The sequence below is a fragment of the Variovorax sp. ISS6 genome, assembly GCF_056523145.1.
On record NZ_JAWRZC010000001.1, the window covers coordinates 6843772 to 6900622 of the forward strand.

Annotated in this window: 47 protein-coding genes, 1 tRNA gene and 1 pseudogene (2 of these 49 running past the window's edge); 18 read left to right on the top strand and 31 right to left on the bottom strand. The window is 69.7% G+C overall.

Annotation, left to right across the window (positions count from 1 at the left end):
• Positions 1-84: the 5' portion of a peptidoglycan-associated lipoprotein Pal gene (gene pal, locus AC1HIL_RS31650; protein ID WP_057594320.1), read on the bottom strand. It extends 423 nt beyond the left edge of the window; 84 of the gene's 507 nt are visible here — the first part of the coding sequence; it begins with the start codon at positions 82-84; the stop codon falls past the left edge of the window.
• Positions 85-173: 89 nt separating this feature from the next.
• Entirely contained in the window at positions 174-5066 is a 4893-nt protein-coding gene (locus AC1HIL_RS31655) for a hypothetical protein (RefSeq protein ID WP_479672454.1), read from the bottom strand.
• Positions 5067-5607: 541 nt separating this feature from the next.
• On the opposite strand from AC1HIL_RS31655, the gene AC1HIL_RS31660 reads away from it, so the two are divergent.
• Complete coding sequence (locus tag AC1HIL_RS31660) at positions 5608-6042, top strand: DUF1841 family protein (RefSeq protein ID WP_479670838.1); 435 nt, start codon at positions 5608-5610, stop codon at positions 6040-6042.
• 95 nt (positions 6043-6137) lie between these two features.
• Here AC1HIL_RS31660 and AC1HIL_RS31665 read toward each other — a convergent pair whose 3' ends face one another.
• On the bottom strand, positions 6138-7121 hold the full coding sequence (locus tag AC1HIL_RS31665) for a LysR substrate-binding domain-containing protein (RefSeq protein ID WP_057590883.1): 984 nt from the start codon (positions 7119-7121) through the stop codon (positions 6138-6140).
• A gap of 122 nt (positions 7122-7243) precedes the next feature.
• Between AC1HIL_RS31665 and pcaH the strand changes: the two genes are divergently transcribed.
• From pcaH to AC1HIL_RS31680, 3 genes are all read left to right on the top strand, one after another.
• Complete coding sequence (gene pcaH / locus AC1HIL_RS31670; RefSeq protein WP_057590882.1) at positions 7244-7960, top strand: protocatechuate 3,4-dioxygenase subunit beta; 717 nt, start codon at positions 7244-7246, stop codon at positions 7958-7960.
• Positions 7961-7983: 23 nt separating this feature from the next.
• The gene (gene pcaG / locus AC1HIL_RS31675) at positions 7984-8598 is read left to right on the top strand and encodes a protocatechuate 3,4-dioxygenase subunit alpha (RefSeq protein ID WP_057590881.1); all 615 of its coding nucleotides are present in this window, start codon (positions 7984-7986) and stop codon (positions 8596-8598) included.
• A gap of 492 nt (positions 8599-9090) precedes the next feature.
• Positions 9091-10365 (top strand): MFS transporter, encoded by a 1275-nt coding sequence (locus tag AC1HIL_RS31680; protein ID WP_479670839.1) that lies wholly within the window; start codon positions 9091-9093, stop codon positions 10363-10365.
• An 86-nt stretch (positions 10366-10451) separates the two neighbouring features.
• Here AC1HIL_RS31680 and AC1HIL_RS31685 read toward each other — a convergent pair whose 3' ends face one another.
• The gene (locus tag AC1HIL_RS31685; RefSeq protein WP_057590879.1) at positions 10452-11147 is read right to left on the bottom strand and encodes a c-type cytochrome; all 696 of its coding nucleotides are present in this window, start codon (positions 11145-11147) and stop codon (positions 10452-10454) included.
• A gap of 150 nt (positions 11148-11297) precedes the next feature.
• Between AC1HIL_RS31685 and AC1HIL_RS31690 the strand changes: the two genes are divergently transcribed.
• From AC1HIL_RS31690 to AC1HIL_RS31720, 7 genes are all read left to right on the top strand, one after another.
• Positions 11298-12152 (top strand): AAA family ATPase, encoded by an 855-nt coding sequence (locus AC1HIL_RS31690; RefSeq protein ID WP_057590878.1) that lies wholly within the window; start codon positions 11298-11300, stop codon positions 12150-12152.
• A gap of 13 nt (positions 12153-12165) precedes the next feature.
• Positions 12166-12414: a hypothetical protein gene (locus AC1HIL_RS31695; protein WP_261217665.1), complete on the top strand. Its 249-nt coding sequence runs from the start codon at positions 12166-12168 to the stop codon at positions 12412-12414.
• 23 nt (positions 12415-12437) lie between these two features.
• On the top strand, positions 12438-13025 hold the full coding sequence (locus AC1HIL_RS31700) for a GNAT family N-acetyltransferase (protein ID WP_057590876.1): 588 nt from the start codon (positions 12438-12440) through the stop codon (positions 13023-13025).
• A 19-nt stretch (positions 13026-13044) separates the two neighbouring features.
• On the top strand, positions 13045-14232 hold the full coding sequence (locus AC1HIL_RS31705; RefSeq protein ID WP_057590875.1) for a vWA domain-containing protein: 1188 nt from the start codon (positions 13045-13047) through the stop codon (positions 14230-14232).
• Positions 14233-14367: 135 nt separating this feature from the next.
• Positions 14368-16311 carry an autotransporter assembly complex protein TamA gene (locus tag AC1HIL_RS31710; RefSeq protein ID WP_479670840.1) on the top strand — a complete coding sequence of 648 codons (1944 nt, stop codon included), beginning with the start codon at positions 14368-14370 and terminating at the stop codon, positions 16309-16311.
• A 5-nt stretch (positions 16312-16316) separates the two neighbouring features.
• On the top strand, positions 16317-20408 hold the full coding sequence (locus AC1HIL_RS31715) for a translocation/assembly module TamB domain-containing protein (protein WP_479670841.1): 4092 nt from the start codon (positions 16317-16319) through the stop codon (positions 20406-20408).
• Positions 20409-20524: 116 nt separating this feature from the next.
• Complete coding sequence (locus tag AC1HIL_RS31720; protein WP_057590872.1) at positions 20525-20860, top strand: hypothetical protein; 336 nt, start codon at positions 20525-20527, stop codon at positions 20858-20860.
• A gap of 7 nt (positions 20861-20867) precedes the next feature.
• Here the strand turns inward: AC1HIL_RS31720 and AC1HIL_RS31725 are convergent, their stop codons facing one another.
• From AC1HIL_RS31725 to oxlT, 7 genes and pseudogenes are all read right to left on the bottom strand, one after another.
• Positions 20868-21170, bottom strand: a complete 303-nt coding sequence (locus AC1HIL_RS31725; RefSeq protein ID WP_261217677.1) for a formate dehydrogenase subunit delta — start codon at positions 21168-21170, stop codon at positions 20868-20870.
• 42 nt (positions 21171-21212) lie between these two features.
• Entirely contained in the window at positions 21213-22094 is an 882-nt protein-coding gene (gene fdhD / locus AC1HIL_RS31730) for a formate dehydrogenase accessory sulfurtransferase FdhD (RefSeq protein ID WP_261217679.1), read from the bottom strand.
• 19 nt (positions 22095-22113) lie between these two features.
• Positions 22114-24990 (bottom strand): formate dehydrogenase subunit alpha, encoded by a 2877-nt coding sequence (gene fdhF / locus AC1HIL_RS31735; RefSeq protein ID WP_479670842.1) that lies wholly within the window; start codon positions 24988-24990, stop codon positions 22114-22116.
• A gap of 21 nt (positions 24991-25011) precedes the next feature.
• Positions 25012-26577 carry a formate dehydrogenase beta subunit gene (locus AC1HIL_RS31740; protein ID WP_479670843.1) on the bottom strand — a complete coding sequence of 522 codons (1566 nt, stop codon included), beginning with the start codon at positions 26575-26577 and terminating at the stop codon, positions 25012-25014.
• Positions 26574-27066, bottom strand: a pseudogene (locus AC1HIL_RS31745) (formate dehydrogenase subunit gamma). The gene AC1HIL_RS31740 and the pseudogene AC1HIL_RS31745 overlap by 4 nt, the downstream one beginning before the upstream one ends.
• 462 nt (positions 27067-27528) lie before the next feature.
• Complete coding sequence (locus AC1HIL_RS31750; RefSeq protein WP_093347789.1) at positions 27529-28017, bottom strand: gamma carbonic anhydrase family protein; 489 nt, start codon at positions 28015-28017, stop codon at positions 27529-27531.
• 53 nt (positions 28018-28070) lie between these two features.
• Positions 28071-29399, bottom strand: a complete 1329-nt coding sequence (gene oxlT / locus AC1HIL_RS31755) for an oxalate/formate MFS antiporter (protein WP_479670845.1) — start codon at positions 29397-29399, stop codon at positions 28071-28073.
• A 530-nt stretch (positions 29400-29929) separates the two neighbouring features.
• Between oxlT and AC1HIL_RS31760 the strand changes: the two genes are divergently transcribed.
• The gene (locus AC1HIL_RS31760) at positions 29930-30067 is read left to right on the top strand and encodes a hypothetical protein (RefSeq protein WP_172705325.1); all 138 of its coding nucleotides are present in this window, start codon (positions 29930-29932) and stop codon (positions 30065-30067) included.
• Positions 30068-30133: 66 nt separating this feature from the next.
• Here the strand turns inward: AC1HIL_RS31760 and AC1HIL_RS31765 are convergent, their stop codons facing one another.
• The 11 genes from AC1HIL_RS31765 to oxc all read right to left on the bottom strand — a co-directional run bounded on the left by AC1HIL_RS31765 (position 30134) and on the right by oxc (position 42376).
• Complete coding sequence (locus tag AC1HIL_RS31765; RefSeq protein WP_261217699.1) at positions 30134-31063, bottom strand: LysR family transcriptional regulator; 930 nt, start codon at positions 31061-31063, stop codon at positions 30134-30136.
• 88 nt (positions 31064-31151) lie between these two features.
• On the bottom strand, positions 31152-32576 hold the full coding sequence (gene pyk / locus AC1HIL_RS31770) for a pyruvate kinase (RefSeq protein ID WP_057590863.1): 1425 nt from the start codon (positions 32574-32576) through the stop codon (positions 31152-31154).
• 13 nt (positions 32577-32589) lie between these two features.
• Positions 32590-33600: a 2-dehydropantoate 2-reductase gene (locus AC1HIL_RS31775; RefSeq protein ID WP_057590862.1), complete on the bottom strand. Its 1011-nt coding sequence runs from the start codon at positions 33598-33600 to the stop codon at positions 32590-32592.
• A gap of 30 nt (positions 33601-33630) precedes the next feature.
• Complete coding sequence (locus AC1HIL_RS31780) at positions 33631-34398, bottom strand: fumarylacetoacetate hydrolase family protein (RefSeq protein WP_479670846.1); 768 nt, start codon at positions 34396-34398, stop codon at positions 33631-33633.
• A gap of 61 nt (positions 34399-34459) precedes the next feature.
• The gene (sucD, locus tag AC1HIL_RS31785) at positions 34460-35359 is read right to left on the bottom strand and encodes a succinate--CoA ligase subunit alpha (RefSeq protein WP_479670847.1); all 900 of its coding nucleotides are present in this window, start codon (positions 35357-35359) and stop codon (positions 34460-34462) included.
• A gap of 329 nt (positions 35360-35688) precedes the next feature.
• The gene (gene sucC / locus AC1HIL_RS31790) at positions 35689-36867 is read right to left on the bottom strand and encodes an ADP-forming succinate--CoA ligase subunit beta (RefSeq protein ID WP_479670848.1); all 1179 of its coding nucleotides are present in this window, start codon (positions 36865-36867) and stop codon (positions 35689-35691) included.
• A 35-nt stretch (positions 36868-36902) separates the two neighbouring features.
• Positions 36903-37235: an HAD family hydrolase gene (locus AC1HIL_RS31795; protein WP_057590858.1), complete on the bottom strand. Its 333-nt coding sequence runs from the start codon at positions 37233-37235 to the stop codon at positions 36903-36905.
• A gap of 252 nt (positions 37236-37487) precedes the next feature.
• Positions 37488-38735, bottom strand: a complete 1248-nt coding sequence (frc, locus tag AC1HIL_RS31800; protein ID WP_057590857.1) for a formyl-CoA transferase — start codon at positions 38733-38735, stop codon at positions 37488-37490.
• The gene (locus AC1HIL_RS31805; RefSeq protein ID WP_203202883.1) at positions 38732-39175 is read right to left on the bottom strand and encodes a PAS domain S-box protein; all 444 of its coding nucleotides are present in this window, start codon (positions 39173-39175) and stop codon (positions 38732-38734) included. Before AC1HIL_RS31805 ends, frc (AC1HIL_RS31800) begins: the two co-directional genes overlap by 4 nt.
• Positions 39176-39258: 83 nt before the next feature.
• Positions 39259-40512 carry a formyl-CoA transferase gene (gene frc / locus AC1HIL_RS31810; RefSeq protein ID WP_057590855.1) on the bottom strand — a complete coding sequence of 418 codons (1254 nt, stop codon included), beginning with the start codon at positions 40510-40512 and terminating at the stop codon, positions 39259-39261.
• Between the two features lie 25 nt (positions 40513-40537).
• Positions 40538-42376 carry an oxalyl-CoA decarboxylase gene (gene oxc / locus AC1HIL_RS31815; RefSeq protein WP_057590854.1) on the bottom strand — a complete coding sequence of 613 codons (1839 nt, stop codon included), beginning with the start codon at positions 42374-42376 and terminating at the stop codon, positions 40538-40540.
• Positions 42377-42532: 156 nt separating this feature from the next.
• Here oxc and AC1HIL_RS31820 point away from each other — a divergent pair, with 156 nt between their 5' ends.
• The gene (locus AC1HIL_RS31820) at positions 42533-43141 is read left to right on the top strand and encodes a Crp/Fnr family transcriptional regulator (RefSeq protein ID WP_057590853.1); all 609 of its coding nucleotides are present in this window, start codon (positions 42533-42535) and stop codon (positions 43139-43141) included.
• 6 nt (positions 43142-43147) lie between these two features.
• On the opposite strand, the gene AC1HIL_RS31825 is transcribed toward AC1HIL_RS31820, so the two are convergent.
• From AC1HIL_RS31825 to AC1HIL_RS31840, 4 genes are all read right to left on the bottom strand, one after another.
• Positions 43148-43984 carry a cytidylate kinase family protein gene (locus AC1HIL_RS31825; protein WP_057590852.1) on the bottom strand — a complete coding sequence of 279 codons (837 nt, stop codon included), beginning with the start codon at positions 43982-43984 and terminating at the stop codon, positions 43148-43150.
• A gap of 16 nt (positions 43985-44000) precedes the next feature.
• A complete protein-coding gene (locus tag AC1HIL_RS31830; RefSeq protein WP_057590851.1) occupies positions 44001-45530 on the bottom strand; it encodes a tripartite tricarboxylate transporter permease in 1530 nt (509 codons plus the stop codon).
• A gap of 22 nt (positions 45531-45552) precedes the next feature.
• The gene (locus tag AC1HIL_RS31835; RefSeq protein ID WP_057590850.1) at positions 45553-46077 is read right to left on the bottom strand and encodes a tripartite tricarboxylate transporter TctB family protein; all 525 of its coding nucleotides are present in this window, start codon (positions 46075-46077) and stop codon (positions 45553-45555) included.
• 129 nt (positions 46078-46206) lie between these two features.
• Positions 46207-47235, bottom strand: a complete 1029-nt coding sequence (locus AC1HIL_RS31840) for a Bug family tripartite tricarboxylate transporter substrate binding protein (RefSeq protein WP_479670849.1) — start codon at positions 47233-47235, stop codon at positions 46207-46209.
• A gap of 276 nt (positions 47236-47511) precedes the next feature.
• Between AC1HIL_RS31840 and AC1HIL_RS31845 the strand changes: the two genes are divergently transcribed.
• Both AC1HIL_RS31845 and AC1HIL_RS31850 read left to right on the top strand, forming a co-directional pair.
• Positions 47512-47751, top strand: a complete 240-nt coding sequence (locus AC1HIL_RS31845; RefSeq protein ID WP_172705324.1) for a hypothetical protein — start codon at positions 47512-47514, stop codon at positions 47749-47751.
• Positions 47752-47809: 58 nt separating this feature from the next.
• Positions 47810-47884, top strand: a tRNA-Arg gene (locus AC1HIL_RS31850).
• 81 nt (positions 47885-47965) lie between these two features.
• On the opposite strand, the gene AC1HIL_RS31855 is transcribed toward AC1HIL_RS31850, so the two are convergent.
• From AC1HIL_RS31855 to AC1HIL_RS31870, 4 genes are read right to left on the bottom strand one after another with little or no spacing between them, the layout of a single operon-like run.
• Complete coding sequence (locus AC1HIL_RS31855; protein ID WP_479670850.1) at positions 47966-49078, bottom strand: NAD(P)H-dependent flavin oxidoreductase; 1113 nt, start codon at positions 49076-49078, stop codon at positions 47966-47968.
• Positions 49075-50055: a Bug family tripartite tricarboxylate transporter substrate binding protein gene (locus AC1HIL_RS31860; RefSeq protein ID WP_057590848.1), complete on the bottom strand. Its 981-nt coding sequence runs from the start codon at positions 50053-50055 to the stop codon at positions 49075-49077. Before AC1HIL_RS31860 ends, AC1HIL_RS31855 begins: the two co-directional genes overlap by 4 nt.
• A 50-nt stretch (positions 50056-50105) precedes the next feature.
• Positions 50106-51266 (bottom strand): acyl-CoA dehydrogenase family protein, encoded by a 1161-nt coding sequence (locus AC1HIL_RS31865; protein ID WP_261211477.1) that lies wholly within the window; start codon positions 51264-51266, stop codon positions 50106-50108.
• A 24-nt stretch (positions 51267-51290) separates the two neighbouring features.
• Positions 51291-52100 (bottom strand): IclR family transcriptional regulator, encoded by an 810-nt coding sequence (locus AC1HIL_RS31870; RefSeq protein WP_057590846.1) that lies wholly within the window; start codon positions 52098-52100, stop codon positions 51291-51293.
• Positions 52101-52335: 235 nt separating this feature from the next.
• Between AC1HIL_RS31870 and AC1HIL_RS31875 the strand changes: the two genes are divergently transcribed.
• Positions 52336-53493 (top strand): CaiB/BaiF CoA transferase family protein, encoded by a 1158-nt coding sequence (locus AC1HIL_RS31875; RefSeq protein ID WP_479672455.1) that lies wholly within the window; start codon positions 52336-52338, stop codon positions 53491-53493.
• Positions 53494-53497: 4 nt separating this feature from the next.
• On the opposite strand, the gene AC1HIL_RS31880 is transcribed toward AC1HIL_RS31875, so the two are convergent.
• Positions 53498-54730, bottom strand: a complete 1233-nt coding sequence (locus AC1HIL_RS31880) for an acyl-CoA dehydrogenase family protein (RefSeq protein WP_479670851.1) — start codon at positions 54728-54730, stop codon at positions 53498-53500.
• Between the two features lie 121 nt (positions 54731-54851).
• Here AC1HIL_RS31880 and AC1HIL_RS31885 point away from each other — a divergent pair, with 121 nt between their 5' ends.
• Positions 54852-55856 carry a YhdH/YhfP family quinone oxidoreductase gene (locus AC1HIL_RS31885; RefSeq protein ID WP_479670852.1) on the top strand — a complete coding sequence of 335 codons (1005 nt, stop codon included), beginning with the start codon at positions 54852-54854 and terminating at the stop codon, positions 55854-55856.
• A gap of 12 nt (positions 55857-55868) precedes the next feature.
• A protein-coding gene (locus AC1HIL_RS31890; protein ID WP_479670853.1) for a CaiB/BaiF CoA transferase family protein crosses the window boundary here: on the top strand, positions 55869-56851 show its 5' portion. It continues 151 nt past the right edge of the window; only the first 983 of its 1134 coding nucleotides appear in the window; it begins with the start codon at positions 55869-55871; the stop codon falls past the right edge of the window.

Sequence of the window (56851 nt, forward strand, 5' to 3'; positions counted from 1 at the left end):
GCGACCCGGCTTGGGCGCGGTGCCACAGGCCACCAGGCTGGCGCCGAGCGCTGCGATGGCCAGTATCCGGAAACTCGTCTTCATACCGTTCCTTTCAGAGGACGGACCGTCGCCGGTCCGTCCTTTCTTCTGCTGCTCGTTCTCTTTTTCCGTCCACTGTCCGCGTGAGCGGATCAGCCCAGCAGGCCGTGCAGGATGTTGGTGACCGGGGTCACCACGTTGCCCACCGTGTGCTCGACCTGGCTGGTGATCGGGGTCACGGACTGGGCCAGGTTGGTACCCAGGGCGTGGTCCACGCTGTCCAGCACGTTGGCCACCGGCTCGACCACCGGGGCCGCGGCACCCGAGGCGCCCGCCAGGATGTCGGTCACCGGAGCCAGGGCACCGGAGCCTGCGCCGGTCAGCGTGTCGACCACCGGGGCGAGCGTGGTGCTCAGGCCGCTGGCGACATCGGTCACCGGCTGCAGGATGTTGGCCACGGGGCCGTCGCCGCCGAGCGAGCCGAGCAGGCTGCCGACCAGGCCGTCGTTGCCCAGGAGGCCGCCGACGAGACCGTCGTTGCCGAGGACGCCACCGAGCAGGCCGCCTTCGCTGCCGCCGAGGACGCCACCGAGCAGGCCGCCGTCGCCACCGAGAACGCCGCCCAGCAGGCCGTCGTTGCCAAGGACGCCACCCAGCAGGCCACCGTCGCTGCCGCCGAGGACACCGCCGAGCAGACCGCCGTCGCCACCGAGAACGCCGCCGAGCAGGCCGTCGTTGCCAAGGACGCCACCCAGCAGGCCACCGTCGCTGTCGCCGAGGACGCCGCCGAGCAGGCCGCCGTCGCCGCCGAGCACGCCGCCGAGCAGGCCGCCGTCGCCGCCGAGCACGCCGCCCAGCAGGCCGCCGTCGCCGCCGAGCACGCCGCCCAGCAGGCCGTCGTTGCCGAGGACGCCACCGAGCAGGCCGCCGTCACCGCCAAGCACGCCGCCCAGCAGGCCGTCGTTGCCGAGGACGCCGCCGAGCAGGCCACCGTCACCGCCGAGCACGCCACCCAGCAGGCCGTCGTTGCCGAGGACGCCGCCGAGCAGGCCACCGTCACCGCCGAGCACGCCACCCAGCAGGCCGTCGTTGCCGAGGACACCGCCGAGCAGGCCGCCGTCACCGCCAAGCACGCCGCCCAGCAGGCCGTCGTTGCCGAGGACGCCGCCGAGCAGGCCGCCGTCACCGCCGAGCACGCCACCCAGCAGGCCGTCATCGCCCAGGACACCGCCCAGGAGGCCACCGTCGCCACCGAGCACGCCACCCAGCAGGCCGCCGTCGCCGAGGACGCCGCCGAGCAGGCCGCCGTCACCGCCGAGCACGCCACCCAGCAGGCCGTCATCGCCCAGGACACCGCCGAGCAGGCCGCCGTCACCGCCAAGCACGCCGCCCAGCAGGCCGTCGTTGCCAAGGACGCCGCCGAGCAGGCCGCCGTCACCGCCGAGCAGACCGCCCAGGAGACCGTCGTCGCCGAGCACGCCTCCCAGCAGACCGCCGTCGCCACCGAGCACGCCGCCCAGCAGGCCGTCGTCTCCCAGCACGCCACCCAGCAGACCACCATCGCCGCCAAGCAGACCGCCCAGCAGGCCGTCATCACCCAGCACACCGCCGAGCAGGCCACCGTCGCCGCCGAGCAGACCGCCCAGCAGGCCGTCATCACCCAGCACGCCACCAAGCAGGCCGCCGTCGCCACCGAGCAGACCGCCCAGCAGGCCGTCGTCACCCAGGACACCGCCGAGCAGACCACCGTCGCCACCGAGCAGACCGCCCAGCAGGCCGTCGTCGCCCAGCACGCCGCCCAGCAGACCACCGTCGCCGCCAAGCAGACCGCCCAGCAGGCCGTCGTCGCCCAGCACGCCGCCCAGCAAACCGCCGTCGCCGCCAAGCAGACCGCCCAGCAGGCCGTCGTCGCCCAGCACGCCACCCAGCAGACCACCGTCGCCGCCAAGCAGACCGCCCAGCAGGCCGTCATCACCCAGCACGCCACCCAGGAGGCCACCGTCGCCGCCAAGCAGACCGCCCAGCAGGCCGTCGTCGCCCAGCACGCCACCCAGCAGACCACCGTCGCCGCCAAGCAGACCGCCCAGCAGGCCGTCGTCGCCCAGCACGCCACCCAGCAGACCACCGTCGCCGCCAAGCAGACCGCCCAGCAGGCCGTCATCGCCCAGCACGCCACCCAGCAGACCACCGTCGCCGCCAAGCAGACCGCCCAGCAGGCCGTCATCGCCCAGGACACCGCCCAGCAGGCCATCGCCGCCGATCAGGTTCGCCACGCCATCGGTCAGGAAGTCGACCTGCGTGCCCACCGCGCCCAGCAGCGCGTCGGTCGTGCCGGCGCCCAGCAGCTGGTCGGTCAGCGGGCTCAGCAGGCCGCCCACGCCATCGGTGACCTGGCCCACGAGGTCGTCCACCGGGTCCAGCACGTTCGGGTCGTTCGGCGTGAAGCTGTCGCCGAGCACCGGGCCCAGCAGGCCGCTCACGGTGTCGGTCAGGCTGTCGGTCAGGCCGACCACCGGGGCGAGCACGTCGCCCAGGCCGAGCTCGCCGAGCAGGCCGTCGTTGAGGCCGTCGACCAGGCCGCCGACGATGCTGTCGGTCGGGTCGAGCAGTTGCGCGCCCGTGCCACCACCGCCGCCGCCGATGCCGTCGAGCAGGCCGCCGAGCAGACCGCCCACCAGGCCGTCATCGCCGAGCAGGCCACCGACGAGGCCGTCGTCGGCCAGCAGGCCGCCAACGAGACCGTCCGGACCCACCAGGCCCTGCACCAGGCCACCGTCGCCAAGCAGGCCGCCGACGACGCCGTCGCTACCCAGCAGGCCACCGACCAGGCCGTCGTCGCCCAGCAGGCCGCCGACCAGGCCGTCATCGCCGAGCAGGCCGCCCACGAGGCCGTCGCCGCCGATCAGGCCACCGAGCAGGCCGTCGTCGGCCAGCACGCCGCCGAGCAGGCCATCGTCGCCCAGCAGGCCGCCGACCAGCCCGTCATTGCCGAGCAGGCCACCCAGCAGGCCGTCGTCGCTCAGCAGGCCGCCCAGGGGACCGCCGGCACCGAGCAGACCGTCGTCGCCGAGCACGCCACCGAGCAGGCCGTCGTCGCCCAGCAAGCCACCCAGCAGTCCGTCGTCGCCCAGCAGGCCGCCGAGCAGACCGTCTTCACCGCCGAGCAGGCCGCCCAGCGGGCCGTCGGCCAGCAGGCCGCCGACCACGCCATCGGGGCCCAGCAGGCTGTCCACGAGGCCGCCTTCGCCGAGCAGGCCGCCGGTGAGGCCCGCGCTGCCCAGCAGGCCGCCGAGCACGCCGTCGGAACCGAGCAGGCCACCGACCAGGCCGTCGTCGCCGAGCAGGCCGCCGAGCGCGCTGTCGTCGCCGATCAGGCTGCCCAGCAGGCCGTCCGAACCGAGGGCCGGGCCGAGCAGGCCGCTCAGCAGGCCGCCTTCGCCACCCACGCCGCCGAGCAGGCCGCCGTCACCCACCAGGGTATCGAGCAGGCTGCCGACCGCGGTGCCTTCGCCGATCAGGCCGCCGACCAGGCCATCGTCGCCCAGCAGCTGGCCCACGACGCCGTCTTCGCCGAGCGCGCTGCCCAGCAGGCTGCCTTCGCCGAGCAGGCCATCGACCACCTGGCCGATGGTGCCGTCGGTGCCCAGCAGGCCGTCGACGACGCCGTCGATGCCCAGGCCGGTGGTCACGCCACCGAGCAGGCCATCGCTGCCCAGCACGTTCTCGAGCCCATTCGCCAGGGCGTCGGTCACGTAGTCGACCTGGCCGTTGAGCGAGCCGATCAGCGCATCGGTCACGCCGTTGCCCAGCAGGGCATCGACGACCGGGGCGACCGCGCCGCCCACGCCGTTGGTCAGGTTGTCCACGGCCGTGTCGACCGGGTCGAACTCGTTCGGATCGTCGGGCGTGAACTCTTCGCCGACGATCGGCGCGAGCACGTCGTCGAGCAGGTCGGTGACGCCATCGACCACCGGCTTCACCGGGTCGAGCGCGCCACCCAGGCCGAGGGTGTCGTCCACGGCGTCGATCACATGGTCGACGAGGCCGTTGCCCGGGTCGAGGAGGTGATCTGCGTCAGCATCCGCATCCGCATCCGCATCCGCATCCGCATCGGCGTCGGCGTCGGCGTCGGCGTCGGCGTCGGCGTCGGCATCAGCGTCGGCATCGGCATCGGCATCGGCATCGGCATCCGCGTCGGCATCCGCATCAGCGTCGGCATCCGCATCAGCGTCGGCATCGGCATCGGCATCGGCGTCGGCGTCCGCATCGGCATCGGCGTCGGCGTCCGCATCGGCATCGGCATCGGCGTCCGCATCGGCATCGGCGTCCGCATCGGCGTCGGCGTCGGCATCGGCGTCCGCATCGGCATCGGCATCGGCATCGGCGTCCGCATCGGCATCGGCATCGGCATCGGCATCGGCATCGGCATCGGCGTCCGCATCGGCATCGGCATCGGCGTCCGCATCGGCATCGGCGTCCGCATCTGCATCGGCATCGGCGTCCGCATCTGCATCGGCATCAGCGTCCGCATCGGCATCAGCGTCCGCATCGGCATCAGCGTCCGCATCGCCATCGGCATCGGCGTCCGCATCGGCGTCCGCGTCGGCATCGGCATCCGATTCACCGGTCCCGCCAGGAACGAGGAAAGGAATGAAACCGCCATCGCCGCCACCGCCGCCGCTCAGCGCGGCACCCAGTGCGGCGGCGCCCAGCGCGCCGAGGGCGAACTCGCCCAGGCCGATGCCGCTGCCGGCAGCCAGCTTCTTGGTCACGGCCAGCGCGGCGGCATCCGCATCGCTGTCGGGCGGCGTGACCTGCAGGTCGCCCGAGGCCACGTCGACGTTGACCTGCTCGAGGCCGCCGGGCAGCTTGGTGGAACCCACCGTGGCATCGGTGCCGCCGGTGAAGACGCCGGCCAGCGGCGCCTTGTTGCCGGCCGATCCGGGGAACAGGACGTTGGCCTGGCCACCGTCGGGAACGATCACGCGATCGCCGGCCATCAGCGAGTGGCCGCCGTCGACGGGAATCGACACGCCATCGCGCATCACGACCGTGCCCGGCGTAGCATTGGATAGCGATCCGATGCTGGCGGGCGCCGTCGCGGCGGGCGCTGCGGGTGCGACCACCGGTGCCGAGCCCATGGGAGCGATCGGCGTTGCGGTGGCCTGGGCGATGACCACTGGAGCAACGCCGTTATCGGCAGTTCCTGCGGTCGAGGGGGACGATGCTTGTGGTGCAGTCATGGCGGCCTCTGTGACAAAAGATGGAACTACAGGGGCAACTTGCGTGCCGCTTTTTCCAGGCCTTGCACCCACTGCCCATCGACCGCCGCAACTCATTGATTTGCTTGGTTTTTTCTTCCAAATCAGTCCTTCGCGAAACGGTTCGCGAGGGCTTTCACCGAGGTCTTTTTTCGATTCGTTACGTAACGATGTAACGTGTGTGTCCCGGAACGCCGGCCCGACCCCAGGGGTCTTCGGCCGACACGCGCAAGCGCCACGGACCTGCGTTACGCGTCATCGCCGCGCACGTGGCCACGGCCTCGCGGCCTGCGTCCCTTCCGCTTCTTTCTCTGCCTATCTATATATGTTCAACCCCACCCAGGAAGAGGTGCGCCGCTTCTTCTGCGACGTCTACGCCAAGCACCGCCAGGGCCTGCCGATGGAAGCGCTCGAAACCATCGCCGCCGGCTGGATCGAGGCACACCCCGAATACCACGAGGACCTGGCCGACGCCGACGCGGCGGTGGCCCGCGTCTACGACGGATCGAACGGCCGCGAGAACCCGTTCCTGCATCTGTCGATGCACCTGTCGATCAGCGAGCAGTGCTCGATCGACCAGCCGCGCGGCATCCGTCAGGCGGTCGAGCTGCTGGCCGCGCGCCGCGGCTCGCTGCTCGATGCGCACCACGAGGCGATGGAATGCCTGGGGCAGATGATGTGGGAGAGCCAGCGCGCGGGGCGCCCGCCCGATGGCGAAGGCTATGTCGCCTGCGTTCAACGCCGCGCGACCAAAGATTAGCCCCCCGGCTATTCACTCCCTTCGGTCGTGTAACTCCACCCCCCGAGGGGGAGACGCGGCCGCCTTGGGGCGGCCCGGCGGCGGCCACCCGCCCCCTACCCCGCCGACGCCCCGCGCCGCCGCGCCGGCAGCGAGCCCTGCGGCTTCGCGGCCTCGCGCAGCAGCCCCGCCATCGCGGTACGCAGTGCCGAGGGCTCGGCATCGCTGCGCAACAGCAGGCCCACGGGCTCCTCGGTGCCGGCGGTGTCGATGCGCAGCCGCACCATGCGGCCGTCGGCCAGCTCGCCGCGCGCCGCGCCCAGCGGCGTGATCCACACGGCATCCGACAGCGCGACCAGCGCGCGCGCCAGCGCGACGTCGAGCGTCTGCAGCGTGTTGGCCGGCAGCGCGAGGCCGCGCGCCGACAGGAAGCTCTCGGTGTTGTGGCGCGGGATCGTGCCCTCGCCGTAGACCATCAGCGGATAGTCGAGCACCGATTGCACCGACACCGGCCGGTGCGCGAGCGCATGGCCGGTGCGCACCGCGAACACCAGCGGCTCGGTGTGCAGCAGCTCGAAGCTCAGGCCGCCCATCTGGCGCGGATCGCTCATGCGGCCGACCACCAGGTCGAGCTCGCCGGCGCGCAGCTCGTCGAGCAGCACCGGGTTGGCCGCGCTCTTCACCACCACCTGCACCGCGGGCCAGAGGCCGCGCAGCCGTGCCAGCGCGGCCGGCAGCAACGCGGGCGCGACGCTGGGCAGCGCGCCGATGCGCAACCGCTCGACGCGCCCCGCGGCCGTGGGCGCGATGGCCTCGGCGCTGGCATCGAGCGCCTCGAGCACCTTCCGTGCATGCGCGAGCAGCTGCTCGCCGGCCGGCGTGAGCCCCTGCACGCCGCGCCGCCCGGCGCTGCCGCGCTCGACCAGCCGCGTACCGGCGATGCCTTCGAGCTCCGACAGCGTCTTCGACACCGCGGGCTGGCTCAGCGCCAGCCGCTCGGCCGCGCGCGCCAGGTGGCGCTCCTGCGCCACCGCCACCAGGCAGCGCAAGTGGCGCAGCTGCACGTTGCGCACGAAGTCCAGCCGCAGGTCGCTCGTCATCGCCTATTTAATTACCAGTGGTTATTGAAATCGAATCAATCTTCAATTTACATCATCGAAGCGCGATTCCAGAATTCGCCCATCCGGACCCGGTCCGTCCCACGATTCAGGAGACAACAGGCATGTTGACCAAGACCCAGCCCCAGCTCACCCCGCGTGACTGGGACGCCCATCCCAGCTACGTCTACCCCGGCTACAAGTCGACCGTGAAGCGCGGTCCGCAGAAGCCGCTGATCCCGCTCAAGGCCTCGCTCGGCGAGCTGCAGCAGCCGGTCTACGGCCACGAGAGCATCGGCGAGTTCGACCACGACCTCACGCGCAACGCGCGCCGCAACGGCGAGCCGCTGGGCGAACGCATGATCCTCACGGGCCAGGTGCTCGACGAGCGCCGCCGCCCGGTGGCCAACACGCTGGTCGAGCTCTGGCAGGCCAATGCCTCGGGCCGCTACGTGCACAAGGTCGACCAGCACGATGCGCCGCTGGACCCCAACTTCCTCGGCGCGGGCCGCTGCCTGACCGACAGCGAGGGTCGCTACCGCTTCCTCACGATCAAGCCCGGCGCCTACCCCTGGGGCAACCATCCGAACGCCTGGCGCCCGCAGCACATCCACCTGTCGCTGTTCGGCCAGAGCTTCGCGAGCCGCCTGGTCACGCAGATGTACTTCCCGGGCGACCCGCTGCTGCAGTACGACCCGATGGTCACCGGCACGCCCGAGCGCTACCGCAACCGGCTGATCGCCGACTTCAGCCTCGACATCACCGAGGAAGGCTACGCGCTGGGCTACCAGTTCGACATGGTGCTGCGCGGCGCCGACGAGACGCCGTTCGAGAACCGCTGAGCGAAGAAGGAAAGAGACACGCCATGAGCAAACTGATGAGCGCCCAGGAAGCCGACTTCGGCCAGACGCCCTCCCAGACCGTGGGCCCCTACTTCGCCTACGGCCTCACCGCCACGCAGTACGGCTACGACTTCGACCAGCCCTTCGACGCGGTGCTGGCGCTGGACGACGCCGCCGGCGAGCGCATCCGCCTCGAGGGCCGGGTGATCGACGGCGACGGCAATGCCATCAACGACGCGCTGGTCGAGATCAGCCAGCCCGACGGCGAGGGCCGCTATCCGCAGACGCCGGCGCAGGCGCGCGAACTGGGCTTTCGCGCCTTCGGCCGCGTGGGCACCGGCACCGACGCGCAGAACCGCTTCGTGTTCCACACCGTGAAGCCCGGCGCCGAGTCGCCCGGCGAGGCGCCGCACATCAACGTGATCGTGCTGATGCGCGGCCTGCTGCTGCATGCCTTCACGCGCGTGTACTTCAGCGACGAGGCCGAGGCCAACGCCAGGGACGCGGTGCTGCAGAGCGTGCCGGCCGAGCGCCGCCACACGCTGGTGGCGCAGCGCATCGAGCGCGGCGGCGCGGTGAGCTACCGCTTCGACATCCGCATGCAGGGGGCGGAGGAAACCGCCTTCTTCGACGTCTGAGCGCCTGAACCCGAAGCCGGCCACCGCGCCGGCTTTTTCGTACCCGGACTTCTTCTTTACAGCGCGGCAGCCGCAAGGCGGCCGCGCGCTCGCCGCTGCGCAACGCAAAACCATTCCAACACGGAGCAACGCATGTCATCCCCCTCGGCTTCCCTGGACGTCCAGTCCTTCTAGGGCCTGTTAACACGATGCAAGGGGTCGCGTTGCCCCGCAAAGGGGCTGGATGCAAGGCGCCCGCGCGCAGCAAGGCTGATGCCTTGCAAGCGCGGGCAACGCCGCAGACGGCCCCTTTGCGGGGCAACCCGGAGGGAAGCTCGCCAAAGCCCGCCCCTCGGCGTTGCGCTCCTAGCGTGTGCGCACGCACACGCGTCGTCGCGCGCCTTGATGGGCGGGCTTTGGCGAGCTTCGCGACCCCTTGCATCGTGTTAACAGGCCCTAGACCGGCATCCCTTCTCGGCCTTCCAGTGGCGCATCTTCGCGCTGAGCTTCCTCGTGGTGCTGCTCGACGGCTTCGACACCTCGGCCATCGGCTACATCGCACCCTCGCTCGCGAGCGAATGGGGCGCCAGCAAGATGGCGCTCGCGCCGGTGCTCAGCGCGGCGCTGTTCGGGCTCGCGGCCGGCGCGCTGCTGGCCGGCCCGCTGGCCGACCGGCTCGGCCGCAAGCGCGTGCTGGTCGGGGCGGTGCTGGTGTTCGGCCTGGGCTGCCTGGCCTCGGCCTTCTCGCAGAACATGCCGCAGCTGGTGGGGCTGCGCTTCGTCACCGGGCTCGGCCTGGGCGCGGCCATGCCCAACGCGGTGACGCTGATGAGCGAGTACTGCCCGAGCCACCGGCGCGCCACCATCACCAACACCATGTTCTGCGGCTTCCCGCTGGGCGCGGCGCTCGGCGGCTTCCTCGCGGCCTGGATGATCCCGCACCTGGGCTGGCGCAGCGTGCTGGTGCTCGGCGGCATCGCGCCGCTGCTGCTGGTGCTGCTGATGGCGGTGCTGCTGCCCGAGTCGGCGCGCTACATGGTCGCGAAGAAGTACGCCGCCGAGCGCATCCGCGCCGTGCTGCGCCGCATCTCGGAGAGCGCCGCGCAGGCGCGCGCCTTCACCCTGACCGAGGCCGGCCCGGCGCCCGTGGACGGCAGCGGCGGCGGCCTCGCGCTGGTGCTCTCGCCGCGCTACCTCGTGGGCTCGGCCATGCTGTGGATCGCCTACTTCATGGGGCTGGTGATCTTCTACGCCATGATCAACTGGATGCCGATCCTGTTCCGCGAGGCCAGCGTGCCGCCGCAGACCGCGACCGTGATCTCGGCGCTGTTCGCGCTCGGCGGCGTGGGCGCCATCTTCTTCGGCTGGCTGATGGACCGCTTCAACGCCAACCTGGTGATCGCCACCGGCTATGCGCTGACCGCCGTCAGCGTCTACCTGATCGGCCAGTCGCTCGGCAGCCTCGCGGCGCTGGTGCTGACGGTGCTGCTGGGCGGCACGCTGATGAACACCGCGCAGTCCTCGATGCCGGCGCTGGCCGCGGCCTTCTACCCGACGCAGGGCCGCGCCACCGGCATCGCCTGGATGCTGGGCCTGGGCCGTTTCGGCGGCATCGCGGGTTCGTTCCTGGTGGCCGAGCTGGCCAGCCGGCAGCTGGGTTTCGCCCAGATCTTCGCGGTGCTGGCGGTGCCGGCGCTGATCGCGGCCGTGGCGCTGCTGGTCAAGCAGGTGGTGCACCCGCATGCGGCGGACGCCGGCCGGGGCGCCGGGGCGGTGGCCGGGCACTGAGCACGCCCGCCTCCCGGACAGCAAAAAGCCCGCGTCCGCGGGCTTTTTGCTTCTTGCGCAGGGCCGGCGAGCCGGCTCGCCCGCCGTTACTTCTCGGCGTGGTGGATGCGCGACTCGGGCACCGTCTTGAGCTCGCCCGGCACCGAGGCGATGTAGCTCGCGAGGGTCTTGAGCTCGGCGTTGCTGAACTTCTTCGGCTCGACCTGGCCGGCCATCACGGCGTTCGAGCGGCCGAGGTGGACGTTGTTCTTCACGCGGTAGGACTTCAGCGCCACGAACAGGTAGTCGGCATGCTGGCCGGCCAGCTTGGGCACGGTGCCGTCGTTCGGGGTGTTGAAGTTGGCGCCGTGGCACTTGGTGCAGCTGTTGTCCTCGCCGTTCTTCTTGATCAGCGCCTGGATGTTCTCGGGCATCGGCTTGGCCAGCGCGGCCGGGGGAGCGTCGCCTTCCTTCACGCCGAGCTGGCTGTAGTAGGCGGCGAGGTCGGCGATGTCCTGCTCGGTGAGCGTGTCGGCGATCGCGCGCATGGTCGGGTGCTTGCGGTCGCCGCCCTTGTAGGCGGTGAGCGCCGCCGTGATGTACGTGGCGCTCTGGCCCGCGATCATCGGCACCTTGTGGATCTCAGGGAAGCTGGCCTGGTAGCCGATGATGCCGTGGCAACCCACGCACATCTGGACCTTCTTGGCGCCGTCCTGGGGCTTGCCAGTGACTTGCTGGGCTTGTACCGACACCGTCCCGCAAGCGACAGCAAGGGCAAACATCGTGGTCAACAACTTGTTCATTTTGCGCGCACAATCTCGTGGAGATACCGTTTTTCGAACCAACTTTCGATTATATGCAAGGCTCTCGCGGGAGCCGGTGCGGGCCGACCCGAACGACGCACCTTGCCGATCGAGTGTGTTCTTTTCTCCACCACTGCCTCCCGTTCACGCATGAAATTCAAGGGCTCAGACAACTACGTCGCGACACAGGACCTGATGCTCGCGGTCAATGCCGCCATCACCCTCAAGCGCCCGCTGCTCGTCAAGGGCGAACCCGGCACCGGCAAGACCATGCTGGCCGAGGAGGTGGCCCAGGCGCTGAACCTGCCGCTGCTGCAGTGGCACATCAAGTCGACCACCAAGGCGCAGCAGGGCCTGTACGAGTATGACGCGGTGAGCCGCCTGCGCGACTCGCAGCTCAAGGACCTGGATGGCGGCGAGCGCGTGCGCGACATCCACAACTACATCGTCAAGGGCGTGCTGTGGCAGGCCTTCACGGCCGAGCAGCCGGTGGCGCTGCTGATCGACGAGATCGACAAGGCCGACATCGAATTCCCGAACGACCTGCTGCGCGAACTCGACCGCATGGAGTTCTATTGCTACGAGACGCGCGAGCTGATCCGGGCCAAGCACCGTCCGCTGGTCTTCATCACCTCGAACAACGAGAAGGAACTGCCCGACGCCTTCCTGCGCCGCTGCTTCTTCCACTACATCAAGTTCCCCGATGCCGAGACCATGCGCAGCATCGTCGACGTGCACTTCCCCGGCCTCAAGCAGGAACTGCTGGCCGCGGCCATGAAGACCTTCTACGACGTGCGCAACCTGCCCGGCCTGAAGAAGAAGCCCTCGACCTCCGAGCTGCTCGACTGGCTCAAGCTGCTGGTGGCCGAGGACATCCCGCTCGAGGCGCTGCAGAGCAAGGACGACAAGGTCGCCGTGCCGCCGCTGGTGGGCGCGCTGCTCAAGAACGAGCAGGACGTGACCCTGTTCGAGAAGCTGGTCTTCATGCAGCGCAACAACCGCTGAGGCGGCGCCGGTCATGCCTGTGCGGCCATCGCCTCCCGTCGGCCAGCTGCTGGTGCTGGGCGTGGCCCAGGCCGTGCTGTTCGTCGCCGGGGCGCTGCTCGGCCGCTGGGTCGGCCTGTACTTCGGCCTCGATGCCTTCGGCCCCAATGGCTACGGCAACCGCGAGATCTTCGGCATCCTGCTGATCGGCCTCGGCGGCGGCGCGGGCGTGCAGCTCGCGCGCGCCTGGTACGACCGGCGCTACGGCAAGCCGGCCCCCTGAACGACACGAGACACCGCGCAACCATGGCTTTCGTCGAACCCGTCACCCTGAAGTCGCGCGGCCTCGCGCTGGTGCCGCTCGCGCTCGCGCACGAGGACGGCCTGCGCGCCGCGGCCGCCGATGGCGAGCTCTGGAAGCTGCGCGTGACCTCGGTGCCCGAGCCGCAGGACACGCGCGCCTACATCGAGACCGCGCTCAAGACCGCCGACCGCTTCGCCTTCGCCGTGACCGAGGAAGCCACCGGCACCGTGCTCGGCAGCACCAGCTTCCACGACATCCTGCCGGCCGTGAAGCGCGTGGAGATCGGCTACACCTGGTACGCGAAACGCTGCCAGCGCACCCACGTCAACACCACCTGCAAGCTGCTGATGCTCACGCATGCCTTCGACACCCTGGGCTGCAACGTGGTGGGCTGGCGCACCGACAACTTCAACCACGCCTCGCAGCGCGCGATCGAGCGCCTGGGCGCGAAGAAGGACGGCGTGATCCGCGGCCACGCGATGCGCCGCGACGGCACCATCCGCGACACCGTGATGTACAGCCTGCGCGCGGGCGAGTGGCCCGAGGTCAAGGCGCAGCTGCTCTACCTGCTGGACAAGCCGCGCGACTGAAACCCCCAAGGAGCGTCCCATGCTCATCGATTTCTTCTACACCCTGCGCTCGGCCAAGCTGCCGGTCTCCGTCAAGGAATACCTGACCCTGCTCGAGGCGCTGCAGGCCGACGTGGTGGGCCCGAATTCCGACGACGCCTACGGCCTCGACGACTTCTACTACCTCTCGCGCACCGCGCTCGTGAAGGACGAGAAGCACTACGACAAGTTCGACCGGGCCTTCGCCGCCTACTTCAAGGGCGTGGAGATGCTGACCGACTTCACCAAGGAAGTGCCGCTCGACTGGCTGCGCAAGACGCTGGAGCGCGAGTTCTCGGCCGAGGAGAAGGCCAAGATCGAGAAGATGGGCTGGGACGAGCTCATGGAGACGCTCAAGAAGCGCTTCGAGGAGCAGAAGGAGCGCCACGAGGGCGGCAGCAAGTGGATCGGCACGGGCGGCACCTCGCCCTTCGGCCACGGCGGCTACAACCCGCAGGGCATCCGCATCGGCGGTGCCGGCAAGAACAAGAGCGCGGTCAAGGTCTGGGACCAGCGCGCGTACAAGGACTACGACGACACGCAGGAACTCGGCACGCGCAACATCAAGGTCGCGCTGCGCCGGCTGCGCAAGTTCGCGCGCGAGGGCCACGAGGAAGAGCTGGACCTCGACGACACCATCCACTCGACCGCGGCCAATGCCGGCTTCCTCGACATCAAGATGCGGCCCGAGCGCCACAACAACGTCAAGGTTCTGCTGCTGATGGACGTGGGCGGCACGATGGACGAGCACATCCAGCGCGTGGAGGAACTGTTCTCGGCCGTGAAGACCGAGTTCAAGCACCTGGAGTTCTACTACTTCCACAACTGCGTCTACGACTTCATGTGGAAGAACAACCGCCGCCGCTTCTCGGAGAAGTTCGCGACCTGGGACATCCTGCGCAAGTACAACAAGGACTACAAGCTGATCTTCGTGGGCGACGCGACCATGAGCCCCTACGAGATCCTGCAGCCCGGCGGCAGCGTCGAATACAACAACGAGGAAGCCGGCGCCGAGTGGATCCAGCGCCTCACGCACGCCTTCCCCAAGTTCGCCTGGATCAATCCCGAGCCCCAGGGCGTGTGGCAGTACCGCCAGAGCATCTCGGTGATGCAGCAGCTGATGTCCAACCGCATGTACCCGCTGACCCTGCGCGGCCTCGAAGAGGCGATGCGGCTGCTCTCCAAGTAGCCGAAAAGACCTGCCGGCATACCGGGCCTTGACGGCCCCCGAGCCCCGGCCGCGCGGGCTCCTCGGCCCGCACATCCATGTATCCGAACGCGTCCGACATGGACGCGCCGGGTCATGCTGTCAGAATCGTCGCCCATGGTCAGGGTGGTTCGTGTCGTCTTGCCGGCGTTTTGGCCGGCATTGCTTTTTTCCGGGGTCCTGCTTCTGCAAGGCTGCAGCCTGCTGCCGAAAAAGGACGCGGGCGACTCGGCCGCGTCCACCCCCGCGCTGGTCAGCGACGGCGGCGACCGCGCGGCCAGCGCGTCCACGGACAGCGAGAGGGAGGGCAAGGACGGCAAGCGCCGCGATGCCTTCTCGGTCGACGTGCGCGGCCCCGACAGCGTGCGCGAGTACCTCTCGCTGCATCTCGAGATCCAGCGCTACAAGACGCTCGACGATCTCGGCGCGACCGAGATCTCGCGCCTGATGGTCGCGGCCGAGACCAATGCGCGCGAGCTGCTCGCCACGCTGGGCTACTTCACGCCCGCGCTCACGCTCGAGCTGCACGAGACGCCCGCGAGCGACAAGGCGCCGCGCGAGATCGTGGTCACCGTCGAGCCCGGCGAGATCACGACCGTGAGCAACGTGCAGATCAGCTATGCCGGCCCGATCGCCGACGACCCGGCCGCCGAGTCGCAACGCGACACCATCCGCACCGCCTGGGCGCTGCGCGCCGGCCAGCCCTTCACCCAGCAGGCCTGGGACGATGCCAAGGGCGTCGCGCTGCGCAGCCTCACGGCCAAGCGCTTTCCCACCGGCAACATCGAGATCAGCCGCGCCGAGGTCGACGCCGACCGCCACGAGGCGCGCCTGAGCGCCACCTACCAGTCGGGCCCGGCCTACAAGTTCGGCCCGCTGCTGCTGCGCGGCAACCAGCGCTATGGCGCCGACGGCATCCGCCGCATCGCGCAACTGCCCAGCGGGGCCGACTACGACCAGCAGAAGCTGCTCGATGCCCAGCAGCGCCTGGCCAGCAGCGGCTACTTCGACTCGGTGTTCCTCACGCTCGACACCGAAAGCGGCACGCCGCTGGCCGCGCCCGTGATCGCGCAGCTGCGCGAGGCACCGCTGCAGAAAGTGGTGCTGGGCGTGGGCTTCACCACCGACAACGGGCCGCGGCTGTCGATCGACCACATCCACAACCAGCTGCCGCTGCTGGGCTGGCGCGCGGTGTCGCGGCTGTCGGTGGACCGCGACATCCAGTCGCTGGGCACCGAGTGGAAGGCGATCCCCGGCGACGACGGCTGGCGCTGGTTCTCGGGCGCCGAGCTCAAGAGCGAGCAGTCGGGCAGCTACGTGGTCGACAGCGGCCGGCTGCGCGGCGGGCGCAACAAGACCAGCGACCACATCGACCGCAGCTACTTCCTGCAGTACGACTACGCGACCAACCGCGGCACCGACGCCCCGCCCTCGGCCTCGGCCGTGACCGCCAACTGGGGCTGGACCGGACGCTACTTCGACGACAACGGCTCACCGCGGCGCGGCTGGGCCCTCGCGCTCGAGCTGGCCGCGGGCTACACGCTGACCGGCCAGCAGTCGCCGTTCACGCGCACCTACGCGCGCTGGCTCGGCATCGTGCCGATCGGCCGGGCCGACGACAAGGACGCCGCCACGCTGGCGCGCCGCAGCCGGCTGCAGCTGCGCGCCGAGGCCGGCGCGGTGGTCGGCAAGGAGTCGGCGCAGATTCCCTCCACCCTGATGTTCCTGACCGGCGGCGACACCACCGTGCGCGGCTACGGCTATCGCGACATCGGCACCGTGCGCACCGACGGCCAGACCGTGGCGGGCCGCTACCTCGGCGTGCTGAGCCTCGAGTGGCAGCGCCCCTTCGTCTACAAGGACAAGCTCACCGACTTCGAGAGCGTGGTGTTCGTCGATGCCGGCGCGGTGGCCGACAAGCCCAGCGAGCTCAAGCCCAAGGTCGGCGTGGGCGTGGGCACGCGCTGGCGCAGCCCGGTCGGCCCGGTGCAGGCCGACCTGGCCTATGGCGTGGACACGCGCAAGTTCCGGCTGCACGTGCGGCTGGGCTTCACCTTCTGAGCACGATGGCGAGCGCAGCGACCGAGACCCCCACTCCACCGACGCCGCCGGCCCGGCGCTCGCGCACCCGCCGCGCCCTGCGCGCGCTGGCCTGGACCATCGCCGGCCTGTTCGTCGCGCTGCTGCTGGTGCTCGGCGCCGCCTGGTGGTGGCTGGGCTCGAACCAGTCGCTGGCCTTCGCGCTCGCCAAGGCCGCGGCCTACCTGCCGGCCGGCCAGACGCTCGAGAGCCGCGAGGTCACGGGCTCGCTGCGCACCGGCGGACGCATCGGCTGGCTGCGCTGGCAGAGCGAGAGCCTCGCGGTCGAGGTGCGCGAGGCGAAGATCGGCTGGCAGCTCGCGCCGCTGTTCGAGCGCAAGGTGCAGCTCGGCGAGGTGCATGCGGCGCAGTTGCTGATCGAACGCCGCGGCCCACCGAGCGACAAGCCCGCCGAACCGCTCGAGAAGATCGTGCTGCCGGTCGAGGTCGACCTGCCGTTCCGCATCGACGACCTGCGCTGGGCCGGCCCGCCCGCGCTGCAGGCGCAACGGCTCGCGGGCCACTACCGCTACACCGGCGGCGAACACAAGCTCGACGTCGACGGCGTCGACATCGCCGAGGGCCACTACAGCGCGCGCGTGAAGCTGCAGGGCGCGGCGCCGATGGCCATCGAGGCGACGCTCGACGGCCGCGTGAAGGCGCCGCTGCCCGAGGAACGCAGCCTCGAGGTGCTGGCCAAGGCCGGCATCCAGGGCACGCTCGCGGGCGCCGACGCGCGCCTGAACGTCCAGGCCGAACTCGCGCCGGCCGAGCCCGATGCCGACGCCCCGATGGAGGCCAAGCTCGCGGCCACCCTCGCACCCTGGCAGCCGCAGCCCGTGATCGCGGCCAAGGCCGACCTGCGCAACGTCGATGCGTCGAGCCTGTGGCCCGGCGCGCCGCAGACGCTGCTCACCGGCAGCGTCGCGCTCGAACCCGATGCCGCCACCGGCCCCGCCGCCTGGAAGGCCCAGGCCGACCTGCGCAACGCGCGGCCCGGCCCGTGGGACCAGGGCAAGCTGCCGCTCGAGCAGCTGCAGGCCCAGGTCGGCTACGACGGCACCCACTGGGACATCCCGCAGGCCACGCTGCGCGCGGGCGGCGGCCGCATCGACGCCGCGGGCCGCTGGAGCCCCGCGCCCGCGCCCTGGCAGGCGCGCGCCGACGTGCAGGGCGTGCGGCTGGGCGCGCTGTACAGCGAACTCTCGGGCGCGCCGATCAGCGGCCGCGTCACCGCGCAGCAGCGCGACGGCGACAACGGCGGCATCGGCTTCGACCTCGCGCTGCGCGCCGAGGGCGGCGCCGGCAGCAAGGCGCTGCCGGGCTTCGGGCTCGACCGCGTGCTGGCCCAGGGCCAGTGGAAGGACCAGGTGCTGGACCTGCGCACGCTGCGCGTCGATGCGCAGCGCGCCAGCGTCGAAGGCAAGCTGCAGGTGCGCGTGGCCGAGCAGGCCGGCAGCGGCAACCTCAAGCTCGCGATGCCCGGCGCCGAGGCGCAGGTCGACGCCCGCATGGCGCCCACGCAGGGCACGGGCGAACTCAAGGCCCGCATCGACGACACCGAGGCCGTGCAGCGCTGGATCGAGAGCCTGCCCGAGATGGCGGGCCTGTTCGCGGGCCGCGCCGCGAAGGGCTCGGCCCGGCTCGACGCGAGCTGGCAGGGCGGCTGGCAGAACTTCCAGCGCCGGCTGCAGAACCCCGCCGCGCCGCTCGCGCGCGGCAACGCCGAACCGAGCCTGAAGGCCAGCCTCGCGGTGCCCAGGCTCGACCTGCAGCTGCCCGCGGCCCAGGCCGGCGCCGCCGCAACCCAGGTGCAATTGAGCGCGCTGCGCGCCGAGCTCGCGGGCAGCATCGCGCAGGCCACGCTGTCGCTGCAGGGCGAAGCCGCGACCGGCACGCAGAAGCTGGTGCTCGACACGCGCGCCAGCGGCGGCCTCGCGGGCGCCGGCCAATGGCGCGCCGCGCTCGCGAGCCTGCGGCTGCAGGCGCAGGACAGCGCCCAGCCCGCCACGCAGAAATCGCCCTGGGTGCTCGAGCTCGGCCGCGAGGTCACGGCCACGGTGCGCACCGGCGGCGACCGCCTCGAGGTCGAGGCCTCGGCCGCCGGCGCCGCCCTGCGCGGGCCCGTGCCCGGCACGGTGCGCATCGACTGGCAGCCGCTGCGCTTCAGCCAGAGCGGCGCCGCCGCCAACCGCGTGTTCCGCGTGCAGTCGAAGGGCGAGCTCAAGGGCCTGCCGATGTCCTGGGCCGAGGCCTTCGGCGCCAGCACCACCTTCGGCGAGCTCGGCATCAGCGGCGACCTGGTCTTCGACGGCGACTGGGACATCGATGCCGGCGACACGCTGCGCGCCCAGGCCCGGCTCGCGCGCCAGAGCGGCGACATCCGCGTGCAGGCCGGCGAGGCCGCGCTGATCACGCGCATCGAGAGCCGCGGTACCGGCACCGCGAGCGAACGCAAGATGAATTCCAGCGAGGCCGGCCTGAGCCCCAGCACGCCGGCCGGGCTGCGGCGTGCCGAGCTGCGGCTCGACGCCCAGGGCGAGGCGGTGCGCGCCACGCTGGCCTGGGACAGCGAACGCGCGGGCCAGATCGATGCCGAGGCCGGCACGCGCTTCCAGCAGCGCGCCGGCGGCTGGCAGTGGGCGCCCGATGCGCCGCTCACGGGCCGCGTCGCCGCCAGGCTGCCGAACCTCGGCGTGTGGTCGATGCTCGCGCCGCCGGGCTGGCGCGTGGCGGGCACGCTCGACGCCAACGCCACGCTCTCGGGCAGCCGCGCGGCGCCGCGCTGGAACGGCACGCTGGGCGCCGACAAGCTGGCGCTGCGCGCGCCGGTCGAGGGCCTGGACCTGCGCGACGGCCGGCTGCGCGCCAACCTGTCGGGCGACCGCGTCGAGATCGCAGAGTTCACGCTCAAGGGCGGCGCCGGCAGCACGGCCCGCATCGCGGGCCAGAGCGGCAACCGCAGCACCGCGGCCAGCGAGGCCGGCGCCGATGGCGGCACGCTGAGCGCGCGCGGCGAGCTCAACTGGTCGGGCGCTGGCACCACCGCCGGCGCGCCCGGCATCCGCATGGCGCTGCAGGCCGAGCTGCGCGCGCTGCGCGTGCTGGTGCGCACCGACCGCCAGGTCACGCTGTCGGGCGACCTGCAGGCGCGGCTCGAGAACCGGCAGTTCATCGTGCGCGGCAAGCTCAAGACCGACCGCGCCGTGATCATCCTGCCCGACGAGACCGCGCCCAGCCTCGGCAGCGACGTGGTGGTGCGCTCGGCCGCCAAGGACCGCGAGGCGGCCGAGGCGCGCGAGCGCGAGGCCGCGCGCAGCGATGCGCAGGCGGCCCAGGCCGCGAAGCCGCAGACCGCGAAGCCGCCCGACATCTCGGTCGAGTTCGACCTCGGCGACGACTTCGCGGTGCAGGGCCGCGGCATCACGACCCGGCTCGAGGGCCAGCTCGACATCCGCAGCACGCGGCTCGACGCGCCGCCGCGCATCACCGGCGAGGTGAAGACCGTGAAGGGCCAGTACCGCGCCTACGGCCAGCAGCTCGACGTGGAGACCGGCATCGCGCGCTTCAACGGCCCCTACGACAACCCGCAGCTCGACATCCTCGCGATCCGGCCCAACATCACGCAGCGCGCCGGCGTGCAGATCAGCGGCAGCGCGCAGTCGCCGCGCGTGAAGCTCTATTCGGAGCCCGCGCTGTCCGACGCCGAGACGCTGTCGTGGGTGGTGCTGGGCCGCGCCTCGGCCACCAGCGGCGGCGAATCGGCGCTGCTGCAGCAGGCCGCGCTCTCGCTGCTCGGGCGCATCAGCAAGGGCGCCAGCGGCGGCAGCCTGGCCAGCCGCTTCGGCCTCGACGAACTGGGCTTCAAGGGCCCGGGCAGCGGCGGCGACGTGCGCGATTCCGCCGTCACCTTCGGCAAGCGGCTGTCGAAGGACTTCTACGTCACCTACGAGCGCAGCATCGGCGGCACCTTCGGCACGCTGTTCATCTTCTATGACCTCACGCAGCGCCTCACCTTGCGCGGCCAGGCCGGGCAGACCAGCGGCCTCGACCTGATCTACACCGTGAAGTACGACTGAGGTTCGCATGCGGCGCGCGCGTCATGCGCGAAGCCGCGTCTCGTACGGGACTTCGATCTTGACCCCGCGATGGCGCGTGATAAGAATCATCGAAGACGCCTTCCAAGGAGCCGACGATGAACGAGCACGGAGACAAAGGCGGGAGGAACACGGCATCAGACCGTCCGGCAGACGATGCACCGCAGGGTGACGAAACCCGCATCGCCTGGTTGCGCGGCGCTTTCCGCGCCGCGATCGCGGTCGTCGCGGCCATCGCCGCGGCGGCCTCCGTTCCCCACTGGGGCGGCGACAGCTTCCCCATCGCCAGCCTCGTGATCTACGTCGCGGGCATGGTGTTCGTGGCGATGCCGCTGGGCCTCTATTACGAAGCGCTGCTGCAGGCGCACGAGCGGCGCCGCGCGCGCAATGCCGAGCGGCGCGAGGCGAAGGCCTTGTCGCACGCGGCGGTTTAGCGGGGTTTCAACCGGCGTCGCCGCCGCCCTGCGGATAGAGCAGCTTCGCCTCCGCCACCATGTGCCCGCCATCGGGCATCAGCTTGGCGCGGTGGTCGCGCACGGCCGTGGCCACGATCGGCAGCATCGCCTGCGCCTTGCCCTGGTCGAAGCTCTCCACCAGCGCCAGCCGCATGCTCGGCGCCCAGAAGGACTTGAGGTGCGCCGCGATGGCCTGCGTGGCCGCGCCGGCGTCCGACGGGGTCTGGGCCTCGAAGAAGGTGCCGATCTGGTTGGCCATCTTGATCAATTGCACCGACTGGTCATGCATGCGCTGTGTCTCCGCTCGTTGTCGTCGTGAGGTTGTTCGTCATCAATGCGGGCGCTGCCCGTTCGCCGCAGCCGGCACCGTGTCGGCCGGCAGGCGCTGCGGATGGCAGTAGACCACCAGGTCCTCGCGCCGCGCGAAACCCACCAGCGTGAGCCCGGCGCGCTGCGCGGTCTCGACCGCGAAGGAGGTCGGCGCCGACACCGCCGCCAGCAGCGAGACGCCGGCCATCGCGGCCTTCTGCACCATCTCGAAGCTCGCGCGGCTGGTCACGGCGATGAAGCCCGCCGCGGCATCGACCTCGTTGGCCGCGAGCGCGCCCACCAGCTTGTCGAGCGCGTTGTGGCGGCCCACGTCCTCGCGCAGCCACGACACCTCCCCGTCGGCCGAGCACCAGGCCGCGGCATGCACCGCGCCCGTGGCTTCCTGCAGGGTCTGCAGCGACTGGAACTGCGCCATCGCGCGACCGATCGCGGCGCGCTCGAACGACGGCCCCGCGGCCAGCACCGGCAGCTCGCGCGCCACCTGCGCCAGGCTCTCGGTGCCGCACAGGCCGCAGCCGGTGCGCCCGGCCAGCGAGCGGCGCCGCTGCTTGAGGCGCGCGAACGCGGCCGCCGAGACCTCGAGCCGCACCGTGATGCCGCGCTCGGCGCTCTCGATCTCGCTGCCGTAGAGCTCGTGCGCCGCATCGAGGATCCCCTCGCTCAGCGAGAAGCCGAGCGCGAAGTCCTCCAGGTCGAGCGGCGTGGCCAGCATCACCGCGTGCGAGATGCCGTTGTATTCGAGCGCCACCGGCACTTCCTCGGCCACCCAGTCCTGCACCGCGAACGGCTGGCCGCCGCGCACGCCGCGCACCGGCAGCAGCCGCGCGCCTTCGCAGAAAGCGGCCGTGTCGGCGCTCGCGAGCGGCAGGGTGGCGATGTTCATGGCGCTGCGCTCTCCTGCCCTACTTCGCGGGCACCGTCTCGTTCGAGGGCGAGGGCGCCGAGGCCGCATTGAGCAGCTCGTTCTGCACCCGGTTGAAGCGGCTGTACTCCTGTTGCCAGGCCGAAGGCTGCATCACCGGCATCACCTGCACCGCCGTCACCTTGTACTCGGGGCAGTTGGTGGCCCAGTCGGAGTTGTCGGTGGTGATCACGTTGGCGCCCGACTCGGGGAAGTGGAAGGTGGTGTAGACCACGCCCGGCTGCATGCGCTCGGACACCGTCGCGCGCAGCACCGTCTCGCCCGCGCGGCTCTGGATGCCGACCCAGTCGCCGTCCTTCACGCCGCGTTCCTCGGCGTCGTGCGGATGCAGCTCGAGCCGGTCCTCGCCGTGCCACATGTTGTTGTCGGTGCGCCGCGTCTGCGCGCCCACGTTGTACTGCGACAGGATGCGCCCGGTGGTCAGCAGCAGCGGGAAGCGGCGCGTGACCTTCTCGTCGGTCGGCACGTACTGCGTGACGATGAAGCGCCCCTTGCCACGCACGAACTTGTCGATGTGCATGGTCGGCGTGCCTTCGGGCGCCGCGTCGTTGCAGGGCCACTGGATGCTGCCGAGCTCGTCGATGCGCTTGTAGCTCACGCCATGGAAGCTCGGCGTCAGCGCGGCGATCTCGTCCATGATCGCCTCGGGGTTCTTGTAGTTCATCGGATAGCCGAGCGCGTTCGCCAGCTTCACCGTGACTTCCCAGTCGGCCAGGCCGGCCTTCGGCGGCATCACCTTGCGCACGCGCGAGATGCGGCGCTCGGCGTTGGTGAAGGTGCCGTCCTTCTCGAGGAACGAGGAACCCGGCAGGAACACGTGCGCGTACTTGGCGGTCTCGTTGAGGAAGATGTCCTGCACCACCACGCATTCCATCGCCATCATGGCGGCGGCCACGTGCTGGGTGTTGGGGTCGGACTGCACGATGTCCTCGCCCTCGCAGTACAGGCCCTTGAAGCTGCCGCCGATCGCGGCGTCGAACATGTTGGGAATGCGCAGGCCCGGCTCGGGATCGAGCTGCACGCCCCAGGCGGCCTCGAAGGAACCGCGCGTGGTGCTGTCCGACACGTGGCGGTAGCCCGGCAGCTCGTGCGGGAACGAGCCCATGTCGCACGAACCCTGCACGTTGTTCTGGCCGCGCAGCGGGTTCACGCCCACGCCCTCGCGGCCCACGTTGCCGGTGACCATCGCGAGGTTGGCGATGCCCATCACGGTGGTCGAGCCCTGGCTGTGCTCGGTCACGCCCAGGCCGTAGTAAATGGCGCCGTTGCCGGCGGTGGCGAACAGCCGCGCGGCGGCGCGCATCTCGGCGGCCGGCACGCCGGTGAAGGCTTCCGTGGCCTCGGGCGACTGCTCGGGGCGCTCGACGTAGGCCTTCCATTCGGCGAACGAGGCCGTGTCGCAGCGCTCGGCCACGAATTCGTCGGCCATCAGGCCTTCGGTCACGATCACGTGCGCCAGCGCCGTGACCACCGCCACGTTGGTGCCGGGGCGCAGTTGCAGGTGATGCGCGGCGCGGATGTGCGGCGACTTCACGATGTCGATGCGGCGCGGGTCGACCACGATCAGCTTCGCGCCCTGGCGCAGCCGCTTCTTCATGCGCGAGGCGAACACCGGGTGGCCATCGGTCGGGTTGGCGCCGATGACCATGATCACGTCGGACTTCTCGACCGACTGGAAGGTCTGCGTACCGGCCGATTCGCCCAGCGTCTGCTTCAGGCCATAGCCCGTGGGCGAATGGCACACGCGGGCGCAGGTGTCGACGTTGTTGTTGCCGAAGCCCGCGCGCACCAGCTTCTGCACCAGGTAGGTTTCCTCGTTGGTGCAGCGCGAGGAGGTGATGCCACCGATGGCGTTGCGGCCGTACTTTTCCTGCAGGCGCTTGAACTCGCCGGCCGCGTAGTTGATCGCCTCGTCCCAGCTCACCTCCTGCCACGGATCGGTGATCTTCTGGCGGATCATGGGCTTGAGCATGCGGTCCTGGTGCGAGGCATAGCCCCAGGCGAAGCGGCCCTTCACGCAGGAGTGGCCGTCGTTGGCCTTGCCGTCCTTCCACGGCACCATGCGCACCACCTCGTTGCCCTTCATCTCGGCCTTGAAGGCGCAGCCCACGCCGCAGTAGGCGCAGGTGGTGATCACACTGTGCTCGGGCTGGCCGAGCCAGATCACCGACTTCTCCTGCAGGGTGGCGGTGGGGCAGGCCTCGACGCAGGCGCCGCAGCTCACGCACTCCGATTCCATGAAGGGCTGGTCCTGGCCCGGCGACACGCGCGACTCGAAGCCGCGGCCGCTGATGGTCAGCGCGAAGGTACCCTGGGTTTCCTCGCAGGCGCGCACGCAGCGGTTGCACACGATGCACTTGGAGGGGTCGTAGGTGAAGTACGGGTTCGACTCGTCCTTCTCGCTCTTGATGTGGTTGGCGCCGTCGAAGCCGTAGCGCACGTTGCGCAGGCCGGTCACGCCCGCCATGTCCTGCAGCTCGCAGTTGCCGTTGGCCGAGCAGGTCAGGCAGTCGAGCGGATGGTCGGAGATGTAGAGCTCCATCACGCCCTTGCGCAGGTCCTGCAGCTTCGGCGTCTGGGTGCGCACCTTCATGCCGGCCTCGGCCGGCGTGGTGCACGAGGCCGGGAAGCCGCGACGGCCCTCGATCTCGACCAGGCACAGCCGGCACGAGCCGAAGGGCTCGAGGCTGTCGGTGGCGCACAGCTTGGGCACCTGGATGCCGGCGTCGACGGCCGCGCGCATCAGCGAGGTGCCGGCCGGCACCGTGACCTCGGTGCCGTCGATCTCCAGCGTGACCTCGCGCTCGGATTCGCGCTTGGGCGTGCCGTAGTCGGTTTCCTTGAGATGGTTCAACATGTCTTTGCTTTCTCTGGGGGCTCAGGCGGCCTTGCGGTCGGGTGCCTCGATGCCGAAGTCCTGCGGGAAGTGGTCGAGCGCGGAGAGCACCGGGAACGGCGTCATGCCGCCCATCGCGCACAGCGAGCCATGGACCATGGTGTTGCACAGGTCGCGCAGCAGGATCACCTGCTGCGGCCGGTTCTGGTTGCCGCGGATCTTGTCGATGACCTCGACGCCGCGCGTCGAGCCGATGCGGCAGGGCGTGCACTTGCCGCACGACTCGAGCGCGCAGAACTCCATCGCGTAGCGCGCGAGCTTCGACAGGTCGGCCGTGTCGTCGTGCACCACGATGCCGCCGTGGCCCACGGTGCCGCCGACGGCCGCGTAGGCCTCGTAGTCCAGCGGCAGGTCCCACTGCGACTCGGGCAGGTAGGCGCCCAGCGGGCCGCCGACCTGCACCGCCTTGATCGGCCGGCCCGAGGCCGAACCGCCGCCGTAGTCGTAGAGCAGTTCGCGCAGGGTCACGCCGAAGGCCTTCTCGACCAGCCCGCCGTGCTTGATGTTGCCGGCCAGCTGCATCGGCAAGGTGCCGCGCGAGCGGCCCACGCCGTAGTCGCGGTAGAAGGTGGCACCGCGCGCCAGGATGATCGGCACGCTGGCCAGCGTGATCACGTTGTTGATCAGCGTGGGCTGGCCGAACAGGCCTTCGATGGCCGGCAACGGCGGCTTGGCGCGCACGATGCCGCGCTTGCCCTCGAGGCTCTCGAGCAGCGCCGTTTCCTCGCCGCAGACGTAGGAGCCCGCGCCCTTGCGCACCGCGAGCCGGAAGCGCTTGCCCGAGCGCAGCACGTTGTCGCCGAGGAAGCCCGCGGCCTCCGCATGGCGGATCGCCTCGTTGAGCGCGGCGATCGCGTGCGGGTACTCGGAGCGCACGTAGATGTAGCCCTGCGTCGCGCCGGTGGCGATGCCCGCGATGGTCATGCCCTCGATCAGCACGAAGGGATCGCCCTCCATCGTCATGCGGTCGGAGAAGGTGCCCGAGTCGCCCTCGTCGGCATTGCAGACGATGTACTTCTGCTCCGACGGCGTGTTGAGCACCGTCTTCCACTTGATGCCGGCCGGAAAGGCCGCGCCGCCGCGGCCGCGCAGGCCCGAGTCGAGCACCTGCTGCACGATGTCGGCCGGCGCCATCGCGAGCGCGGCGCGCAGGCCCGCATAGCCCTCGTGCGCCTGGTAGTCGGTCAGCGACACGGGGTCGGTGATGCCGACGCGCGCGAAGGTCAGGCGCTCCTGCTTCTTGAGGTAGGGGATCTCGTCGGTGGGGCCGAGCGACAAGGGATGCGAACGCGCGCCCGTGCCCAGGCCGGCATCGAACAGCGCCGGCACCTCCTCGACCGTGACCGGTCCGTAGGCCATGCGGCCCGCGGCCGTCTCGACCTCGACCAGCGGCTCGAGCCACAGCATGCCGCGCGAGCCGTTGCGCACCAGCTCGATCGCGAGGCCGCGCGCGGCGGCCTCCTGCGCGATGCGCTGGGCCACGGCGTTGGCGCCGACCGCGAGCGCCGCGGAATCGCGCGGCACGTAGATCTTCACGGCGGCGTTCATGCGCAATCTCCCGCCTGTGCGACCAGCGTTTCGAAACGGTGCGGCGTGACGCGCGCATGCGGCTCGTCGTCGAGCGTCATCGCGGGCGAGGAGGCGCACAGGCCGAGGCAGAACGCCGGCTCGAGCGTGAAGGCGCCGTCCTTCGTGGTGCCGTGCACCGCGCAGCCCAGGTGCTTCTCGGCATGCGCGAGCAGTGCATCGGCGCCCATCGACTGACAGGCCTCGGCGCGGCAGATTCTGGATCACGTGCCGGCCCGGCGGCTCGGCGCGGAAGTGGTGGTAGTAGGTGATCACGCCATGCACCTCTGCGCGCGAGAGGTTCTGCGCGTCGGCGATGGTCTGCACCGCATGCGAGGGCACGTAGCCCAGCGTGTCCTGCACCTCGTGCAGGATCGGCAGCAGCGCGCCCTGTTCGTCCGCATGCGCGGCGAGCACGCGGCGCACCTCGGCCAGTTCGTCGGCCGCGGAAAGTCGCAGGGCCTCGCTCATTGGCCAGCCTCCACGCGCGAAGCGCGGATGGCCGGCTGCCGTGCTACGTACGCGTTCAGCGCTTCTGTTGTCATGGTCCCGTCCGATCTGGTGCCGTTACCGGTCCGCCGCTGTCTGCCTGCCGGCGGATCCGTTGTCATCGTGGCGTCGATTCGCGCTCGCCTCCCTGTGCGGGGACCGGAAGCCGCGCGCGGTCATCTGCCTCGGGATTCACTGTCGATGAATCGCGCGCGGATGACCTTGACGCAGGTCAATTTCCATCGAAACAGGGGTGGTGTCAATGCGAGCGAGCCCTGTGAAAAGGCCTCTTTCGCTGGGCCGCGGCCGGAATATCCGGGGGCCTTTCGGGGATGCGTGCGAACCGTTCGCAACACCGAGGTATTCCGCGCGCGAATCCATCGCGGTGCGCGGGAACGGAAGGAGAAGAACGCGGGGCCGTTCGCGCCGGCGGCCCCGCGCGGATCAGCGCGCGGCCAGTTCGCGCGCGCGCTGCACGAGGCGCGCGGCCTCGGCATCGTCGACCTGGCCCGTGACCTTGGCCGGGCGGCCCGAGATCAGAGAGCGGTCGGGAAAGACCTTGCCCTCGGTCAGCAGCGCGCCGGTGGCGACGATGCATTCGCGCCCCACCACCGCGCCGTTGAGCGCCACGGTGTCCTCGCCGACCACCGAACCGTCGCCGATGGTGCAGCCGTGCAGCATCACGTGCCGCTCGACCGTCACGTCGGCGCCGATGGTCATCGGGAAGCCGGGGTCGGCATGCAGCATCACGCCGTCCTCGAGGTGGCTGCCCGCGCCCACGGTGATGGGCTCGTTGTCGCCGCGCAGCACGCAGCGCGGCCCGATGCTGCTGCGCGCGCCGAGCACGACCTGGCCGATCACGCTCGCCGTGTCCGCCACGCGCGCGCTGGCGTCGATGGACGGTTCATGCTCGTCGAGTCTGTAGAGGGTCACGCCGTTCTCCTGGACAAAGGCGTCGATGGTAGCGGCTCGCGACCCGTCGGCGCTCAGTGCGGGAGTTCGCTGCGTTCGATGTGCTTGCGGCGCATGGGCCGCAGCACGAACCAGGCCATCAGCGCGGCAACGGCATTGACGCCGCTCGCGACGAAGAACACCGCCTCCCAGCTGCCGGTGCTCGCGGCCAGCACGCTCGACAGCGGCACCAGCAGCGAGGCCGTGCCCTTGGCGGTGTAGAGCATGCCGGCATTCGAGGCCGCGTACTTGCCGCCGAAGGTGTCGGCGCAGGTCGAGGGGAAGAGGCTGTAGATCTCGCCCCAGGCGAAGAACACCATGCCGGTCAGCACCACGAACAGCAGCGGGTTGTGGCCGTACTTGTAGAGCATCAGGATGCCGACCGCCTCGATCGCGAAGGCGATGAACATGGTCTGCTCGCGGCCGATCTTGTCCGACACCCAGCCGAAGAACGGCCGCGTCAGGCCGTTGAGCACGCGGTCGATCGCCAGCGCGAAGGTCAGCGCGGGCAGCACCAGGCCCATGATGTTCACCGGCACGTCGATGATCTTGAAGTCCTTGGCGATCGGCGCGAGCTGCGCGGTCGCCATCAGGCCGCCGGCGGCCACCATCACGAACATCGCGTACATCACCCAGAACACGGGCGAGCGCAGCACCTCGGAGGGCGCGTAGTCGCGGCGCGACTGCTGCACGTTGCGGGTGTTCACGGCCTTCGAATGCTCGGGCGCGCGCGTCAGCATCCATGCGAGCAGGAACACGATCAGTCCCTGCCCGATCCCAAAGTACAGGAAGGCGGCCTCGTAGCCGCTGTTCTTGATCATGGCCGAGATCGGGATGATGGTGAGCGCCGAGCCCGCGCCGAAGCCGGCCGCGGTCATGCCCGCCGCGAGGCCGCGCCGGTCGGGGAACCACTTGAGCGCATTGCCCACGCAGGTGCCGTAGACCGCGCCCGCGCCGATGCCGCCGATGGCCGCCGCGATGTAGAGCACCGGCAGCGAGGCCGCGAAGGAGTTCATCACCCAGCCGATGCCGCAGAGCACGCCGCCCACCAGCACCACGGGACGCGGGCCGAAGCGGTCGACCAGGTAGCCCTCGATCGGCACCAGCCAGGTCTCGGTGAGCACGAAGATGGTGAAGGCCACCTGGATCGCGGCGCGGCTCCAGCCGTATTTCTCCGCGATCGGGTTGACGAACAGGGTCCAGCCGTATTGGAGGTTGGCGATCATCGCCATGCACACGATGCCGATCAGGAGCTGCCCCCATCGGTAGCTCTGCGAGCGCTGCGCCGCCGCGGCGCCATGGTGTCCCGAGGGGGAGTAGATCGCGGGGTTCGCACCCGCGATCGTGGTCGTTTGCCGAGTCATTGAATGTCCTTCATCTTTGTGTTTGAGTTGAAGTCCGGCGGATCGCATCGAGGCGCCGCCGGTTTCGTTTCGAGTCACCGGTCCCCGAAGCGGAGATGCGAACAAGTACGGCGTCGCATCGCGCAATCGACACGCTTCGGCTGATCCTCCGGTCCCGTCGGCCCCGCTGCGCGGCACCTTCGACCCGCAGCCTCCTGCGTGCGGATGACTGTCGGATGGAGCGACCCAAAAACTCTTGACCCTCGTCAAGTTCCCTCGAAGGGAGCCCGCTCGGGACCCCCGTGAATTCCCTAGCATGGGTGTCTTAGCGCGCGATGAGGTCGCGTCGCTTGATGCAAGTCGGTGGCGTCTTCGGCATGCCCCTCGCGATCAGGTCGACCGCATCGCAGCCCACTCTGGAGTGCCTCCGCGTGCCCTGCTCGCGAAATGGGCATGTCACTCGTGGTTTGCCCCAATCCAGGGTAAACCCTATAATTCGGAGGTTCGCATTCCCACCCACCCCGTCACTCACCCGTATTCGGAGCACATCCATGAACAACACCGCACTGAATTCCACCGCCCTCAAGGCCCCCTCCTTCGCCTCGAACGGCGTGCTGCGCGACCTGATCGCCGCGCTGCCGATCGTGATCTTCGCCAAGGCCGTGCGCGCCGCGCTGCAACAGCGTTGAGAGCCGGAGCCCTCGAGGCTCCACCTCCAAAAAAAAGAGCGCCGAGAGCGCTCTTTTTTTTCGCCTTCAGATCGCCGGATCGAAGGGCACGATCTGCGAGATCAGCGCGGTGCCGTCGTGCAGCAGGAAGTCCTTGAAGGCCTGCGCCACCGGCGGCAGCCGCTTGCCGCGGCGGTGCACCACGTACCAGTTGAGCATCAGCGGAAAGCCCTGCACGTCGAGCACCCGCACGCTGCCCGCGCGCAGCTCCTGGCTGATGGTGTGGGCCGACACGAAGCTCACGCCCATGCCCGCGATCACCGCCTGCTTGATGGTCTCGGTGCTGCGGATTTCCATCGCGATGTTGATCTCGCTCAGCGCGGCGCCGAAACCCTCCTCCATCGAATGCCAGGTGTCGGACGCGCGCTCGCGCACCACGAAGGGCTCGCGGATCAGCCGCTTGAGCGGCACGCCCTTCACGCCCACCAGCGGATGCGTGGGCGCCGCGATGATCACGTAAGGGTGCGGCGCGAAGGGCTGGTTCAGTGTGTCGAGGTCGGTGGGCGGCCGCACCATGATCGCGAGGTCCGTGAGGTTCTCGGCGATGTGCGTGAGCAGGCCCTCGCGGTTGTGCACCGTGAAGTTCAGGGTCACGCCGCGGTGCCGGCCCGCGAACTCCACCAGGAGGCGCGGAAAGAAGTAGTCGCCCGCGCTGATCACGCCCACGTTGAGCTTGCCGCCCGAGATGCCCTTGAACTGCAGCATCGCGTTCTCGGCCGCCTCGAACTGCTGGATGATCGCGCGGCTGAGCTGCAGCAGCTCGGTGCCCGCGGCCGTGAGGTAGACCTTCTTGCCGAACTGCTCGAACAGCGTGTTGCCGGCGTGGTCCTCGAGCTTGCGCACCTGCGTCGACACCGCGGGCTGCGTGAGGTGCAGCTCCTCGGCCGCACGCGAAAAGCTCAGGAGCCGCGCCACCGCCTCGAAGACCTTCAACTGGCGCAGGGTCGCGTGCTTCATGGGGATTCCTGGAGAACTGCTTCGTTCGGAAGTCCCATGCTATGGCCGGCGGCGCGCGCGCCGCATGACCGCGGTCAAGTATTCGCGATCAGGAATGGTTTGGAATACGCGCGACGTGCAGCAGGTTGGTGGTGCCCGACTGGCCGAAGGGCAGGCCCGCCACCACCACCACCTTCTGGCCGGGCTGCGCGAAGCCCTCGGCATGCGCGGTGCGGCAGGCGCACTCGATCATCTCGCCCACGTCGTGCACGTCGTCCACCAGCACCGCATGCACGCCCCACACCATCGCCATGCGGCGCGCGGTCGCCATGTCGGGCGTGAGGCTCAGGATCGGCACCGCGGGCCGCTCGCGCGCCGCGCGCAGGCTGGTGAAGCCCGAGGAGGTGTAGGTCACGGTGGCGGCCGGCGCGAGCAGCGCGGCCACCTGGCGCATCGAGGTGCAGACCGCGTCGGCCGTGGTCGACTGCGCGCTCTCGTGCGTGGCGTCGATGCCGGTGCGGTACGACGGATCGGCCTCCACGCGCGCGACGATGCGGTCCATCATCGCCACGGCCTCGAGCGGGTACTTGCCCGAGGCCGACTCGGCCGAGAGCATCACCGCGTCGACGCCGTCGTAGACCGCGGTCGCCACGTCCGACACCTCGGCGCGCGTGGGCACCGGCGCGGCGATCATCGACTCGAGCATCTGCGTGGCCACCACCACCGGCTTGCCGCGCAGCCGGCAGGCGCGCACGATCTGGCGCTGCAGCTCGGGCACGCGCTCGGGCGGCAGCTCGACGCCGAGGTCGCCGCGCGCGACCATGATGCCGTCGCAGCGCTCGACGATGGCATCGAGGTGCTCGATCGCCGCGGGCTTCTCGAGCTTGGCCATGATGGCCGCGCGCGTGCCGATGATCTCGCGCGCCTCGTCGATGTCCTCGGGCCGCTGCACGAACGAGAGCGCCACCCAGTCCACGCCCATCGCGAGGCCGACGTCGAGGTCGTCGCGGTCCTTCGGCGTCAGCGGCGAGATCGGCAGCAGCACGCTGGGCACGTTGACGCCCTTGCGGTCGGAGATCGGGCCGCCCACCAGCACGGTGGTCTCGGCGAAGTCGGCGCCGTGGCGGTCGACGCGCAGCCGCAGCTTGCCGTCGTCGAGCAGCAGCTCGGTGCCTTCCTGCAGCGCGGCGAAGATCTCGGGATGCGGCAGGGGCGCGCGGCGGCCGTTGCCGCTCGCGCGGTCCATGTCGAGCCGGAAGCGCGCGAGCGCCTCGAGCTGCGCGCGGCCGCCCTCGAAGGTGCCCAGCCGCAGCTTCGGCCCCTGCAGGTCGAGCAGCACGCCGATGGGCCGGCCGAATTCCTTCTCGAGCCGGCGGATGGTCTCGAGGCGGCGCGCATGGTCGTGCTGCGTGCCGTGGCTGAAGTTGAGGCGGAACACGTCCACGCCACGCTCGAACAGCGCGCGGATCGCGGGCTCGTCGGAAGTGGCGGGACCGAGCGTGGCCACGATCTTGGCGCTGCGAAGGCGTCGCATGGTGTGGGTGTCCTCAGGCGAGTTCGCGCAGCCGGACCTGGCCGCGCTGTTCTTCCATGGTTCGCGCGAGCAGCTTCACGAGCGAATACACGGTGTCGATGTGGGGGGTCGAGGTCTCGGTGAGCCGCGCGAGCTCGACCACCGCGCCGACCAGCGCGTCGATCTCGGGCGCGCGGCCGGCTTCCACGTCCTGCAGCATCGAGGTCTTGTGCTTGCCGACCTTCTCGGCGCCCGCGATGCGCTTCTCGAGCGTGACGCGGAACTCGATGCCGAGCTTGTGGGCCACGGCCTGGGCCTCGCGCATCATCGCGGCCGCGAGTTCGCGCGAGGGCGGGTACTGGCAGATGTCGACCAGGGTCGAGTGCGAGAGGCTGCTGATCGGGTTGAAGGTCAGGTTGCCCCAGAGCTTGAGCCAGATCTCGGCGCGGATGTTGTCGAGCACCGGTGCCTTGAAGCCCGCGTTGGCGAAGCAGGCCGCGATGCGCTCGACGCGCTCGGTGGTCGCGCCGTCGAGCTCGCCGACCGGGAAGCGGTCGCCCTCGATGTGCTTGATGACGCCGGGCGCGATCAGCTCGGAGGCCGGATAGACCACGCAGCCGATCACGCGCCGCGGCGGGATCTTGGCGTTGAGCACGCCCTGCGGATCGACGCTGCGCACGGTGGTGCCCTCGAGCACGCCGCCGTGCTTCTGGAAGTACCAGTAGGGAATGCCGTTCTGCATGGTCACGACCGCGGTCTCGGGCCCGAAGAGCTTGGCCACGTCGTCGGCCACGGCCTCGACCTGGTGCGCCTTCATCGCGAGGATCACGAGGTCCTGCGGCCCCGCCTCGTCGTAGCGGTCGGTGGCCCGCACGTTGCGCGCCACCTGCTCCTCGCCCTCGGCCGACACCAGCTTGATGCCGTTGGCGCCGATGGCCTGGAGGTTGGCGCCGCGCACGATGAAGGTCACGTCCTCCCCGGCCAGCGCGAGTTTGGCGCCCACCAGGCCGCCGATGGCCCCCGCGCCGATGATTGCTATCTTCATGTCGATCCCCAAGAGTTGAAATTCTTCGCGTCAGCCGAAGCGATTCGAGAGGCGGCCAATGCCGTCGATCTCCACTTCGACCAGGCTGCCGGGCTTCATCGAGCCCACGCCCACGGACGTGCCGCACAGGATCACGTCGCCGGGATGCAGGCTCATGTCCTGCGAGATGAGGCTGACCAGCCGCTGCACCGAGAAGCGCATGTCGCTGATCGGGTAGTTCTGCCGCTCCTCGCCGTTCAATACGGTGCGCACCACCAGCGTGGCGGGATCGAGGCCGGTGGCGATGGCCGGGCCCATGGGGCAGAAGGTGTCGAAGCCCTTGGCGCGCACCCACTGCGCGAACGAGGCATCGCGGTTGAGGATGTCGGCCACGGTGACGTCGTTGGCGCAGGTGTAGCCGAACACGTGCTCGAGCGCGCGTTCCTCGGAGACGGCGGTGGCGGTCTTGCCGATGACGATGCCGAGCTCGCCCTCGAACACCACCTTGCCGTCGCACAGCGGCTTGCGGATCGGCGCCTCGTGCGCCGAGAAGGAGTTCGGTGCCTTCAGCAGGTACAACGGCTCCTCGGGCACGGCGAGCTTGAGCTTCTCGCCGAGCGCGTGGAAGTTGTTCCACAGCGCGATGACCTTGGTCGGCTCGCTCGGCGACAAGAGGCGCAGGCCGGCCAGCGCGAACACGCGGCCGGTGGGCTCGGGCGTGACGTACATGTCGCCGCGGTACTCGCGCACGGCGTCGTCCTCCAGGGTGCCGAAGGCTGCTTCTCCGGCGTGTTCGAAACGGACCCAACGTTGTGGCATGTTGTGCTTTCTTTTGATGCTGTGGATGCGGGTGGGAGGACGGGCGCTGCGAATGCGCGGCCTAGTCGAACGGCAGGTAGTCGGGCACGACCAGCGAGGCCAGCAGCTTCCCCATGTCGGCCGGGTTGTCGGTCACGTGGATGCCGCAGGCCCTCATGACGGCGAGCTTCTCGTGCGCCGTGCCCTTGCCGCCGGAAATGATGGCGCCCGCATGGCCCATGCGCTTGCCGGGCGGCGCGCTGGCGCCGGCGATGAAGCCGACCACGGGCTTGCGCATGTGGGCATGGATCCAGCGCGCGCACTCTTCCTCGGCATCGCCGCCGATCTCGCCGACCATGATGACGGCGTCGGTGCGCGGGTCGTCGTTGAACATCTTCAGCACGTCGATGTGCCGCAGCCCGCCGACCGGATCGCCGCCGATGCCGACCACGGTCGACTGGCCGATGCCGAAGCGCCCGAGCTGGCTCGCGGCCTCGTAGGTCAAAGTACCCGAGCGCGAGACCACGCCGATGCGGCCGCGCTGGTGGATGTGGCCCGGCATGATGCCGATCTTGATCTCGTCGGGCACGATGAGGCCGGGGCAGTTGGGCCCGAGCAGCAGGGTCTTGCGCCCTTCCATGCGGCGGCGGGTGCGGATCATGTCGCGCACCGGAATGCCTTCGGTGATGCAGATCACGAGGTCGAGCTCGGCATCCACGGCTTCATCGATGGCGGCGGCGGCGAAGGCCGGGGGCACGTAGATGACCGAGACGGTGGCGCCGGTGCGTGCCTTGGCTTCCTTCACGGTGCCGTAGATGGGAATGCCGGCCATGGCCTGCCCGGCCTTCGTCGGATGGACGCCGGCGACGAAGCAGTGGCGCCCGTGGCCGTACTCGAGGCAGGCCTGGGTGTGGAACTGGCCGGTCTTGCCGGTGATGCCCTGCGTGATGACGCGGGTGTGGCGGTTGATGAGGATCGACATCTTTTTCCTTTACCGCGCTGGGGGATGCGTTATCGATGCGTTGGGGGCGCGTGCACAGGACAGCGGGTACTTCCCTCCGCGAATGTCCCCCGCCCTTCGGGCTCCTCCTTTATTTCGCTGCGGGAAGCACCCACTGCCCTGTGCACGGGAAGCGCAGCGGTGGTGCCGGCGGTTCAACAACCGCTGCGTCCAGGCACGCGTCGATGGGGTACTCCCCGCAGCGAAATAAAGGAGGAGCCGAAGGCGGGGGACATTCGCGGAGGGGAGTACCCCGTCGGCGCGTGCCCGCAACGAATGGCAAAAAGTTCGTCCAACAAGACAGCGCCAGTTCATCGCTGCCCCTTGGGAACCCGAGCCACGACAACCGCCTGCCGAGCCGCCTCGCCGATGTCCTCGGCCCCGATGATCTGAAGGTCCGACTGCGCGAGGATGGTCCGCCCCAGATCCTCGTTCGTGCCCTTCATGCGCACCACCAGCGGCACCGACAGGGCCGTCTCGCGTGCCGCGGCGACGATGCCGTGGGCGATCACGTCGCAGCGCATGATGCCGCCGAAGATGTTGACCAGCACCGCCTTCAGGCGCGGGTTGCGCAGCATCAGCTGGAAGGCCGCGGTGACCTTCTCCACGCTCGCGCCACCGCCCACGTCGAGGAAGTTGGCCGGCGATCCGCCATAGAGCTTGATCGCGTCCATCGTCGCCATCGCGAGGCCCGCGCCATTGACCAGGCAGCCGATGTCGCCGTCGAGCGAGATGTACGACAGCTCGAACTTCGAGGCTTCGATCTCCGTCGGATCCTCCTCGTCGAGATCGCGCATCGCGGCGATCTCGGGCTGGCGGAACAGCGCGTTCGGATCGAAGCTGAGCTTGGCGTCGAGCGCCATCAACCGGCCGTCGCGCGTGCGCACCAGCGGGTTGATCTCGGCCAGCGAAGCGTCGCTCGCATCGAAGGCCTGGTAGAGCTTCTGCATGAACTCGCGCGCCTGCACCACGTCACGGCCCGCGAGCCCGATCGAGCGTGCCAGCGCATCGGCTTCGGTTGCCTTGACCCCCGTCTCGGGGTCGATGAACAGCGTGTGGATCTTCTCGGGCGAGCGCGCGGCCACCTCCTCGATGTCCATCCCGCCTTCGCTCGACGCCATCAGCGCCACGCGCCGCGCACCGCGGTCGACCACCATCCCGAGGTAGAACTCCTGGTCGATCTCCACCCCCTCCTCGACCAGCAGTTGCCTCACCACCCGGCCCTCGGGCCCCGTCTGGTGCGTGCGCAGCGTCATGCCGAGCAGCGCCTGCGCATGGCGGCGCACTTCCGCGCCCGACCAGGCCAGCTTCACGCCGCCACCCTTGCCGCGGCCGCCCGCATGGATCTGCGCCTTCACCACCCACGAACGCCCGCCGAGCCGGGCGGCGGCATCGGCCGCCTCGTCGCTCGTGCGGCAGACGAAACCGCGCGGCGTCGCCACGCCATGGCGGCGCAACACTTCCTTGCCCTGGTATTCGTGGATGTTCATCGGATCAGCCGTGATTTGATTTATTCAATTGCAATTCAGGCGCCGAGTTCGGCACCGCGGCATTCGGCCCAATTGAAATGGCGCTTCGACAGCGGTGCGGAACCTTCGCCTTCGCGGCGCTTGTAGGCTTCCTTCTTCTGTTCGATCGCATCGGCCAGGAATGCCGCGTCGTAGGCGCGCAGCAGATGCGGATGATTCGCCTCGAGATAATGGCCAATGCGCTTCTCGGGCTCCTGCGCCGTGCCCATCAGGTCGCAATAGGTCTGGCGGTCCCAGTGCCAGCGCAGCCCCAATTCGTAGAAGGCGGCGTTGTAGGCATTGCGTTCGGTTTCATCGAGCCAGTATTGAACGGGCGTGAGGTTCTGCATGGTCTGCTCCTTTCGAATGACTGCCGTGCGGTGAATTGAATGACTTGCCGGCATGTTCAAACTGTAGAAGTGCAGAACGATAAATAACAGTCAAACTATTTTATTGAGAGCATTCATTTGGAGTTATGCATGGCTCCAATTCAATTGAATAGAGAAGACGAACGAATCCCTTCGCCGCCGGCAATGCCATCGGCGAATCAATTGCGGATTCGTTCGAATTGGCGCGGAATTACCGCGCCGCGTTCTTCGTCGTCAGATCACGCGTTCGGCGCGCAGCGCCGCCACGTCTTCCAGGCCGTAGCCCAGCTGCATCAGCACTTCCTCGGTGTGCTCGCCCAGGAGCGGCGAGCGCTTCACCTCGGTGGGGCTGTCCGACAGCTTGATCGGATTGCCCACCGTCAGGTACTTGCCGCGCGTGGGATGGTCGACCTCGACGATGGTCCCGGTCTCGCGCAGCGATTCGTCGGCGGCGATCTCCTTCATCGAGAGGATCGGCCCGCACGGAATGTCGTACTGGTTCAGGATGTCCATGGCCTCGAACTTGTCCTTGGTCATGGTCCATTGCTCGATGCGCGCGAAGATCGGCTTCAGGTGCAGCAGGCGCGCGGCCGGCGTGGCGTAGGCCTCGTCGGTGATCCAGCCTTCCTCGCCGATCACCTTGCACACCGCCGGCCACACGGCCGCCTGCGTGATGAAGTAGATGTAGGCATTGGGGTCGGTCTCCCAGCCCTTGCACTTGAGGATCGAGCCGGGCTGGCCGCCGCCCGAGGCATTGCCCGCGCGCGGCACCGCGTCGCCGAACTTGCCGTCGGGGTACTGCGGGTATTCGTGCATGGTGCCCGTGCGTTCCAGCCGCTGCTGGTCGCGCATCTTCACGCGGCACAGGTTGAGCACCGCGTCCTGCATTGGCGCCAGCACCTTCTGGCCGCGGCCGGTGCTGTTGCGCTGGAACAGCGCCGCCAGGATGCCGAGCGCCAGGTGCAGTCCGGTACCGCTGTCGCCGATCTGGGCGCCCGTCACCATCGGCGGGCCGTCCTCGAAGCCGGTGGTCGACGCCGCGCCGCCGGCGCACTGCGCCACGTTCTCGTAGACCTTGCAGTCGGCGTACTTGCCGGGGCCGAAGCCCTTGACCGAGGCCACGATCATGCGCGGGTTGAGCTTCTGGATGTGTTCCCAGGTGATACCCATGCGGTCGAGCGCGCCGGGCGCGAAGTTCTCGACCAGCACGTCGCAGGTCTTGATCAGCTCGTCGAGCACCTGGCGCCCCTTGGGGTTCTTGGTGTCGAGCGTGATCGAGCGCTTGTTGTGGTTCAGCATCGTGAAGTAGAGGCTGTCCACACCGGGAATGTCGCGCAGCTGGCCGCGCGTGGCATCGCCTTCTCCGGCGCGCTCGACCTTGATGACGTCGGCGCCGAACCAGGCCAGCAGCTGCGTGCAGGTGGGGCCGGATTGCACGTGGGTGAAATCGAGGATGCGGACACCCTCCAGCGCTTGACTCATCGACTGTCTCCTTCTTTGATCGTGGTTTCCGCTTCTAGCAGACGAGCGCGCAGTTTGCGCTCTTCCGCGAATCGGGCTGTCTCGTCGCGGACGATGGCGACGATGCCCGAGACCTCGCGTTGCGGCGAAAACAGCATCGACACCGTGAAGGCGATCGACAAGGTGCGGCCGTCCTTGTGCAGGGCCGGCACGCGCAGCAGATCGGCACCGTATTTGGTGATGCCGGTGTCCATGGTCTTGTGGTAGCCGTCCCAGTGGCGCTGCCGCTGGCGCTCGGGAATGATGAGGTCGAGCGAGCGACCCAGCGCCTCGGCTTCGGTGAAGCCGAAGATGCGTTCGGCTGCGGGGTTCCACAGAACGATGGCCCCGGCCGCATCGCACACCATGATGGCATCGCCCGCCCCTTCGACGAGCTGCCTGAAATCCACTGAAGCTTGCATGCTGGCCTCCCGCCTCGACGCATCCGAAATACCGCGCCCCCCGGCGCTTCGTGGACTGGAAAAGCCCCGGGGGAACGCCTGGCTCAGACTGCCTTCGCTTCGTGCAGCGCGGCGATCTGCTGTTGGCTGTAGCCGAGCTCGGCCAGCACGTCGTCGGTGTGTTCGCCCAGCAGCGGCGAACCGGTGATCTCGGGCTTGAGGTCCGAGAACTTGATCGGGCTGCCCACGGTGAAGTAGGTGCCGCGCTCCTTGTGCGGCACTTCCACGATCGAGCCACTCTTGCGCAGCGATTCGTCGTTGAGCAGTTCCTTCATCGTCAGCACCGGCGCGCACGGGATGTCGAACTTGCGCAGGATGTCGACCGCCTCGAACTTGGTCTTGTCGGCCAGCCAGCCCTCGATGGTCGCGAAGATGTCGGTGATGTGCGGCTGGCGCGCCTTGGCGGTCATGTAGTCGGGATCGGTCTTCCACTCGGGCTTGCCGATGGCGTCGCAGATCGGCGCCCAGGCATGGCCCTGCACGGTGAAGTAGATGTAGGCGTTCGGGTCGGTCTCCCAGCCCTTGCACTTGAGCACCCAGCCCGGCTGGCCGCCGCCGCCGGCATTGCCGCCGCGCGGCACCACGTCGCTGAAGGTGCCGTGCGGGTACTGCGGGTATTCCTCGAGGTAGCCCAGGCGATCCAGGCGCTGCTGGTCGCGCATCTTCACGCGGCACAGGTTGAGCACGGCGTCCTGCATCGAGCAGGCCACGCGCTGGCCCTTGCCGGTCTGCTCGCGGCCGATGATGGCCGTGAGGATGCCGATCGCCAGGTGCATGCCGGTGTTGCTGTCGCCCAGCGCCGCGGCGCTCACGGTCGGCGGGCCGTCCCAGAAGCCGGTGGTGGAGGCGGCGCCGCCCGCGCACTGCGCGACGTTCTCGTAGACCTTCAGGTCGTCGTAGTGGTGGCCGTCGCTGAAGCCCTTGACCGAGGCGACGATCATCTTCGGGTTCAGTTCCTGGATGCGTTCCCAGCTGAAGCCCATGCGGTCGAGCGCACCGGGGCCGAAGTTCTCGACCAGCACGTCCGATTCCTTGATCAGCTTCTCGAGCACCACCTTGCCCTCGGGCTGCTTGGTGTCCAGCGTCAGCGAGCGCTTGTTGCTGTTGAGCATGGTGAAGTACAGCGCGTCCACGTCGGGGATGTCGCGCAGCTGCGAGCGCGTGACGTCGCCGGCGCCGGGGCGCTCGACCTTGATCACGTCGGCGCCGAACCAGGCCAGCAGCTGGGTGCAGGCCGGGCCGGCCTGCACGTGCGTGAAGTCGATGATCTTGATGCCGTTGAGAGGTTTGTTGCTCATGTCGAATCTCCTGGAATGAAAGAAATCACTTCTTCTTGGCCGTGGCCGGGTTGAGACTGGTGATGCGGCCGCTCTCGGTGCCCGCGGTCTCGTCGATGACGGCATTGATCAGGGTCGGGCGGCCGGTGGCGACGGCCTCGGTCAGGGCCTTCTGCAGCTCGTCGGCGGTGGTCGCGTGCACGCCCACGCCGCCGAAGGCTTCCATCAGCTTGTCGTAGCGCGCGTTCTTCACGAACACGGTGGGCGCCACGTCGGGCGTGCCGCTGGGGTTCACGTCGGTGCCGCGGTAGACGCCGTTGTTGTTGAACACGATCACGCAGATCGGCAGGTTGTAGCGGCAGATGGTCTCGACCTCCATGCCGCTGAAGCCGAAGGCGCTGTCGCCCTCGATCGCGATCACCGGCTTGCCCGTGACCACGGCCGCGGCCACGGCGAACCCCATGCCGATGCCCATGATCCCCCAGGTGCCCACGTCGAGGCGCTTGCGCGGCTCGTACATGTCGACGATGCTGCGCGCGAAGTCCAGCGTGTTGGCGCCTTCGTTGACGACGATCGCATCGGGCCGGGCCTTGACCTGGTCGCGGATCACGCTGAGCGCGCTCTGGAAGTTCATCGGCGAGGGACGCGCGGCGAGCGTGGCGGCCATCTTCGACAGGTTCTTGTCCTTGCGCTCGGCGATGGCGCCGGTCCACTCGGTCGGCGGCTTGGCCCACTTGGCGTCGATGCCCGCGAGCAGCGCGGCCACGCAGGAGCCGATGTCGCCGATCACCGGCGCGGCGATCGCCACGTTGCTGTCGATTTCGGTCGGCGCGATGTCGATCTGGATGAACTGCTTGGCGCCCTTGTCCTGGCCCCAGGTCTTGCCCTTGCCGTGCGAGAGCAGCCAGTTCAGGCGCGCGCCCACCAGCAGCACCACGTCGGCTTCCTGCAGCACGTAGGAGCGCGCGGCGGCGGCCGACTGCGCATGCGTGTCGGGCAACAGGCCCTTGGCCATCGACATCGGCAGGTAGGGGATGCCGGTCTTCTCGACCAGCGCGCGGATGTCGGCATCGGCCTGGGCGTAGGCGGCGCCCTTGCCCAGCAGGATCAGCGGCCGCTTCGCGCCCTTGAGCAGGTCGAGCGCGCGCTGCACGGCATCGGCGGCCGGGATCTGGCGCGGCGCGGGGTCGATGACCTTGATCAGCGAGTTCCTGCCCTTGATGGCGTCCATCGTCTGCGCGAACAGCTTGGCCGGCAGGTCGAGGTACACGCCGCCGGGGCGGCCCGAGACGGCCGAGCGGATGGCGCGCGCGATGCCCACGCCGATGTCCTCGGCGTGCAGCACGCGGAACGCGGCCTTGCACAGCGGCTTGGCGATCGCCAGCTGGTCCATCTCCTCGTAGTCGCCCTGCTGCAAGTCGACGATCTCGCGCTCGCTGGAGCCGCTGATCAGGATCATCGGGAAGCAGTTGGTGGTGGCGTTGGCCAGCGCGGTCAGGCCGTTGAGGAAGCCGGGCGCCGACACCGTGAGGCAGATGCCGGGCTTCTGCGTGAGGAAGCCGGCGGCGGCCGCGGCATTGCCGGCGTGCTGCTCGTGGCGGAACGAGATCACGCGCATGCCCTCGGCCTGCGCCATGCGGGTCAGGTCGGTGATCGGAATGCCCGGCAGCGCGAAGATGGTGTCGATGTCGTTCAGCTTCAGCGCGTCGATCACCAGGTGGAAACCATCGGTGGTTTCCGCTTCCGGCGCTTCCTGCGTCATCTGCTGGAGGGCGCGCGCGACGAGTTGCTGGTCGTCGGCGGCGCCGTTGGCTGGCCGGCTCTTGGGCTTGATCGCCTCGTCGAGCGTCGTGGCCGCCTCTTTGGCTGTGCTAACTGAAGACATGTCTCTCCTTCTGCTGGGGTGAATGGCCGAGGCCCGAGCCGCGACTATGATTCGGGCCATCCTTTCGGCCGTTGACCTCGGTCAACTTTCCCGAAAACGGCGCCGACCCCCGATGAAGCGGCGCCGCAGGCGACGAAATCGAGCAAGACGGTGACCATGACGTTGTTGGAAAACCACCCGGAGAAGAACATCATTCGCGCCCAGCTCCGGCAGAACATCCTGCTCAAGGACCTGAACGAGGGCGAGCGCGCCGAGCTTGAGGCTCACCTGGTGATCGTCGACGGCAACAAGGGCGATTTCCTGCTGCACCAGGGGGTGCGGGAGATGGAGCAGTACTTCATCCTCGACGGCATCCTCAAGCGGGTGGTGAGCAACCCGGAGGGCAAGGAGATGATCCTGCGCTTCGCCGACGAGAACGACATGGAGACCAGCTACGCGGCCATGCGCCTGGGCACGCCCACGCCCTACGGCATCGTCTGCGTCACCAAGGCCCGCGTGGCGAGCCTGCCGCTGAAGGAATGGACCACCTTCCTGGCGCACCATCCCCAGACCAAGGAACTGTTCGAGTTCCTCGTGATGCGCGGCATGAGCGAGATCATGGCGCACACCATCACGCTGCACCTGCTGGACGCGCCGGGCCGGGTGCACCGCTTCCTGCGCAAGCACCCCGAGCTCGTGGACCGCATCCCGAGCAAGGAGCTCGCGTCCTACCTCAACCTCTCCGCGGAAACCCTGAGCCGGCTGCGCAAGCGCGGGAAGATCTGAGGCCGCTCAGGTCTGCTTCGCCGACGCGAAGCGCCGGGTCGTCGCCATCAGCCGCAGCTGGTTGTCCACCGCGCCCACGCCCTCCACCGCGGCCGTCACGGCCTCGGTCTGCGCGCGCTCGTCCGCGTCGAGCACGATGCCGCGCAGGCTCACGCGGCCATGGTCGGCCTCCACCGTGACGCGAATGTCGGCCGTGGCCGCGCCGTCCTTGAGCGCCGCCTTCACGCGTGCCGCCAGCGCCATGTTGGCCAGCAGCGCGCGCGAACGCGCGGTCTCGGCGAACTCGGGCCGCGCCGCCAGCGCGCGGATCTGCGCCACGCAGCTGTCGACCGTGAGGCGGTCGGTGTTCAACACCAGGTCGTAGAGCACCGGGTCGCCCCAGCTCACGCCGAACTGCGCATGCATGCGCGCGGCATGCGCCTCGTCGCTGCGCCGGATCTCGGCCTCGGCGAACTCGGCGTCATCGGTCTCCAGGTGCGTCATCAGCCAGTCGATGCGCTTCTTGAGCGAGCGCGTGATGCGCACGCACACCACGTGCGGCACCGGCCGCAGCAGGCAGGTGGCGCCCCAGCCGCGCAGCACCACGTTGCCGCGGTCGGCCAGCGCGAACAGTTCCTCGGCCGTGTAGAGCGCGAGGCTGCGCCGGTCGGCGGTGAGCCGCTCGACGAAACCGGCCTTGCCGCCGCGCAGGCGGCCGATCAGGCTGGTCGAGACCTGCATGCGGTCGGCGACGCGCTCGATGACCTCGTGGCGCATCAGTTCGAGCCCCATCTCCTCGGCGAGCTGAACCGACACGTCCTTGGCGAGCGAGCCCATTTCCTGGGTCAGTGCGATGACGGGCATGGCGTGGCCTCCGTGCTCAATCGACCGGCCGCTCGACGGCGAACTCGTCGGGCTTCTTCGGCTTGAAGAGCGCCAGCAGCTTGGCGATCAGCGGCCAGAACAGCAGCGTGAGCGCCAGGGTGGTGATGCCGCCGACCAGCGGGTTCGAGAACATGATCATCACGTCGCCCTGCGACACCAGCATGGCCTGGCGGAACGAGTCCTCGGCCTTGTCGCCGAGCACCAGCGCCAGCACCAGCGGCGCGAGCGGGAAGTCGAGCTTCTTGAACAGGTAGCCGATGACGCCGAAACCCAGCATGAACCAGATGTCGAGCATCGCGTTGTGCACGGTGTAGGCACCGATCGCGCAGATCACGATGATCACCGGCGCGATGATCGAGAACGGGATGCGCAGGATCGAGGCGAACAGCGGCACCGTGCTCAGCACCACGATCAGGCCGACGATGTTGCCCAGGTACATGCTGGCGATCAGGCCCCAGACGAAGTCCTTCTGCTCGACGAACAGCAGCGGCCCGGGCTGCAGGCCCCAGATCAGCAGGCCGCCCAGCAGCACCGCCGCGGTCGGCGAGCCCGGGATGCCGAGCGCCAGCATCGGCAGCAGCGCGCTGGTGCCAGCCGCGTGCGCCGCGGTCTCGGGCGCGACCACGCCCTCGGCCTCGCCGGTGCCGAACTTCGAGCCGCGCTTGGACATCTTCTTGGCCAGGCCGTAGGCCATGAACGAGGCCGGCGTGGCGCCGCCCGGCGTGATGCCCATCCAGATGCCGATCAGCGAGCTGCGCAGGGAGGTCATCCAGTACTGCGGCAGCTGCTTCCAGGTCTGCAGCACCACCTTCGGATCGATCTTCGCGCTCTTGCCCGAGAACTTCAGGCCTTCTTCCATCGACAGCAGGATCTCGCCGATGCCGAACAGGCCGATCACCGCGATCAGGAAGTCGAAGCCGCGCATCAGCTCGGGCTGGCCGAAGGTCAGGCGCAGCTGGCCCGTGACCGTGTCCATGCCCACGCTGGCGAGCGCGAAGCCCAGCGCCATCGAGGCCAGGATCTTGAACGGCGAGCCCTTGCCCATGCCCACGAAGCTGCAGAAGGTCAGCAGGTAGACCGCGAAGAACTCGGGCGAGCCGAACTTCAGCGCGAACTTGGCGACCAGCGGCGCGAGGAAGGTGATCATCACCACCGCGAGGAAGGCGCCCACGAACGACGAGGTGAAGGCCGTGGTGAGCGCGGCGCCCGCGCGGCCCTGCTGCGCCATCGGATAGCCGTCGAAGGTGGTGGCCACCGACCAGGGCTCGCCCGGGATGTTGAACAGCACCGAGGTGATGGCGCCGCCGAACAGCGCCCCCCAGTAGATGCACGACAGCATGATGATCGCCGAGGTCGGCGACATCGTGAACGTGAGCGGCAGCAGGATCGCGACGCCGTTGGCGCCGCCCAGTCCGGGCAGCACGCCGATCAGCACGCCCAGGATGATCCCGACGAACATCAGGCCGATGTTGGTCGGTGTCAGGATCACCGAGAAGCCCTGCATCAGGGCACCGATTTCTTCCATTTCGCTTGTGCTCCGTGAGGTGTCAGTAGCCGAGGAACGAGAGCGGATCCAGCGCGCCCTTGAACAGCGGCACCTTGAACCAGACCTCGAACATGAAGAAGAACAGCGTGTTCACGGCCAGCGCCGCGAGCGCGGCCTTGACCCAGGAGTACTTGCCCAGGATCACCATGAACAGCGCGATGTAGACCGCCGAGGCCACGTACAGCCCGAGCAGCGCGATGCCCAGCACGTAGACCAGGGCCGGCAGCAGCACCGAGAGCACGCGCTTGAGCTGCTCGCGGTCGACGAAGACCTCGGTGTTGCGGTTCTTGCCCAGCAGCGACTGGTAGAGGATGCCGATGCCCGAGATCGTGATGATCAGGCCGATGAAGAACGGGAAATAGCCGGCGCCCGGACCGTCGCTGGTCCAGCCCGCGCCGAGCCGGCGGCTTTCGAAGACCACCACCAGGCCGGCCACCAGCAGCAGCAGTGCCACCACCGCCTCGACCTTGTTCGTGGCCACGCCCGTGCGCGCGGCCGGGTCGGATACGTTGTCGTCGTGCTCCATGGAGCCCCCATCGTGTTGTTGTCTGGACAGAGAGAAAGAACCGGGCGCGACGGCACGCGCCCGCGCGGGCGCATGCTCACGTCGAACGAGGCATCGCGGCGGCGCGCCCGGCCGCCGCTGCCCGCTGGCCTACTTGCTGGCGGCCAGGAAGCCGGCCTCGGTCATCAGCGTCTTGTGCGTGATCTCCGCGCTGGCGAGCCACTTCTCGAAGTCGGGGCCGGTCATGAAGGTCGGGTTGAAGGCGCCCTTCTCCATGTATTCCTTCCACTCGGGCGTGGCGATCACCTTGGTCAGCAGGTCCTTGTAGAAGGCCTGCTGCTCGGGCTTGACGCCCGGCGCCATGAAGATGCCGCGCAGCATCGTGTACTTGGCCGGCACGCCCGCCTCCTTGCAGGTGGGCACGTCGTTCCACGACTGCGTGTCGGTGACCTTGGCCTTGAAGGGCATGCGCTCGTCGTCGAACACGCACAGCGGGCGCAGCTTGCCCGCGCGCCATTGGGCCACCGCCTCGATCGGGTTGTTCACGGTGGAGTTCACGTGGCCGCCCACCAGCTGCACCGCGACTTCGCCGCCGCCCTTGAAGGGCACGTAGATGAACTTGGTGCCCGTGGCCTTCTCGAGCGCGACCGTGATGATCTGGTCTTCCTGCTTCGAGCCGGTGCCGGCCATCTTGAACTTGTTCGGGCCCGCCGCCTTCACCGCGGCGATGTACTCGCCGGCCGTCTTGTAGGGCTGCTCGGCGTTGGTCCACAGCACGAACTGGTCGAGCGCCAGCATCGCCACCGGCGTCATGTCCTTCCAGTTGAAGGGCACGCCCGTGGCCATCGGCGTGGTGAAGAGGTTCGACAGCGAGATGATGATCTTGTGCGGATCGCCCTTGGCCTCCTTCACCGAGAGAAAGCCTTCGGCGCCCGCGCCGCCCGACTTGTTGACGACGATCAGCGGCTCCTTCATCAGCTTGTACTTGATGACGATGCCCTGCAGCAGCCGGCCCATCTGGTCGGCGCCGCCGCCGGTGCCGGCGGGGATCACGAACTCGACGGGCTTGGCCGGTTCCCAGGCCTGTGCGGGGGTGGCGATGGCCATGACCGCGGCGGCGGCGACGGTGGCCAGGACTCGTGCGCGACACGCGCCGAAGCGCGCAATGAAATGCTTCATCTGTTGTCTCCTGCTGTAGAGGTGCGCTCTCTTTTGTAGTGAGTCTGAGCCGGATCCGAACAGCGCCGATGGTGCGCGTGCGCGAAACGCGCCGGCTTGATCGCGGTCAATTTTTTGAAGATTCCGTATCGGGGTAAGCCCACCCCGCGAGCGGTCGCGGCACCGGCACGAGGCGCGCCGCGAGGGCCGGGCCCGACCTCCGCGGGAGGCCTCGGGTTAACCCTATAAAATCGACACCCCCGTCCACCGTGCCTCTCTTCCCAGGAGCTTCCCGCCATGCCCAGCCTCGACCGATCGTCCGTCCCCGCGAAGCTGCTGCGTCGCGCCACGGTCGTGCTCAGGAGGCTGGCCTACGAGGCCGACATGCTGCTGGGCACCCTGCTGAGCCCGAACAAGGTGATCGCCGAGGTCGAGCAGATGCGCGCCCTGCAACGCCGCGCCGACCGCATCGAAGCCACCGACCCGGCCCGCGCCGCCGCGTTGCGCTGGCATGCCTCGCGCGTGGGCCTGCGCTGAACCAAGTCCCGCCGTCACGGGAAGGAGCGGCCGAACTGGTAAAGTCCAGCCGCCCAGCGTCTTCGTAGTTCAATGGATAGAACGGGGTCCTCCTAAGACTCAGATACAGGTTCGATTCCTGTCGAAGGCACCACCAAGCCGTTGATCTTCAACGGCTTTTTTTCGACCGGGACAAACGTGGGACAAAACAGCCCGCCCCGCGCGCTGCCGGCCCCTATCGGGCGTCCCAGCCCCGCATGCGCTCCCACGCCCCCCGCATGCCGTCAACCAGCGCATCCATCTGCTCGGCCACCGTGGTCTCCCGCTCGATGCCGAACACGCTCTGGCCGGCCGCCTCGTAGATCAGCCGCGCGTCGTCGAACTCGTGCATCGAGGCGAACACGTCGCCCGTGAGCGCCTGCTGCTGCGGCATGCCCAGCGGCGCGGGTGCGCCGGGCTCGTTCCAGGCATCGATCCAGTCGCTGCGCACCACGCGGCAGGGCTTGCCGCTGTGGGCCCGCGTGATCAGGGTGTCCTCGCTGCCGCTGGCGATGAGCCGCCGCAGCAGCGCGGGCGGCGTGTGGTTCTCCTTCGCGCCCATCCACAAGGTGCCGAGCCACGCGCCCTGCGCGCCCATGCCCAGCACGCCCAGCACCTGCGCGCCGGTGGCGATGCCGCCGGCCGCCAGCACCGGCACCTCGCCGGCTTCGGCGATGACCTGCGGCAGCAGCGAGAGCGTGCCGACCGTGCCCGTGTGGCCGCCCGCGTCGTAGCCCTGCGCCACCAGCACCTCCACGCCCATGTCGAGCGCCTTGCGCGCATGCCGCACCGAGCCGACCAGCGAGAAGGTGAGCTTGCCGCGCGCCTTCGCGCGTTCGATGAGGTCGGCGCGCAGGCCGATGGCCGTGGCCACGCCGCGCGCGTCGGAGTCGAGCACGGCCTCGATCTGCGCGTCGAACAGCGCCCGGGTGCGCACCTGGCTCGTGAAGAAGCTGGGCCGCCGTGGCGGCTTCACCCGGAAGCGGTCGCGCAGACCGTCGACGAAAGCCAGGTGCCGCTCGGGCAACTGCGCGCGCACGCTCTCGATGCTCGCGGCCTCGTCGGGCACCTGCGAGGGCAGCATCAGGTCGATGCCCCAGGGCAGGCCCGCCATGCGCTCGCTCGCCTCGGCCAGGATGTGCGGGATCTCGTGCGGCAGCTCGCGCGCGAGTCCCAGCACCGGGAAGCCGCCCGCCCGCGCGATGGCCACGCACACCTCCACCGAGTGCGAGAAGCCGAAGATCGGATGGCGGATGCCCAGCCGCTCGCACAGCGGCGGCCGCAGGGGCGATGGGCTCGCGGCGCTCATTGCGCTTCGATGCCCGCCGTCTTGATGACCTTGCTCCACTTGTCGTACTCGCTCGCGATGAAGGCATCGAACTGCTTCGGGCCCTGCGGCGCCACCTCGAGGCCGAGCAGGTCGAGCTTGGGCTTCATCGCGGGATCGGCCAGGATCTCGGCCACGTCGGCGGACAGCCTGGCGACGATGGCATCGGGTGTCTTCACCGGCGCGACGAAGCCGAACCACGTGCCCACGTCGTAGCCCTTCAGCCCCGTGGACTCCGCCACCGTGGGCGTGTCGGGCAAGGCGGCGGAACGCTTGCTCGTGGTCACGGCCAGCGGCCGCAGCTTGCCGGTCTTGATGTGCGGCACGGCCAGCGCCACGGTGAGCGGCATCATCGTCACGCGGCCCGCGAGCAGATCGCCGAGCGCATCGGGCTGGCCGCGATAGGGCACGTGCGTGAGCTTGAGCTCCGCGCTCTGCGCCAGCAGTTCGCCCGACAGGTGATTGGACGTGCCCACGCCGGCCGTCGCATAGGTCAGCGGCGGATTGGCCTTCTTCGCCATCGCGACCAGTTCCGCCATGGTCTTCGCGGGCACCTCGGCCGGCACCACGAACACGTTGGGGATCACGCCGAAGCCCTCGATGGCGCGGAAGTCGCGCACGGGATTCCACGCCACGCCCTTGATCAGGCTCGGCGTGACCGCATGGCCGGGGCTCACGCACAGCAGCGTGTAGCCGTCGGGCGCGGCCTTGGCCACGTAGTCGGTGCCGATCGAGCCGCCGGCACCGGTCCTGTTCTCGACGATGACGGGCTGGCCGTACTTGGACGACAGCCGTTCGCCCACCAGCCGCGCGATCGAATCGACCACGCCCCCGGCGGTGAACGGCACGATGATGCGGATCGGCTTGCTCGGGTAGTCGCCCTGCGCGAACGCGGGTGCGGTCATTGCCAGCGACTGGACGGCGAGGAGCGCGGCCAGCAGGGTGCCTTTGAGGGTCATGGGTTGTCTCCGTTGATGATGGCTGGCGCGCGCCGCCGGCTCACACCTTGTCAGGTCTGGTGCCCGGCTCGTGCCATGGTGCGGCGCGCGATGTTGGTGAGGTGGATCTGGCTCGTGCCTTCGTAGAGGCGGAACAGCCGCACGTCGCGGTAGAAGCGCTCGGCCACGTTGTCGTTGATGTAGCCGCCGCCGCCGAAGACCTGCACCGCGCGGTCGGCCACGCGGCCGCACATCTCGGAGGCGAACAGCTTGCACATCGAGGCCTCCATGGTCACGTCGGCGCCGTCGTCGCGCTTGCGCGCCGTCTCCAGCAGCAGCGCGCGCGCGGCATGCACTTCGGTGTTGCTCTCGGCGATCATCTGCTGCACCAGCTGGAACTCGCCGATGGGCTGGCCGAACTGCCGGCGCGAGGCAGCGCGCGCCACCATCTCGTCGACCAGCCGGATGGCCGGCCCGATGCACAGCCCCGCGAGGTTGATGCGCTGCTTGTTCAGCGCCTTCATCGCCGTCTTGAAGCCCAGGCCCGGCACGCCGCCGACGATGGCCGACTCGTGCACGCGGCAGCCCTCTAGGATCACCTCGCCGACCGGCGAGCCGTGCTGTCCCATCTTGCGATAGCCCGCGGGCGCCGAGAGGCCGGGCGTGTCGCGCTCGACCAGGAAGGCCGTGATGCCGGCCGCGCCCCTGGCCTGCGGATCGGTGCGCGCGAACACGGTGAACAGGCCGGCGATGGGCGCATTGGTGATGAAGCACTTGCGGCCCGTGATGCGGTAGTGCTCGCCGTCGCGCACCGCCACGGTCCGCTGCGCGGTGGCGTCGGAGCCGGCCTCGGGCTCGGTGAGCGCGAAGCAGCCCGTGAGGCGGCCGCTGGCCAGCTCGGGCAGCCAGCGCTGCTTCTGCTCGGGCGTGCCGTCGACCACCAGCGACTCGGACGCGATGCCCGTGTTGCCGCCGAAGCGCGCGCGGAAGGTGGTGGCGGCCTGCGAGACCTCCATGTTCACCAGCGACAGCTCCTCGCTCGTGAGACCCGCGCCGCCGTACTGCTCGGGAATGCTGTGGCCGAACAGGCCCAGCGCGCGCATGCGCTCGACCACGGGCTCGGGGATGAGGTCGTCGCGATCGACCTGGGCCTCGATGGGCATGCATTCGTTGCGGATGAAGTCGCGGACTTCGGCGAGCAGGGCATTGAACTTGTCGGGGCTGCGGATCATGGGTTCGAGGTTCCGGTTTCTGGTTCAGCGCAGGCCCTGCGCGGTTTCGAGCTGGCGCACGGCGTCGAGCAGCAGCGGCGCGACCTTGCGCTCCATGCGCTCGCCGGGCGAGCGGTAGGTGGCGAGCGTGCAGTTCATCGCCAGCGGCGTTTCGCGCGGCGGCACGCGCACGGGCACGGCGACGGCATGGATGTCCTTCTTCCAGTCGCCGCGCGAGTGGCAGAAGCCGCGCGCGGCAAAGAGCTTCTGGTCGGCTTCCCACGCGGGGCGCAATTGCTGGAACAGGGCCGAGTCCTGCAGCCGCAGCCGGTTGAGGATGGCCGAGCGTTCCGGCGCGGTGCAGGCCAGCATCAGCGCACGGCCGATCGCGGCGGCCAGCAGCGGGCGCGTGCTGCCGATGTCGGGCATGTGGGTGTTGGTGTTGTCGGTGCGGATGGTGTCGACGTAGACCACGTCCGAACGGTCGCGCATGCCCAGGTTCACCGAGCAGCCCGTCTCGCGCGCCAGCCTTTCCATGATGGGACGCGCGACCTGGCGCACCTGCATGCTGGCCAGCAGCGGGTAGCCCAGCGACAGCACGCCGGGCCCGAGTTTGTATTTCTGCGTGGCGCCGTCGCGGCTCAGGTAGCCCAGCAGGGTGAGCGTGTAGGTGATGCGCGAGACCGTGGGCTTGGGCAGGCCGCTGCGGTCCGAGATCTCGCGGTTGCCGAGCACCGGGTCGGCGCTGGTGAACACGCGCAGCACTTCCATGCCGCGCGCCAGGTTCATCGAGAACTGGCGGTCGGCGGTGAGGTCGTGCGGGTCGACGAGACCCGGGAGCGCGATGCTTGTCATGCGTGAAGTGGTGCGCGTTGGTGTGGGCATGATTGGCCGTTCGAAATGGGGCGTCAATGAAACGCGGAGGGTGTTTCGCTGTGCGAAACAGCGATTGTTGGCCCGCGTGGCGTCTGGCAAAACCGGCGCGAACCCGGAGCCCTTCGCCCCGGCCTTGGAGCCACGTTTGCATTCCCCCGACGACACCCAACGACGACCCGCGCGCGGCGCCCTTTCCGGCGTGCGCATCCTCGACATGGCCACCGTGCTGGCCGCGCCGCTGGGCGCCACGCTGTGCGCCGACCAGGGTGCCGAGGTGGTGAAGCTCGAGCTGCCCGGCGGCGGCGACGCGCTGCGCGGCCTGCAGCCCGTGAAGGACGGCAAGGCGCTGTGGTGGAAGATCGCCAACCGCGGCAAGCGCGGCATCACGCTCGACGTGCGCCAGCCCGCCGGCCGCGCGCTGCTGCTCCGGCTTGTGACGCAGTTCGACGTGCTGGTGGAGAACTTCCGCACCGGCACGCTCGACCGCTGGGGGCTGGACCTGGCCACGCTGCATCGCGCCAACCCGCGGCTCGTGGTGGTGCGGCTCACGGGCTTCGGCCAGACCGGCCCCTACAAGTCGCGGCCGGGCTTCGCGCGCATCTTCGAGGCCATGAGCGGCTTCACCAACCTCACGGGCGAAGCCGGCGGCTCGCCGCTGCACAGCAACTTCCCGGTCGGCGATGCGGTGGCGGGGCTGTTCTGCGCGTTCTCGATCGCCTCGGAAATGGCGCGCCTGCGCGGCGACCCGCAGGCGCTCGGCTGCGAAGTGGACCTGGCCGCCACCGAGGCGCTGTTCCGCCTGCTCGACCCGCTGCCCGTGGAGCACGAGCAGCTCGGCACGGTCCGCATGCCCGCGGGCAACTGCGCGAGCTACACCGCGCCCTCGAACATGTACCGCAGCCGCGACGGCATCTACTTCTCGGTGGTCGCGTCGTCGGACCCGATCTTCCAGCGTCTGTGCGCGGCCGTCGGAAAGCCCGAGTGGGCGGGCGACCCGCGCTTCGCCACCAACCCCGCGCGCGTGCTGAACCTCGTGGCGCTCGACGAAGGGCTCGGCCAGTGGTTCGCCGCGCACGACTACGACACCGTCGAACGCCGGCTCGAGGAGGCCGGCATTCCCTTCAGCAAGATCTTCACCATCGCCGACATCGAGCAGGACCCGCACTACCGCGCGCGCGAGGCGATCATCCGGCTGCCCGACCCCGACTACGGCAGCCTGCCCGCGCCTTGCGTGGTGCCGCGCGTGCCGGGCCGCGAACTGCCGATCCCGCGCACCGGGCCCGACACCGGCGAGCACAACGCCGAGGTCTATGGCGAGTTCGGCCTCGACGCCGCGGCGCTGGCCGCGCTGCGTGCGCAGAAGGTGATCTGAGCCTTCAGTAGTCGGTGAGCGGCCCGTCGCGCAGGCAGGGGTTGCGCTCGGCCAGCGGCGCGCGGCGCATCACATCGCGGCCGATGACGGTCTTGTGCACCTCGCTCGCGCCCTCCCCGATCTGGTTGAGCTTGGCATCGCGGAAAAAGCGCTCGAGCGGAAAGTCGCGCAGGTAGCCGCGCCCGCCCGTGAGCTGCAGCGCATCGGTCACGACCTTCATGCACAGGTCGGTGGCCTGCAGCTTGGCCATGGACGCGAAGATCGACACGTCGCTCGCGCCCGTGTCGTACTTGTAGGCCGTGAGCGCGAGCAGCGCGCGGCTGGCCTCGATCTGCGTGACCATGTCGGCCAGCATCCACTGCACGCCCTGGTGCTCGCCCTCGCGCCTGCCGAACACGGTGCGTTCGCTCGCATAGCGGCTCGCGATCTCGACCGCGCCGATGGCGCGGCCCAGCGCCATCGCGGCATGCCCGATGCGCGCGCGCAGCAGCGCGTCCTGCGCGAGCGAGAAGCCATCGCCCTCCGCGCCCAGGCGGTGCGAGGCGGGCACCTCGACCGCGTCGAATTCGAGCGAGGAGATCGGCACGCCGAACCAGCCCAGCTTGCCGGCCTCCGTGCCGATGCGGAAGCCCTCGGCGTCGCGCGGCATCAGCACCGCGATGAACACCGAGGGATCGTCCTCGGCGCGGCCCACCACCGCGAACCAGTCGGCCGTGCTCGCGCGCGTGATGAACTTCTTGCGGCCCGTGACGAGGTAGCGCCCGCCCTCGCGTCGGATCGTGGTCGCGAGGCCGCGCACGTCGGAGCCCGCGCCGGGCTCGGTCAGCGCGAAGGCCGCCTGCAGCTCGCCGGTGCACAGCCGCGGCACGATCTCGCGGCGCAGCGCCTCGCTCGCGCCCGCGACGATGGCGCGGCTCGACAGGTCGGTGCCCGTGATCATCGAGGCCGAGGTGCTGCACACGCGGCCCAGCTCCTCGATGAGGCGGATGCGCAGGGCCTGGCGCGCATCGGTGCCGCCGTACTCGCGCGGGAACGCGGTGGCGATCACGCCTTCGCGCGCGAGCGTGCGGAAGGTGTCCCAGGCGAACAGGTCCTCGCGCGAGACGGCGTCGGCCCGCGGCCCGAGCGTGTCGCGGCACAGGTCGCGCACGCGTCGGACCGTGGCCTGCTCGTCGGGTTGCAGGCGTTCGAGAAAGTGATCGCCAAACAGTCGGGCGGCATGTGTGCCTGTCGTCATCGGGTGCGTCTCCGGTCGGGGGGCCTGCATGGTGGCGCCGCGCGGCGCGCGCGGTCGAGTCGTGTTTCGACAGGCGAAACACCGGCTTGCGGATGCGGTCCGCGGCTGGTCAGATGGCCCCATGCCCATACCCCAGACATTCGAAGCCCTTCGCACGCACCAGACCGCCGAGGGCCAGGTCCGGAGCCGGCTGGAGACCCTGCGGCTCGACGATCTGTCGGCCGGCGAGGTCGTGGTTCGCACCCGCTACGCGGGCGTGAACTACAAGGACTGCCTCTCGCTGCACGGCCGCGCGAAGATCATCGCGTCGTACCCGCGCGTGGCGGGCATCGAGCTGGTCGGCGAGGTGCTCGCGTCATCGGTGGCGGCCTTCGAGCCCGGCCAGGCCGTGCTCGTGCACGGCTTCCAGACCGGCATCGCGTTCGACGGCGGCTTCTCCGCCTGCGTGCGCGTGCCCGCCGCGCACGTGCAGGCCGTGCCGCAGGGACTCACGCCGCACGAGGCCGCGGTCATCGGCGTGCCCGGCTTCACGGCCGCGATGGCGCTGGAGCGCTTCATCGAACTCGGCATCGCCCCCGACGCGGGCAGCGTGGCGATGAGCGGCGCGGGCGGCGCGGTCGGCCTGCTGGGCACGGCCCTCTTCGCGCGCGCCGGCTATCGCGTGGCGGCCATCACGCGCCGCATGGCGCAGGAGGAGCGGCTGCGCGCCATCGGCGCGCACGAGGTGATCGACGCCGCCGTGCTCGATGCGCCGCAGCGCCCGCTGGAGAAGCCGCGCTTCGCGGCCGCCATCGACAACGTCGGCGGGCCGATGCTGTCGTGGCTGCTGCGCTCGCTGGCAGACGGCGGCGCCGTGGCATCGGTGGGCAACGCGGCCGGCAACAGCTACGAGGGCAGCGTGCTGCCCTTCATCATGCGGCGCGCGCAACTGTTCGGCATCGTGGCGAATGCGCCCGTGGAGCAGCGGCGGCGCCTGTGGGCGAAGCTCGCGGCCGAATGGAAACCCGACATGGCGGCCGTGCTGCCGCATGTGCGGCACATCCCGCTGGGCGCGTTGATGGCGCACAGCGCACGGCAGCTCGATGGCGCGAGCTCGGGCCGCGTGCTCGTCGATTTCTCGCGCTGAAGGACTTCGGCCATGGGACCGCTGCACGGCCTTCGCGTGCTGGAGTTCGACGCCATCGGCCCGGTGCCCTGGGCCGCGATGATGCTCGCGGACATGGGCGCCGACGTGCTGCGCATCGCACGGCCCGCGCCGGCCGGCATGGGCATCGCGCGCGACGCGCGGCACGAGACGGTGTTGCGCGGCCGGCGCGGCGTGACGGCCGACCTCAAGGACCCGGCCGCGCGCGATGCCGTGCTCGCGCTGGCGCGCAACGCGCACGTGCTGCTCGAAGGCCACCGCCCCGGCGTGATGGAACGGTTGGGCCTCGGGCCCGAGGCCTGCCTGGCGGCATCGCCCGCGCTGGTTTACGGGCGCATGACGGGCTGGGGCCAGCACGGGCCGCTCGCGCGGGCCGTGGGCCACGACATCAACTACATCGGCCTCACGGGTGCGCTGCATGCCACCGGCACGGCCGACAGGCCGGTGCCGCCGCTCAACCTCGTCGGCGACTTCGGCGGCGGTGCGATGCTGCTGGCGCTCGGCGTGATGGCGGCCGTGCTGGAGGCGCGCACCAGCGGCCAGGGGCAGGTCGTCGACGCGGCGATGGTCGACGGGTCGCTGCTGCTGATGGCGCCGATCCTGGGTCGCGTGGCCACGGGCGAATGGCTGGACCGCCGCGAGGCCAACCTGCTCGACGGAGGCGCCCCCTTCTACGGCGTGTACGAGACCAGCGACGGCCGGCACCTGGCGGTCGGTGCCATCGAACCCGCGTTCTATGCCGCGCTGCTCGCGGGACTGGGCCTGGCGCCCGATGCGCTGCCGCCGCAGCACGACCGCGCGGCCTGGCCCGAGACGCGGCGCCGGTTCGCCGCGCTCTTCGCCACGCGCACGCGCGATGCGTGGTGCGCGGTCTTCGACGGCACCGAGGCTTGCGTGACGCCCGTTCTGTCGCTCGGCGAAGTGCCGGGCCATGCGCACCACGTGGCGCGCGAGAGCTTCGTGCACATCGATGGCGC

Coding starts and splice junctions, on each gene's coding strand:
- AC1HIL_RS31840 (WP_479670849.1), bottom strand. CDS start 47,235: ATGAAGCATTTCATTGCGCGCTTCGGCGCGTGTCGCGCACGAGTCCTG.
- AC1HIL_RS31655 (WP_479672454.1), bottom strand. CDS start 5,066: ATGCGCGATGGCGTGTCGATTCCCGTCGACGGCGGCCACTCGCTGATG.
- AC1HIL_RS31880 (WP_479670851.1), bottom strand. CDS start 54,730: ATGACGACAGGCACACATGCCGCCCGACTGTTTGGCGATCACTTTCTC.
- AC1HIL_RS31720 (WP_057590872.1), top strand. CDS start 20,525: ATGAACGAGCACGGAGACAAAGGCGGGAGGAACACGGCATCAGACCGT.
- AC1HIL_RS31715 (WP_479670841.1), top strand. CDS start 16,317: ATGGCGAGCGCAGCGACCGAGACCCCCACTCCACCGACGCCGCCGGCC.
- AC1HIL_RS31805 (WP_203202883.1), bottom strand. CDS start 39,175: ATGCAAGCTTCAGTGGATTTCAGGCAGCTCGTCGAAGGGGCGGGCGAT.
- AC1HIL_RS31725 (WP_261217677.1), bottom strand. CDS start 21,170: ATGCATGACCAGTCGGTGCAATTGATCAAGATGGCCAACCAGATCGGC.
- AC1HIL_RS31685 (WP_057590879.1), bottom strand. CDS start 11,147: ATGAACAAGTTGTTGACCACGATGTTTGCCCTTGCTGTCGCTTGCGGG.
- AC1HIL_RS31705 (WP_057590875.1), top strand. CDS start 13,045: ATGCTCATCGATTTCTTCTACACCCTGCGCTCGGCCAAGCTGCCGGTC.
- oxc (WP_057590854.1), bottom strand. CDS start 42,376: ATGTCTTCAGTTAGCACAGCCAAAGAGGCGGCCACGACGCTCGACGAG.
- frc (WP_057590857.1), bottom strand. CDS start 38,735: ATGAGTCAAGCGCTGGAGGGTGTCCGCATCCTCGATTTCACCCACGTG.
- pcaH (WP_057590882.1), top strand. CDS start 7,244: ATGTTGACCAAGACCCAGCCCCAGCTCACCCCGCGTGACTGGGACGCC.
- AC1HIL_RS31865 (WP_261211477.1), bottom strand. CDS start 51,266: ATGATCCGCAGCCCCGACAAGTTCAATGCCCTGCTCGCCGAAGTCCGC.
- AC1HIL_RS31885 (WP_479670852.1), top strand. CDS start 54,852: ATGCCCATACCCCAGACATTCGAAGCCCTTCGCACGCACCAGACCGCC.
- fdhD (WP_261217679.1), bottom strand. CDS start 22,094: ATGAACATCGCCACCCTGCCGCTCGCGAGCGCCGACACGGCCGCTTTC.
- AC1HIL_RS31860 (WP_057590848.1), bottom strand. CDS start 50,055: ATGACCCTCAAAGGCACCCTGCTGGCCGCGCTCCTCGCCGTCCAGTCG.
- AC1HIL_RS31875 (WP_479672455.1), top strand. CDS start 52,336: ATGGCCACCGTGCTGGCCGCGCCGCTGGGCGCCACGCTGTGCGCCGAC.
- AC1HIL_RS31845 (WP_172705324.1), top strand. CDS start 47,512: ATGCCCAGCCTCGACCGATCGTCCGTCCCCGCGAAGCTGCTGCGTCGC.
- AC1HIL_RS31760 (WP_172705325.1), top strand. CDS start 29,930: ATGAACAACACCGCACTGAATTCCACCGCCCTCAAGGCCCCCTCCTTC.
- AC1HIL_RS31835 (WP_057590850.1), bottom strand. CDS start 46,077: ATGGAGCACGACGACAACGTATCCGACCCGGCCGCGCGCACGGGCGTG.
- AC1HIL_RS31710 (WP_479670840.1), top strand. CDS start 14,368: ATGGTCAGGGTGGTTCGTGTCGTCTTGCCGGCGTTTTGGCCGGCATTG.
- AC1HIL_RS31700 (WP_057590876.1), top strand. CDS start 12,438: ATGGCTTTCGTCGAACCCGTCACCCTGAAGTCGCGCGGCCTCGCGCTG.
- fdhF (WP_479670842.1), bottom strand. CDS start 24,990: ATGTTGAACCATCTCAAGGAAACCGACTACGGCACGCCCAAGCGCGAA.
- AC1HIL_RS31855 (WP_479670850.1), bottom strand. CDS start 49,078: ATGAGCGCCGCGAGCCCATCGCCCCTGCGGCCGCCGCTGTGCGAGCGG.
- AC1HIL_RS31695 (WP_261217665.1), top strand. CDS start 12,166: ATGCCTGTGCGGCCATCGCCTCCCGTCGGCCAGCTGCTGGTGCTGGGC.
- AC1HIL_RS31830 (WP_057590851.1), bottom strand. CDS start 45,530: ATGGAAGAAATCGGTGCCCTGATGCAGGGCTTCTCGGTGATCCTGACA.
- AC1HIL_RS31665 (WP_057590883.1), bottom strand. CDS start 7,121: ATGACGAGCGACCTGCGGCTGGACTTCGTGCGCAACGTGCAGCTGCGC.
- pcaG (WP_057590881.1), top strand. CDS start 7,984: ATGAGCAAACTGATGAGCGCCCAGGAAGCCGACTTCGGCCAGACGCCC.
- sucC (WP_479670848.1), bottom strand. CDS start 36,867: ATGAACATCCACGAATACCAGGGCAAGGAAGTGTTGCGCCGCCATGGC.
- sucD (WP_479670847.1), bottom strand. CDS start 35,359: ATGTCGATCCTCATCAACCGCCACACCCGCGTCATCACGCAGGGCATC.
- pyk (WP_057590863.1), bottom strand. CDS start 32,576: ATGCGACGCCTTCGCAGCGCCAAGATCGTGGCCACGCTCGGTCCCGCC.
- AC1HIL_RS31795 (WP_057590858.1), bottom strand. CDS start 37,235: ATGCAGAACCTCACGCCCGTTCAATACTGGCTCGATGAAACCGAACGC.
- AC1HIL_RS31660 (WP_479670838.1), top strand. CDS start 5,608: ATGTTCAACCCCACCCAGGAAGAGGTGCGCCGCTTCTTCTGCGACGTC.
- frc (WP_057590855.1), bottom strand. CDS start 40,512: ATGAGCAACAAACCTCTCAACGGCATCAAGATCATCGACTTCACGCAC.
- AC1HIL_RS31820 (WP_057590853.1), top strand. CDS start 42,533: ATGACGTTGTTGGAAAACCACCCGGAGAAGAACATCATTCGCGCCCAG.
- AC1HIL_RS31740 (WP_479670843.1), bottom strand. CDS start 26,577: ATGAACGCCGCCGTGAAGATCTACGTGCCGCGCGATTCCGCGGCGCTC.
- AC1HIL_RS31870 (WP_057590846.1), bottom strand. CDS start 52,100: ATGACAAGCATCGCGCTCCCGGGTCTCGTCGACCCGCACGACCTCACC.
- AC1HIL_RS31775 (WP_057590862.1), bottom strand. CDS start 33,600: ATGAAGATAGCAATCATCGGCGCGGGGGCCATCGGCGGCCTGGTGGGC.
- AC1HIL_RS31780 (WP_479670846.1), bottom strand. CDS start 34,398: ATGCCACAACGTTGGGTCCGTTTCGAACACGCCGGAGAAGCAGCCTTC.
- AC1HIL_RS31765 (WP_261217699.1), bottom strand. CDS start 31,063: ATGAAGCACGCGACCCTGCGCCAGTTGAAGGTCTTCGAGGCGGTGGCG.
- AC1HIL_RS31825 (WP_057590852.1), bottom strand. CDS start 43,984: ATGCCCGTCATCGCACTGACCCAGGAAATGGGCTCGCTCGCCAAGGAC.
- oxlT (WP_479670845.1), bottom strand. CDS start 29,399: ATGACTCGGCAAACGACCACGATCGCGGGTGCGAACCCCGCGATCTAC.
- AC1HIL_RS31690 (WP_057590878.1), top strand. CDS start 11,298: ATGAAATTCAAGGGCTCAGACAACTACGTCGCGACACAGGACCTGATG.